Source organism: Ruminococcus sp., assembly GCF_016283395.1.
On the sequence record NZ_JAEEMU010000040.1, the window covers coordinates 57,672 to 114,163 of the forward strand.

Annotated in this window: 64 protein-coding genes (2 of these 64 cut by a window edge); 30 read left to right on the forward strand and 34 right to left on the reverse strand. The window is 45.7% G+C overall.

Translation table 11 applies throughout. From position 1 onward, the window contains the following. A protein-coding gene (locus QZZ41_RS08485; protein ID WP_295070407.1) for a GGDEF domain-containing protein crosses the window boundary here: on the reverse strand, positions 1-812 show its 5' portion. Its footprint begins 580 nt before the window's first position; 812 of the gene's 1,392 nt are visible here — the first part of the coding sequence; the start codon lies at positions 810-812; the stop codon falls past the left edge of the window. 279 nt (positions 813-1,091) lie between these two features. Between QZZ41_RS08485 and QZZ41_RS08490 the strand changes: the two genes are divergently transcribed. The 14 genes from QZZ41_RS08490 (at position 1,092) to QZZ41_RS08555 (ending at position 11,333) form a co-directional block, all read left to right on the forward strand. Further along, positions 1,092-1,820: a M48 family metallopeptidase gene (locus QZZ41_RS08490; protein ID WP_295070411.1), complete on the forward strand. Its 729-nt coding sequence runs from the start codon at positions 1,092-1,094 to the stop codon at positions 1,818-1,820. 69 nt (positions 1,821-1,889) lie between these two features. Next, the gene (gene dcd, locus QZZ41_RS08495; RefSeq protein ID WP_295070415.1) at positions 1,890-2,423 is read left to right on the forward strand and encodes a dCTP deaminase; all 534 of its coding nucleotides are present in this window, start codon (positions 1,890-1,892) and stop codon (positions 2,421-2,423) included. 35 nt (positions 2,424-2,458) lie between these two features. Then, positions 2,459-3,328 (forward strand): alpha/beta hydrolase, encoded by an 870-nt coding sequence (locus QZZ41_RS08500; RefSeq protein WP_295070418.1) that lies wholly within the window; start codon positions 2,459-2,461, stop codon positions 3,326-3,328. Positions 3,329-3,361: 33 nt separating this feature from the next. Beyond that, complete coding sequence (gene ispD / locus QZZ41_RS08505; RefSeq protein WP_295070421.1) at positions 3,362-4,045, forward strand: 2-C-methyl-D-erythritol 4-phosphate cytidylyltransferase; 684 nt, start codon at positions 3,362-3,364, stop codon at positions 4,043-4,045. Between the two features lie 340 nt (positions 4,046-4,385). Then, positions 4,386-4,871: a terminase small subunit gene (locus QZZ41_RS08510; protein WP_295070424.1), complete on the forward strand. Its 486-nt coding sequence runs from the start codon at positions 4,386-4,388 to the stop codon at positions 4,869-4,871. Beyond that, positions 4,858-6,105 carry a PBSX family phage terminase large subunit gene (locus QZZ41_RS08515; RefSeq protein WP_367267463.1) on the forward strand — a complete coding sequence of 416 codons (1,248 nt, stop codon included), beginning with the start codon at positions 4,858-4,860 and terminating at the stop codon, positions 6,103-6,105. The genes QZZ41_RS08510 and QZZ41_RS08515 overlap by 14 nt, the downstream gene beginning before the upstream one ends. A 34-nt stretch (positions 6,106-6,139) precedes the next feature. Then, a complete protein-coding gene (locus QZZ41_RS08520; protein ID WP_295070426.1) occupies positions 6,140-6,943 on the forward strand; it encodes a hypothetical protein in 804 nt (267 codons plus the stop codon). Further along, positions 6,921-7,277 (forward strand): hypothetical protein, encoded by a 357-nt coding sequence (locus tag QZZ41_RS08525; protein WP_295070429.1) that lies wholly within the window; start codon positions 6,921-6,923, stop codon positions 7,275-7,277. Before QZZ41_RS08520 ends, QZZ41_RS08525 begins: the two co-directional genes overlap by 23 nt. A gap of 13 nt (positions 7,278-7,290) precedes the next feature. Then, on the forward strand, positions 7,291-8,256 hold the full coding sequence (locus QZZ41_RS08530; RefSeq protein ID WP_295070432.1) for a hypothetical protein: 966 nt from the start codon (positions 7,291-7,293) through the stop codon (positions 8,254-8,256). Positions 8,257-8,408: 152 nt separating this feature from the next. Then, positions 8,409-9,239 (forward strand): hypothetical protein, encoded by an 831-nt coding sequence (locus tag QZZ41_RS08535; protein WP_295070434.1) that lies wholly within the window; start codon positions 8,409-8,411, stop codon positions 9,237-9,239. A gap of 9 nt (positions 9,240-9,248) precedes the next feature. Beyond that, positions 9,249-9,617, forward strand: coding sequence for a hypothetical protein (locus QZZ41_RS08540; RefSeq protein WP_295070437.1), 369 nt, complete (start codon positions 9,249-9,251; stop codon positions 9,615-9,617). Next, the gene (locus QZZ41_RS08545) at positions 9,617-10,027 is read left to right on the forward strand and encodes a hypothetical protein (protein WP_295070440.1); all 411 of its coding nucleotides are present in this window, start codon (positions 9,617-9,619) and stop codon (positions 10,025-10,027) included. The genes QZZ41_RS08540 and QZZ41_RS08545 overlap by 1 nt, the downstream gene beginning before the upstream one ends. Then, positions 10,024-10,413 carry a hypothetical protein gene (locus QZZ41_RS08550; RefSeq protein WP_295070443.1) on the forward strand — a complete coding sequence of 130 codons (390 nt, stop codon included), beginning with the start codon at positions 10,024-10,026 and terminating at the stop codon, positions 10,411-10,413. The genes QZZ41_RS08545 and QZZ41_RS08550 overlap by 4 nt, the downstream gene beginning before the upstream one ends. Next, entirely contained in the window at positions 10,410-11,333 is a 924-nt protein-coding gene (locus QZZ41_RS08555; RefSeq protein WP_295070446.1) for a hypothetical protein, read from the forward strand. Before QZZ41_RS08550 ends, QZZ41_RS08555 begins: the two co-directional genes overlap by 4 nt. A 319-nt stretch (positions 11,334-11,652) precedes the next feature. Here QZZ41_RS08555 and QZZ41_RS08560 read toward each other — a convergent pair whose 3' ends face one another. Beyond that, positions 11,653-14,448 carry a dockerin type I domain-containing protein gene (locus tag QZZ41_RS08560; RefSeq protein ID WP_295070450.1) on the reverse strand — a complete coding sequence of 932 codons (2,796 nt, stop codon included), beginning with the start codon at positions 14,446-14,448 and terminating at the stop codon, positions 11,653-11,655. A 779-nt stretch (positions 14,449-15,227) separates the two neighbouring features. Here QZZ41_RS08560 and QZZ41_RS08565 point away from each other — a divergent pair. The 5 genes from QZZ41_RS08565 to QZZ41_RS08585 all read left to right on the forward strand — a co-directional run bounded on the left by QZZ41_RS08565 (position 15,228) and on the right by QZZ41_RS08585 (position 19,077). Next, positions 15,228-16,544, forward strand: coding sequence for a sensor histidine kinase (locus QZZ41_RS08565; protein ID WP_295070453.1), 1,317 nt, complete (start codon positions 15,228-15,230; stop codon positions 16,542-16,544). Further along, positions 16,525-17,328, forward strand: a complete 804-nt coding sequence (locus QZZ41_RS08570) for a response regulator (RefSeq protein ID WP_295070456.1) — start codon at positions 16,525-16,527, stop codon at positions 17,326-17,328. Before QZZ41_RS08565 ends, QZZ41_RS08570 begins: the two co-directional genes overlap by 20 nt. A 58-nt stretch (positions 17,329-17,386) precedes the next feature. After that, the gene (locus QZZ41_RS08575; RefSeq protein ID WP_295070459.1) at positions 17,387-18,091 is read left to right on the forward strand and encodes an AzlC family ABC transporter permease; all 705 of its coding nucleotides are present in this window, start codon (positions 17,387-17,389) and stop codon (positions 18,089-18,091) included. After that, entirely contained in the window at positions 18,088-18,387 is a 300-nt protein-coding gene (locus tag QZZ41_RS08580; RefSeq protein WP_295070462.1) for an AzlD domain-containing protein, read from the forward strand. Before QZZ41_RS08575 ends, QZZ41_RS08580 begins: the two co-directional genes overlap by 4 nt. A gap of 159 nt (positions 18,388-18,546) precedes the next feature. Continuing rightward, positions 18,547-19,077 (forward strand): TIGR04002 family protein, encoded by a 531-nt coding sequence (locus QZZ41_RS08585; RefSeq protein WP_295070465.1) that lies wholly within the window; start codon positions 18,547-18,549, stop codon positions 19,075-19,077. A gap of 312 nt (positions 19,078-19,389) precedes the next feature. On the opposite strand, the gene QZZ41_RS08590 is transcribed toward QZZ41_RS08585, so the two are convergent. Beyond that, positions 19,390-20,118, reverse strand: a complete 729-nt coding sequence (locus tag QZZ41_RS08590; protein WP_295070468.1) for a hypothetical protein — start codon at positions 20,116-20,118, stop codon at positions 19,390-19,392. A 170-nt stretch (positions 20,119-20,288) separates the two neighbouring features. Here QZZ41_RS08590 and QZZ41_RS08595 point away from each other — a divergent pair, with 170 nt between their 5' ends. Continuing rightward, entirely contained in the window at positions 20,289-20,909 is a 621-nt protein-coding gene (locus QZZ41_RS08595; protein ID WP_295070471.1) for a zinc ribbon domain-containing protein, read from the forward strand. Positions 20,910-21,010: 101 nt separating this feature from the next. Here QZZ41_RS08595 and QZZ41_RS08600 read toward each other — a convergent pair whose 3' ends face one another. From QZZ41_RS08600 to QZZ41_RS08645, 10 genes are all read right to left on the reverse strand, one after another. Beyond that, positions 21,011-22,018, reverse strand: coding sequence for a hypothetical protein (locus QZZ41_RS08600; RefSeq protein WP_295070474.1), 1,008 nt, complete (start codon positions 22,016-22,018; stop codon positions 21,011-21,013). Between the two features lie 372 nt (positions 22,019-22,390). Further along, on the reverse strand, positions 22,391-24,877 hold the full coding sequence (locus tag QZZ41_RS08605; RefSeq protein ID WP_295070477.1) for a glycosyl transferase: 2,487 nt from the start codon (positions 24,875-24,877) through the stop codon (positions 22,391-22,393). A 148-nt stretch (positions 24,878-25,025) separates the two neighbouring features. Next, positions 25,026-25,229, reverse strand: coding sequence for a helix-turn-helix transcriptional regulator (locus QZZ41_RS08610; RefSeq protein ID WP_295070479.1), 204 nt, complete (start codon positions 25,227-25,229; stop codon positions 25,026-25,028). Next, positions 25,204-25,650, reverse strand: coding sequence for a hypothetical protein (locus QZZ41_RS08615; RefSeq protein WP_295070481.1), 447 nt, complete (start codon positions 25,648-25,650; stop codon positions 25,204-25,206). The genes QZZ41_RS08610 and QZZ41_RS08615 overlap by 26 nt, the downstream gene beginning before the upstream one ends. A gap of 2 nt (positions 25,651-25,652) precedes the next feature. Beyond that, positions 25,653-26,042 (reverse strand): hypothetical protein, encoded by a 390-nt coding sequence (locus QZZ41_RS08620; protein ID WP_295070484.1) that lies wholly within the window; start codon positions 26,040-26,042, stop codon positions 25,653-25,655. Between the two features lies 1 nt (position 26,043). Beyond that, positions 26,044-26,499, reverse strand: a complete 456-nt coding sequence (locus QZZ41_RS08625; RefSeq protein WP_295070487.1) for a hypothetical protein — start codon at positions 26,497-26,499, stop codon at positions 26,044-26,046. A 15-nt stretch (positions 26,500-26,514) separates the two neighbouring features. After that, positions 26,515-26,898 carry a hypothetical protein gene (locus QZZ41_RS08630; protein ID WP_295070490.1) on the reverse strand — a complete coding sequence of 128 codons (384 nt, stop codon included), beginning with the start codon at positions 26,896-26,898 and terminating at the stop codon, positions 26,515-26,517. 442 nt (positions 26,899-27,340) lie between these two features. Then, complete coding sequence (locus tag QZZ41_RS08635) at positions 27,341-28,354, reverse strand: aldose 1-epimerase (protein WP_295070493.1); 1,014 nt, start codon at positions 28,352-28,354, stop codon at positions 27,341-27,343. A gap of 62 nt (positions 28,355-28,416) precedes the next feature. Then, the gene (locus tag QZZ41_RS08640; protein WP_295070496.1) at positions 28,417-28,824 is read right to left on the reverse strand and encodes a hypothetical protein; all 408 of its coding nucleotides are present in this window, start codon (positions 28,822-28,824) and stop codon (positions 28,417-28,419) included. A gap of 41 nt (positions 28,825-28,865) precedes the next feature. Then, a complete protein-coding gene (locus tag QZZ41_RS08645; RefSeq protein WP_074718122.1) occupies positions 28,866-30,233 on the reverse strand; it encodes a citrate/2-methylcitrate synthase in 1,368 nt (455 codons plus the stop codon). A 226-nt stretch (positions 30,234-30,459) separates the two neighbouring features. Here QZZ41_RS08645 and QZZ41_RS08650 point away from each other — a divergent pair, with 226 nt between their 5' ends. After that, a complete protein-coding gene (locus tag QZZ41_RS08650) occupies positions 30,460-31,515 on the forward strand; it encodes a hypothetical protein (RefSeq protein ID WP_295070500.1) in 1,056 nt (351 codons plus the stop codon). Continuing rightward, on the forward strand, positions 31,512-32,459 hold the full coding sequence (locus tag QZZ41_RS08655; RefSeq protein ID WP_295070503.1) for a hypothetical protein: 948 nt from the start codon (positions 31,512-31,514) through the stop codon (positions 32,457-32,459). Before QZZ41_RS08650 ends, QZZ41_RS08655 begins: the two co-directional genes overlap by 4 nt. A gap of 303 nt (positions 32,460-32,762) precedes the next feature. Here QZZ41_RS08655 and QZZ41_RS08660 read toward each other — a convergent pair whose 3' ends face one another. From QZZ41_RS08660 to QZZ41_RS08755, 20 genes are all read right to left on the reverse strand, one after another. Next, positions 32,763-33,296 carry a 2-oxoacid:acceptor oxidoreductase family protein gene (locus QZZ41_RS08660; protein ID WP_028517155.1) on the reverse strand — a complete coding sequence of 178 codons (534 nt, stop codon included), beginning with the start codon at positions 33,294-33,296 and terminating at the stop codon, positions 32,763-32,765. Beyond that, entirely contained in the window at positions 33,296-34,069 is a 774-nt protein-coding gene (locus QZZ41_RS08665; RefSeq protein WP_028517154.1) for a thiamine pyrophosphate-dependent enzyme, read from the reverse strand. The genes QZZ41_RS08660 and QZZ41_RS08665 overlap by 1 nt, the downstream gene beginning before the upstream one ends. Next, the gene (locus QZZ41_RS08670; protein ID WP_295070633.1) at positions 34,069-35,112 is read right to left on the reverse strand and encodes a 3-methyl-2-oxobutanoate dehydrogenase subunit VorB; all 1,044 of its coding nucleotides are present in this window, start codon (positions 35,110-35,112) and stop codon (positions 34,069-34,071) included. The genes QZZ41_RS08665 and QZZ41_RS08670 overlap by 1 nt, the downstream gene beginning before the upstream one ends. A 45-nt stretch (positions 35,113-35,157) precedes the next feature. Continuing rightward, a complete protein-coding gene (locus QZZ41_RS08675; RefSeq protein ID WP_019680241.1) occupies positions 35,158-35,364 on the reverse strand; it encodes a 4Fe-4S dicluster domain-containing protein in 207 nt (68 codons plus the stop codon). A 137-nt stretch (positions 35,365-35,501) separates the two neighbouring features. Beyond that, positions 35,502-36,158, reverse strand: coding sequence for a cobalamin biosynthesis protein CobQ (locus tag QZZ41_RS08680; protein WP_074718128.1), 657 nt, complete (start codon positions 36,156-36,158; stop codon positions 35,502-35,504). A gap of 395 nt (positions 36,159-36,553) precedes the next feature. Then, a complete protein-coding gene (locus tag QZZ41_RS08685; protein ID WP_295070509.1) occupies positions 36,554-37,678 on the reverse strand; it encodes a hypothetical protein in 1,125 nt (374 codons plus the stop codon). 13 nt (positions 37,679-37,691) lie between these two features. Further along, positions 37,692-38,258, reverse strand: coding sequence for a sigma-70 family RNA polymerase sigma factor (locus QZZ41_RS08690; protein ID WP_295070512.1), 567 nt, complete (start codon positions 38,256-38,258; stop codon positions 37,692-37,694). A gap of 173 nt (positions 38,259-38,431) precedes the next feature. After that, on the reverse strand, positions 38,432-38,668 hold the full coding sequence (gene acpP / locus QZZ41_RS08695) for an acyl carrier protein (RefSeq protein ID WP_072950997.1): 237 nt from the start codon (positions 38,666-38,668) through the stop codon (positions 38,432-38,434). A gap of 43 nt (positions 38,669-38,711) precedes the next feature. Beyond that, positions 38,712-39,518 (reverse strand): acetyl-CoA carboxylase carboxyltransferase subunit alpha, encoded by an 807-nt coding sequence (locus QZZ41_RS08700; protein ID WP_295070516.1) that lies wholly within the window; start codon positions 39,516-39,518, stop codon positions 38,712-38,714. Between the two features lie 2 nt (positions 39,519-39,520). Further along, on the reverse strand, positions 39,521-40,366 hold the full coding sequence (gene accD / locus QZZ41_RS08705) for an acetyl-CoA carboxylase, carboxyltransferase subunit beta (protein ID WP_295070519.1): 846 nt from the start codon (positions 40,364-40,366) through the stop codon (positions 39,521-39,523). Positions 40,367-40,387: 21 nt separating this feature from the next. Continuing rightward, a complete protein-coding gene (gene accC, locus QZZ41_RS08710; protein ID WP_295070522.1) occupies positions 40,388-41,740 on the reverse strand; it encodes an acetyl-CoA carboxylase biotin carboxylase subunit in 1,353 nt (450 codons plus the stop codon). A 22-nt stretch (positions 41,741-41,762) separates the two neighbouring features. Beyond that, complete coding sequence (gene fabZ / locus QZZ41_RS08715; protein WP_072951004.1) at positions 41,763-42,206, reverse strand: 3-hydroxyacyl-ACP dehydratase FabZ; 444 nt, start codon at positions 42,204-42,206, stop codon at positions 41,763-41,765. Positions 42,207-42,211: 5 nt separating this feature from the next. Then, on the reverse strand, positions 42,212-42,868 hold the full coding sequence (locus QZZ41_RS08720; protein WP_295070525.1) for a hypothetical protein: 657 nt from the start codon (positions 42,866-42,868) through the stop codon (positions 42,212-42,214). A 4-nt stretch (positions 42,869-42,872) separates the two neighbouring features. Next, positions 42,873-43,448 carry a hypothetical protein gene (locus QZZ41_RS08725; protein ID WP_295070528.1) on the reverse strand — a complete coding sequence of 192 codons (576 nt, stop codon included), beginning with the start codon at positions 43,446-43,448 and terminating at the stop codon, positions 42,873-42,875. Then, positions 43,448-43,921 carry an acetyl-CoA carboxylase biotin carboxyl carrier protein gene (accB, locus tag QZZ41_RS08730; protein WP_295070531.1) on the reverse strand — a complete coding sequence of 158 codons (474 nt, stop codon included), beginning with the start codon at positions 43,919-43,921 and terminating at the stop codon, positions 43,448-43,450. The genes QZZ41_RS08725 and accB overlap by 1 nt, the downstream gene beginning before the upstream one ends. 12 nt (positions 43,922-43,933) lie before the next feature. Continuing rightward, positions 43,934-45,190: a beta-ketoacyl-ACP synthase II gene (gene fabF, locus QZZ41_RS08735; protein WP_295070534.1), complete on the reverse strand. Its 1,257-nt coding sequence runs from the start codon at positions 45,188-45,190 to the stop codon at positions 43,934-43,936. A 76-nt stretch (positions 45,191-45,266) separates the two neighbouring features. Next, positions 45,267-46,007, reverse strand: coding sequence for a 3-oxoacyl-[acyl-carrier-protein] reductase (gene fabG, locus QZZ41_RS08740; protein ID WP_295070537.1), 741 nt, complete (start codon positions 46,005-46,007; stop codon positions 45,267-45,269). 111 nt (positions 46,008-46,118) lie between these two features. Then, positions 46,119-46,328, reverse strand: a complete 210-nt coding sequence (locus QZZ41_RS08745; RefSeq protein WP_074718152.1) for a DUF4177 domain-containing protein — start codon at positions 46,326-46,328, stop codon at positions 46,119-46,121. A 22-nt stretch (positions 46,329-46,350) separates the two neighbouring features. Then, complete coding sequence (gene fabK, locus QZZ41_RS08750; RefSeq protein ID WP_295070542.1) at positions 46,351-47,277, reverse strand: enoyl-[acyl-carrier-protein] reductase FabK; 927 nt, start codon at positions 47,275-47,277, stop codon at positions 46,351-46,353. Between the two features lie 113 nt (positions 47,278-47,390). Further along, positions 47,391-48,377 (reverse strand): beta-ketoacyl-ACP synthase III, encoded by a 987-nt coding sequence (locus QZZ41_RS08755; protein ID WP_295070545.1) that lies wholly within the window; start codon positions 48,375-48,377, stop codon positions 47,391-47,393. Between the two features lie 287 nt (positions 48,378-48,664). Between QZZ41_RS08755 and fabD the strand changes: the two genes are divergently transcribed. The 8 genes from fabD (at position 48,665) to guaB (ending at position 56,271) form a co-directional block, all read left to right on the forward strand. After that, positions 48,665-49,573, forward strand: coding sequence for an ACP S-malonyltransferase (gene fabD, locus QZZ41_RS08760; protein WP_295070548.1), 909 nt, complete (start codon positions 48,665-48,667; stop codon positions 49,571-49,573). Further along, positions 49,570-50,406, forward strand: coding sequence for a shikimate dehydrogenase (locus QZZ41_RS08765; protein ID WP_295070550.1), 837 nt, complete (start codon positions 49,570-49,572; stop codon positions 50,404-50,406). Before fabD ends, QZZ41_RS08765 begins: the two co-directional genes overlap by 4 nt. 1 nt (position 50,407) lies before the next feature. Further along, on the forward strand, positions 50,408-50,860 hold the full coding sequence (locus QZZ41_RS08770; RefSeq protein WP_295070553.1) for a GNAT family N-acetyltransferase: 453 nt from the start codon (positions 50,408-50,410) through the stop codon (positions 50,858-50,860). Positions 50,861-50,864: 4 nt separating this feature from the next. Next, the gene (locus tag QZZ41_RS08775; protein WP_295070556.1) at positions 50,865-51,743 is read left to right on the forward strand and encodes a PHB depolymerase family esterase; all 879 of its coding nucleotides are present in this window, start codon (positions 50,865-50,867) and stop codon (positions 51,741-51,743) included. Positions 51,744-51,756: 13 nt separating this feature from the next. After that, on the forward strand, positions 51,757-52,254 hold the full coding sequence (locus QZZ41_RS08780) for a shikimate kinase (protein WP_295070559.1): 498 nt from the start codon (positions 51,757-51,759) through the stop codon (positions 52,252-52,254). Positions 52,255-52,261: 7 nt separating this feature from the next. Next, a complete protein-coding gene (locus tag QZZ41_RS08785; RefSeq protein WP_295070562.1) occupies positions 52,262-53,431 on the forward strand; it encodes an amidohydrolase in 1,170 nt (389 codons plus the stop codon). A 1-nt stretch (position 53,432) separates the two neighbouring features. After that, complete coding sequence (locus tag QZZ41_RS08790; RefSeq protein WP_295070565.1) at positions 53,433-54,641, forward strand: leucine-rich repeat protein; 1,209 nt, start codon at positions 53,433-53,435, stop codon at positions 54,639-54,641. Positions 54,642-54,798: 157 nt separating this feature from the next. Next, positions 54,799-56,271 (forward strand): IMP dehydrogenase, encoded by a 1,473-nt coding sequence (guaB, locus tag QZZ41_RS08795; protein WP_295070567.1) that lies wholly within the window; start codon positions 54,799-54,801, stop codon positions 56,269-56,271. A gap of 197 nt (positions 56,272-56,468) precedes the next feature. Here the strand turns inward: guaB and QZZ41_RS08800 are convergent, their stop codons facing one another. Then, positions 56,469-56,492, reverse strand: the end of a protein-coding gene (locus QZZ41_RS08800; protein ID WP_295070570.1) for a hypothetical protein. It continues 654 nt past the right edge of the window; only the last 24 of its 678 coding nucleotides appear in the window; its start codon lies beyond the right edge, outside the window; the stop codon is at positions 56,469-56,471.

The following is a 56,492-nucleotide window of genomic DNA, read 5'->3' on the forward strand; positions in this document are numbered from 1 at the left end:
ATAGACCAGATATATCCGATAGCCATGCCGTTATGTTTCAGCGGAAAGAGTACGATACTCTTTGTACCTGCCTGTACAAGGGATTCATGCCATACAGGATTTATTGATCTGAGCCATTCCATATCATGCTGATCCTTGATTATAATACAGGTACTGTCACCTAAAGTATCATCCCATGTATTTGCGATATCAAAGAATTTTTCATCAAGATAATGATCCATAGACAGCATTCCGCTGCCGTACTTTATGGCTTCACAGAAATTCACACAGCTGCGCTCTTCTTTATTTACCAGGAGTATGCAGCAGTAGTCAGAGTCACATATCTGACGTATATCCTCAATTACTTCATTGAAGGTCTTATGTATATCACCTGTGCCGCGCAGCTTTATACAGGTCTTTATGACAGCCGAAGACGTATCGGCGGAAAGACTTGCTCTCTGCTCCAGATCAACATTTGGCGTTACATCGTATGAATATATGCAATAGCCGATATTTTCCTCGTCAGATCCAAGAGGAAGCAGGAACATATTCAGCCATAATCCCATTTGCGGAAGTCTTACATATGAATGAAGGAGCTGTCCCATAAAAGCACTGCGGAAACAGAAGTCCTCGAAATTTTTATTCTCGGGGAAGTACTCCTCATAGGGGGAATTTGGTATGAAAGAACGGTGCATAGTATTCATCATGTCCTCACAATGAGCTCTGTTGCCTGCAGCTATGCGTATATTGCCGTAAGAACCGTCAGGAAATCTTTCAACGGACATTACACAGGTTTTAGCACTATACCCATTAATCAACTCATCAAAATTCATATTTAATCCTCCTTGCACAAGAATATTTTATTTATATTGTATATTATACCATTTTTGGCGTCAGAAGTCAATTCGCTATATCACTAAATTTAATGTGTCTATTCTTATACGCTTCATATGTTTTACTGCTCATTGAGATAGTTACTGCCCATTCAGGCTCGCATTCCTCTCCGTCACGGAATATCTTCATTGCCGCGTCACACTGCTCAAACCCGACTTGACATTGCACTGAAAAAGACTTATAATTTCTATGATATTTACGTCTTTACGGAGGTGCCTATGAACACCATTTCGACCGATATCCGCACGGTCACAACTCCCTGCGGAGACATAACCTACACATTTCAGCGCAAAAAGGTCAAGAACATAAATCTGCGCGTAAAGCATGACGGGAACGTCTATGTTTCCGCGCCTAAAAGAGTCCCTGCGAAAGCTGCCGATGAGTTCGTCATAAGCAGGAGCAGCATGATACAGCAGGCTATAACGAGCTTTGCCGCCCGTGAGCTCATAAAAGAAAGGCAGAAAAATCTGTCCGACGGCAAAACCTTTATACTCGGCAAGGAATACACCATAAAAACAATGGCTGACCGCCGAGAATATGCCGAAAAATACGACGGCTCAATTATCATACATATGAAAGATACAGCCAATACAGAGCGCAGGAACGCTATCTTCACTGCATGGCTGAAAGCTTTTACGGAAGAGGTATTCCTCTCCGTCATGCATGATGTACACAGTAAGTTCGTACCGCTTGGCATTGATTTCCCCGAGCTGAAAATACGCTCCATGACTGCTCGCTGGGGCAGCTGCCACACCTACAAGAAAATGATAGTTCTCAACAGGCGCATGATAGAAGCTCCCATGAACTGCATATCTCATGTGGTGACACACGAATTCTGCCACTTTATCCACCCCGACCATTCGGCGAAGTTCTATACCCTGCTGGATAAGATGTGCCCCACATGGCGCGAGGACAAAAAGCTCCTTGAAAAGCTCGTCATACTGTGACCGCTTTCATTGACAACATTGCGCTTTTAATATATAATTAGTATAAATGCAGATCACGGAGGTTAAGATATGATACTGTCGGATAAAACTATACTGAAAATGCTTGATGAAAAAACTCTTGTCATCGAGCCCGTAACAAAGGAACAGATACAGCCTGCAAGCGTGGATATAAGACTGGGAAATACATTCAGCATCGTTGACGATTCCCCCTCGGGAATTATCACTCTTGACGGCAGCATAAACTACAAGACAATTACCACAGATACATATCTTTTACTGCCGGGACAGTTCGTACTTGCTACGACTATGGAATATTTCGAGCTCCCCGATGACCTCACTGCATTCGTGGAAGGAAGAAGCTCCCTCGGACGTATGGGGCTGTTCATTCAGAATGCAGGCTGGGTAGACCCAGGCTTCAAGGGCGAGATAACTCTCGAGCTATTCAATGCCAACAGATGTGCTATCGAATTAAAGGCAGGCAGAAGAGTCGGTCAGCTGGTATTCGCCCAAATGGACGACCACGCCCTCAATCCCTATAACGGAAAGTATCAGGGACAGAAAGGCGCAACAGGCTCAAAAGTTTTCATGGATAAGGATAAATAAGCGTTTATATACAATAGTACGAAAGGAGCATTGCAATGTCATTGAACAGTTTCATCTTCAAAAGAATGTGTACCAAAAGCGACAGAAAACGTGACGCAGGTCTTACGACTCCGCCCGAGATCTTACGCTTTGACAATATTCAGTACGGAAAGAACAGAAAATGGCAGATAATGGACGTTTACCGCCCTTTAGCAGCTAAAGGCAAGCTCCCCGTTATCGTCAGCTTTCACGGCGGCGGCTGGACCTACGGTACTAAAGAGACATATCAGTTTTACTGCATGGACCTTGCAAAACGCGGATTTGCTGTGGTAAATTTCACGTACAGACTTGCTCCGAAATACCGCCACCCTGCTCCCTACCATGATACTAACGCAGTCTTTCGCTGGGTACTGAAAAATGCCGACAAACTTGGCTTCGATACGGATAATATCTTCGCTGTGGGAGACTCCGCAGGTGCAATGGGCATAGCTCTGTATGCCTGTATGGTAACTGACCCCGAATACGCAAAGAACTATAAATTCAAGATACCCGAGGGGCTGAAAATAAAGGGACTTGGACTCAACTGCGGCATTTATGATATCTTCAAGGAAGATAGTGTAGGAACTTTAAAGGATTATCTGCCTAAAAAGTATCACATCTCTCTGCTTAAACAGCTGAACGTAGTCGATAATGTGACCGCGGGTTTCCCACCCTGCTTCATTATGACATCAAACGAGGACTTTCTGAACTATCAGTCTCCCCTGCTTGCGGAAAAGCTTGACCGGCTGGGAGTAAAATACGTATATAAGGTATACGGTGATGAAAATACGCCGCTCTCTCACGTTTTTCACTGCAATGTTAGGTCTGCTGATGCGGCAGCCGCAAACGATGACGAGTGCGCATTTTTCAAGGAACTTATTAAATAACACACAGCCGCAGTGCGGCGGAATAGAGGTAATATGAAAACATCGGCAGTTATTGTCTGTGCAGGCAATTCAACAAGAATGGGCGGTGTCAATAAGATACTGCTGCCACTGGGAGAAAGAAAGGTCATAGGTGTGACCATGCAGGCTTTTCAGCAGTGCGAAAGCATCACAGAAATAGTTATCGTTGCCCGTGAGAGCGATATCCCTGCAATACAGGAGGAAGCAAAAGCCGCAGGCATAACCAAGCTTGCAGCCTGCACCACAGGCGGCTCTACCCGTCAGGAAAGCGTTATCAACGGCATAAAGAAGATATCCAAGGAGACCGAGCTTGTTGCCATACATGACGGTGCTCGTCCGCTGGTAAAGCCCGAGCACATCGAAAAGGTCATAAAGGACGCTTCTGTATTCGGCGGCGCAACTCTCGGAGTTCCCGTAAAGGACACTATCAAGACCGTTGACGGCGGACTCATCATAGATACTCCTCCGAGAAGCTCGCTGTATATCACTCAGACTCCGCAGATATTCAAGCGTACACTTTACTTTGAGGGTATCGACTTTGCTCTCGAACACGGACTTGATTTTACAGACGACTGCCAGCTTGTAGAAGCTATCGGCGGAAAAGTCGCAATGACTGTGGGAGATTATACAAATATAAAGATAACAACTCCCGAGGATATCGCTATTGCGGAAGTTCTTCTGAAACAAGCAAAAGAATAACAAAAGGATTCCAAAGGGTTCACAACCCTTTGGTCAGGTCAAGGGCTGACAGCCCTTGTGGGGAGTAGGGCAACGCCCCACAAAAAGAAAAGCGCTTCGTAACGCTCCAGATTATATTGGAATCCCATTCATATTCTCACTGTAATATTTCTGTAACCTTTGGACTGCTTCGGCTGTCCTTTTTATTTAGTCTGCATAATAAAATCGTGTTTGAATTGTGCAGGTATACAAAGTAAAAAATTATTTTTTCAATATTCAACGGGTATGCATTGAATTTGACCTTTTTTCAGCCCCCTTATGAACGGTGATTTTGTTCGGGACTGAAAGGAGGTCATATTTTTTGAACAGAAACACTAAAGCAAAACTCAATATCTTCTGCTGTAACTATGTTACACTGGGCAATGCGGAGGAAGCTGCCGTAAAAGCAGGCTTTCCACGTGAAAATGCACTCACCGCAGGCATTGAGCTCCTCAAAACCAAAGAATGTCAGGATACTATCGCAAGGGTCAGGGATATCCTCTCCGACAGCGGCAGCATTATATCAGGTCTGAAAAGGCTTGCTTTCGGTAGCTGCGCCGATGCGGTATATCTTGTGTTCGCTGAGGAACTGCCGCCTGCTGATACTGTCGGAAAGCTTGATCTTTTCAACATTTCCGAAATAAAACGTGTAAAAGGAGGCGGCGTAGAAGTAAAGTTTTTCGACAGAATGAAAGCTCTCGAAAAGCTGTTCGAGCTTGAAAATGCCTACAGTGACCGCGACAAGGCAGAAAGTCTCATAAGAGCGATGACCGCACAAGAGGAGTGTGAGAGCTTTGAAGATAACTAAACTCTCACTTAAACAAAAGATAGCCATGAGGTGGTGGCTCTCCCAGAAGTTCAGCGGCTATGACGCTATAATATGCGACGGTGCTGTGCGAAGCGGCAAGACTCTTTCAATGTCGCTGGGGTTCGTATTCTGGGCAAGTCAGCGATTTAACGGCGGAGCTTTCGCCATGTGCGGAAAGACTATAACCTCGCTCCGCAGAAACGTTATAACACCAATGCTGCCTGTACTGAAAGAACAGGGGTTCATCATAAGCGAAAAGGTCAGCGGAAATTACTTCGATATGACCTTTAACGGCTGTACCAACAGAGTATACCTTTTCGGCGGCAAGGACGAAAGCTCCGCTGCTCTCATACAGGGTATGACTCTTTCGGGAGTGTTCTTCGACGAGGTGGCACTCATGCCCCGTTCATTCGTTGAACAGGCTCTGGCAAGATGCTCGGTGAACGGCTCGAAAATGTGGTTCAACTGCAATCCCGATAATCCGTCACACTGGTTCTACAACGAGTGGATAAAGAAGCGCAAAGAGAAAAACGCTTTGTATCTGCACTTCACTATGGCGGATAATCCTTCACTTTCAAAAAGCGTCAGAAAACGCTATGAGCGTATGTACTCGGGCACTTTCTACGACCGTTTCATACTGGGCAAATGGACGGCTTCACAGGGAGTCGTATATCCTATGTTCAGCGAAAGCGAACACGTTTTCAGCGGCGATATACAGTGTGAAAAATACGTCATATCCTGCGATTACGGCACTGTCAATCCCTCGTCCTTCGGGCTGTGGGGACTCAGCGGCGGCATATGGTACAGGCTCAGCGAATACTACTATGACTCCCGCCGTGAGGGCTTGTCACGTACCGATGAGGAACACTATGCAGCACTTGAAGAGCTTGCAGGCTCGCGGCATATCGAAAAGGTCATCGTTGACCCGTCCGCAGCAAGCTTTATCGAATGTATCCGCAGACACGGGAAATATCCCGTAGTCAAAGCCGATAACGATGTTATTTCGGGCATAAGACAGGTAAGCTCTGCACTTAAACAGGGCAGGCTGAAATTTCATTCATCGTGCAGGGATATACTGAGGGAGTTCACGCTGTACAGCTGGAACGAAAAGGCAGGCACAGATGCTCCCATAAAGGAAAACGACCACGCTATGGACGATATGCGCTATTTTGTGGCGGATATGCTAAATTCTCAGAACAGCGGCGACTTTTTCGCACTGTCCGTTACCCGATAAAACTACCGTTCAATAACTAAATACAGGAGGAATCATGAAGCTTTTTCAGAAGAAAAACACTCCGAAAACTGCTCCCGGGCTTATAAGCACACAGCGTTCATGCTGTGAGAAATTCGCTCTCCCTGCGGCAGTTCAGCCTTGTGAAAAGAAACTTTACGACAGACTGCGTTATGCCGTGCCTGTCATTGATGCGGCTATTATGAAAATTATCAGGCTTACAGGCGGCTTCCGTGTTATATCCTCGGACGAGAGATATCAGCAGGAGCTTGACGACTTCCTTGCAAACGTTCCCGTAGGTCTTACAGGACGCTCAATAGGCTGCTTTGCGGATAACTTTCTCGACAGTCTCATCACCTACGGAAGTGCCGCAGGCGAGATAGTTCCCGACAGTGAGGAACAGCGCATTGCAGGGCTTTGGAACGGCGATGTTTCACGCATAAGGCTGTCCGCAGGAGCTGACCCATTCAGCAGGAGCTATACTGTCATCGCTCTCGACGGCAGTTCCCGCAAATTAACTCACCCCGAGCGCATACTCTATGCTTCTCTCACAGGGGGCAACTCCCTGCTCAGAGGGCTTCCGTCACTCAGCGGTATCCTTATGAGGATATACGAATGTATCGGTCAGAATTTCGACCGCGCAGGAAATGTCCGCTATGCTGTGACCTACAAGCCCTCGGGACAGGCAGGAGATACGATGAGTTCCCGTGAACGGGCTCAGCAGATAGCCCATGAGTGGGCAGACGGCATGAACTCCGCCAAATACGGTCAGGTAAAGGACTTTGTTGCTGTTGGAGATGTAGATATCAAGGTCATAGGTGCTGAAAAATCAACTCTTTGACACAAATGTCCCTGTGAGACAGATACTCGAACAGCTCATTGCAAAGCTCTCAATACCGCCGTTTCTGCTTGGTCTCTCGTGGAGTTCTACTGAGAGAATGTCATCTCAGCAGGCAGATATACTCACATCGGAGCTTGAATACTACCGCAGACTTCTCACGCCTGTCATATGCGATGTGGGCAATTCATTCCTTGCTTCCATAGGTGCGGAAGCTTCATGCTCTGTAGAGTGGGACAATATCAATCTACAGGACGAAACAGCTCTTGCAGAAGCAAGGCTGAAAAACGCTCAGGCGCGAGAAATTGAGCTCCGCCTTGAAAAAAATGAAGAATAACGGAGGTAAATATATGTATAACGATATCAAACTTGAAAAGGGTCTTTACAATCTCAGCGGAAAGTCATTCACAGCTGCTCTTGAGGAGCTTGACCCATCCTCGGCATACGCAGGTACTCCCCTTGAAAAGCTTGACGCTTTCGAGAGACAGCTCAAACGCTTCAATATCAGGATAAACGGTCAGGACTGCGACTGCGTTGAGAAGTTCTTCTCGACTACGGAAACAGCCGTACTCTTCCCCGAATTCGTTACACGCTGCATAAGAAAGGGCTTCGATGAAACTGTTCTCCGATCTGTTTGTGCTGCCAAGACAGTATGTGCAAGCGGTCAGTACCTGGGCTGCGTACTCGATGACACCGAGACATACACAACTACAGCTCAGACAGAAACTCTCCCCGAGGCTAAGGTCACAGAAAGCACTACAGCTACTGTGCTTGAAAAGTTCGGCAGACTCATCAGTGCTTCCTATGAGGCTATCCGTCAGCAGAGACTCGATGTTTTCGGTGTTATGCTCAGAAGCGTGGGTGCAAGACTTGCTGTGTCGGTGGTAAAAAAGGCTGTTGCCGTACTTGAAGCAGATACTACTCCTATCACTACTTCCGCACTCACATACGATGACCTTGCTGCACTTTACGGCGAATTCGACTGCTTCGACATGACTACTGTCATTGCTTCTCCTGCTGTAGCTTCAAAGATAGCTGCTATGGATCAGCTCAAGGAGTGCTCTGCAAATGCAGACGGCAAGCTCATTCTCCCATTCGGCTCGGAACTGGTCAAGACTTCGGCTGCCGACAATGATACTATCATAGGTATCGACCGCAATTTCGCACTTGAATTCATCACAAGCACAGACCTTATCATGGAGACCGACAAGCTCATCGACCGTCAGCTCGATCAGATGACAGTTTCTATCACCTGCGGTTTCAGAAAGATAACTCCCGATGCAGTTAAGGTGCTTACTATCACGACCGAAACTTAATGCGGCATATTCAAAAGATGAAAAGTAGGGGCTGATGCCTACATCAGCCCGTAATTATAATGTTCGGGGCGATGTAAGCATCGCCCCCTACAAAATCATTATGTTGAGGGCGAGCGGAACTCGTCCCTACAAATAAACCGAAAGGAGATAATATGGACAAGTCTATTCTCGATAAGATCAATAAATTCACACGCCGTCCCCTTTCTGAGGACGAGTTATACGTATTCTCGGTCATACTCTGCGATAACGATATTGACCGCGACTGTGAACGCTTCTCGGAAAATGCTCTCGCTACTCTCAGAGAAAAGTTCATCGGCAAGACAGGTATCTTCGACCATGACGCCTCCACAGCCAATCAGAATGCGCGTATCTTCGATACGGAACTTGTCACCGATGATACACGGCTCACACAGTTCGGCAAGCCATACGTCTGCCTCAAAGCTATGGCGTACATGGTGAGGACTGACGAAAACAAGAACCTCATTGCCGAAATTGACGGCGGTATCAAAAAGGAAGTCAGCATTTCCTGCTCCGCAGCAAAGAGGATATGCTCTGTCTGCGGCAATGACAAGAATATCTCATCCTGCAATCACGTTAAGGGGAAAAAATACGGCGGCAATATATGCCACACTGTCCTTGATGATATCACGGACGCTTACGAATGGAGCTTCGTTGCCGTACCTGCTCAGGTAAACGCAGGAGTTACGAAAAAATACAGCGAATCTGATGCCCTAAAGTCGCAGGCTAAGGATATACAGCTCTGCGATGCGGAGCTTCGCCGCGATATCCGCAAGGCTGCCTTTTTTGCAGGCGGCAGGGCTGCGGCTGATATAGCTTCCGTATCGGCTGCAAATATGAATACTCAGCAGCTTATCGCGCTTCGCAGATCATTTGAGCTGCAGTGCAGAAAAACAAAAACTGAGGTACAGCTTGAATTCGGTGCAGAGTCGGACGATACCGCAGACAGCTTTACCATGAGATAAGGAGAAAGTATGGATATTCAGAAAATAACCGAGATATTCGAGCTTATGACAGGTGAGGAAAACAGCACCGAATACATGAAGCTCATATATCTTTCCATGCGTGAGGTGGACGATATCCTCAGACCAAATGCGGATATAAGCGACCTGAGACTTTGCTTTCTCTGCGCTGCACTGGCTTTTTACAGGCTACAGCAGATACTTGCTGCAAGAGAAAGAGCAGATGTTACCTATGCAGGAAAGGTGCTGAAGGAGTCGCAGAATACTGCCTGCGAGTACGCAAAGCAGCTCCTTAAAGACTACTTGCAGATGTGTAAGAGCCTTATCACTGTGGAGACTTTCGTTTTCGGCAGCTTTTCAAGCGGAGAGGAGATGTTATAATGCTGCGTGAGATAATGAATGATATAATAGACAAGCTTACAGACAGCGGCGTTACAGCCGTTTACAGTGCCTTTGATGCAGTGGATATCGCCAAAAAGGAAAAGGGTATATTTACCATTGTGGGCATAGACGGTTTTGAGTCCTACTCACCTGTATATTCACAGTTCTATGTTTATATCCCGTTCAGAGCCGATATAGAGATGTGCATTACCGCTCCAAAGGGAACTTCATCAGATGATATATACCTGTTTTATGATGAAAAAATCGAGCCTGTACTTGCAGATATGTGCGGACTTACCTGCTCGCTGTCGAAAATGAGTATCAAATTCGACTCGAATATACAGCGGCTCGTCCTCACCGCAAAGCTCTCGGCAAGCGGCATAACAAAAATAGAAAGGAGCAGCCCATGAGTATCACGGAACTTACAAAGCATGAAGCTGTACCCGTAAATATAGCCTCAGCCGTTGTCTACTGCGACGGCTTCAAGGCTGTATCCGCAAGAAGCATAAACGAAGAGTCAACGGCTGACGGCGGAAGCGTGTTCACCAACAATGCAAGCCGCAGTACAAAGCTTACCTTTTCGGGAAGGATATTCGCGGACTATTCCGCAGATTTCATCTACAGCTTCAATGCTCTTGTGAAAAGCTCCGCTGCATTTAATGTGGAGTATATGGGGCTTTGTTTCAGAAGCTGTCATCTGCTCTCATACACCTTTGACAATAAAAAAGGCGACTGGGCAGATGTAACGGTAACGCTAGTAACTGCCGATAATATTATAAGGAGCGATGATACTTGACAGCTGTTCTCAGTATAAAAAACAAGGACGGAACTCTCCTCGCCGAGGAGAATATACTTGCGTTCAGTTTCAGAAAGGATATATATACTCCTTACACTTCACTGTCTGCAAGAGTCCGTACTGCACGAACCAACTTCGATAACGCAGCAGAGGTGCTTCTTGCACTTGACAATACTCTAATTCATCACGGTCTTATTGACAGTCTGAAAATAGAAAAATCAGGGGGAGAATACTTCCTGAATGTCACGTCAAGAAGCTTTACTTCCCTGCTTTGTCAAAACCAGATAGAGCCCGGACTTAAAATGAACATATCATTCAATATGCTCATGGACAATTTCTATACCCTGCCCTATGTCACTCACGAAAACAATGCCGATGACAGCAGTTATATCTACGTAAGACCTAATACCTCAATGTGGGACGCTGCCTCAAATCTTTCGTACAAGCTCCTGGGTACTTATCCTTATATAAGAGCTACAAATACAGTAATGATAAGTGCTTTCCCTGCACCTGCGGTGTTCGACTTAACGAATACCGATCTGCTCACTTACGGTACCGAGCTTGCCTGCGCACATATCGCCAGTGATTACCATATGGCTGATATCAACGGAAATTACGGTACTTTCGACCTTACCGACAGCGATGCGGCTGCACTTAAAATAGTGCGTAATAAATTCTTTGAACTTGATATGCGATTTCTCTATGATCCGCAGCAGGCTCTGTTATTCCGTGATAAGTATGACTTCCGCGGACAGAAAAGGATATTCTGCTCCTACAGCGGCTATCAGGGCGAGGACCTGTACGACATAGTAAGCTTCGGAACTGTTTCCGCACAGCGTATAGGCTCTGTCACTATAAAAGGCAGCAGCAAGGGTATTTTTACAGAGGTGGGAGTTTACGTTGATAAATTTCCGCACTGATAACGTGAAACGGCTTTCCTTTAGCCGCATTACTCTTATATATGCTTTTATGCTGATTATTGAGAGAACCCCTTTTGAAAAAGGGGCTTCTCTCAAACTCTCTCCCGAAAACTTCTGTTTTTATTTTTTCCCAGATAGAGCGCGACCTGTAGACTTACAGGTCTTTTTTATTATATACGCGCCCTATCTGGGAAAAAATCAGATAAAAGTCTTTGGAAAGGGGTTCGGGGGATAACCTTTCCTCAGAAAGGTTTCCCCCGATAAATCAATATAAACTTCTATATAAGTACTGCGGCTACACGGAAGCCGTTTTGCGTTATTATTTGATAGGCAGCTCTGTCACAAGCTTGAGAAGATACTTCTGTATTGCCTGTGCATCGCCTGTTGTCATGCCGTCATTGCCTGTAACATCGGCATTTTCAATGCCCTGCTTTGTGATGTGTGTCTTTTCTGTACCGCTCTCGCCGTACTTGTTCGGATTTGCAAGTGCCTGCATGATGAGTACTGCATCTGAAAGGTCTACATCACCGTCACAGTTTGCATCGCCTGCTTTGTAATCCTTGCTTGTTGTCTTTGGAGTGGATACAGTCGTAGTTGCGACCTTAGTTGTAGTAGTAGTTACCTTTGTTGTGGTGGTTGTTGCCTTCTTGGTAGTTGTAGTAGTTGACGGAGTTGAAGGAGCACTGCCCTTTATCTGTCCGTAAACTATACCACAGCCTACTGTGGACATATACACCTTGCCGAACTCGTCCATATCGCCTACAAGGTAGTTGCCGTTGCCTGTACCGCCGTAGAGGTGGTCTGTATTGATACATACCCATGTCTTGCCTGCGTCTGTTGAACGGTAGATGCCCTCCTTATCGTCCTTATCGGGCTTGCCGTAGATGAAGAGTGTATTCACATCGCCCTTCTTCTCAGGTGCGCCGTAACCGATACACTTTGCGTATGCTACATTTTCAAGATGTTCAACTGTCTTGCCCTTGTCGGAGATGAGATATACGCCGTGATTTGCGCCTGCAAGAGCTACTGTGCCCTTACCCACATATGCGAGGTCGCCTGTGTGCTCGAACTTCCATGTAAGCTCCCAGTTATATGGGCAGATACGTGTCTCTGTGAATGTTGCGCCGTAATCCTCGCTGACGAAGTAAGAATAGTGAGCTTCGTCATATGTAGGCTCTTTCTTGGACATATCAGATGACCAGTACTCATTGTACTGAGCGCCTACAGCGTAAACTATCTTCGGATCTTCGGGATCAACGAGAGAATAAACACCCTTTGTTGCTTTTATGCCTGCGCAGTCCTTCCATGTTGCGCCCCAGTCGTCGGAGTAGGAAGCTCCGCCCTTGGCACTTGTATTTATAACTCTGTACTTGCCCTTTGAAAGCTCTGTGATAGCGAGCTTACCGCCTGTGCAGGCAGGCTTGAAGGTCTTCCATGTCTTGCCGCGGTCTAAAGTATAGTAGCCGCTGCCTGTATTATTTCCGTCACCGTTTGCGGTTCTTGCCCATACGTCTGTATTCTGCGGGCATACTGTGATAGCAGATGTAGAGCCCATATTCGGCTTATACTGTTCAGGTATGCCGTTTACTGTAGTGTGAACGAAGCCGTCATAGTCGCCGATAGCTGAAAGGTCGAGACCGTCAGCTGTGCTGTAGAAGTCAAGGCTTACGCACTCCTCAACGCCGTCAGGCTGGAAGTAGAACTGTATGTCTTTTTCGGCCCATGCATTGTCGCAGGCAAATACGCCGTTGCCTGATGTGAGGAGGAGTCTGTCTCCCTCAGCATCTCTTGGGTCGATAACGATACTGCTGCCCCAGTGGCAAGCCTTGCCGTATATCCAGTCATAGCCGTTGGTATCAAGCGGAAGTGAAATGAAGCTCTTTACGCCTTTGCCTGTTGAATAGTCTGTAGGACCTTCACCCGGAGTGATATTCTCCCATGTCTTGCCGCCGTCAGATGAACGGAAGAAGTAATCGCCCCATGCGATAGTACCCTCATTCTCAGGTGTGGACGGGTCGTCCTGGACCCACTCTGTTCCGCACCACTGTGCTGACCATATACCGCAGGTACGTGCAAACATCTTGTTAGGGTCGTTCTTGTCAACCTCGATCATACCGATAGAATTGTCGGAAACAGAAAGCTTTTCAGCTTTTCCCGAAGCGATGTTGTACTTGTATGCACCGCCTGATGCACCTGCAAATGCAAGTCCGCCGATGTATGTGAAGAAAAGGTTTCCGTTATGGTCACTTGTTATGGAGAGAGGATAGTTTTCGTTAGGAAGTGCCTTTATAGCCTCGAACTTGTCGTCCTTAACGCTTGCAACATGGATATTAGCCTTTCCTGTTACGGAAGTTCCTACATATACCTTGCCGCCTTCGATATAAACACAGCCGATACCGTTCTGCTCGTTGTAGAGCTTAGCAGGCTCTGTACCTCTTACCATATGGTCTGTCCATGACGGATATTTAAGCTCACCTGTGAAAAGTCCGAGAGCGTCATAGCCCTCAACAGGCTTCCATGACTTACCGCCGTCTGTTGACTTGATAAGTGCCGATTTGCCTGCGGTAACATCGCCGCCTGCATAGATAGTGTCGGGGTTATCGGGATCAACTGCGATAGGCTCGATACACTCACGTCCGTCGCCGTTTCCGTGTACCTGAATATGCTCTGTAACGTCAACACCTGTAAAGGTCTTGCCGCCGTCTGTAGTCTTGTATATAACTGTCTTTGCGTTTGAGAAGTATGCACAGCCGCAGAGGAAATAAGCTGTCATATCGTCTTTGGGATCAATAGCGATACCCTTACAGCTGAGAAGTCCTCTGTCGTCCTCATTGATGAAACCGAAGAGCTGTACCCATCTCTTCTTGTCATAGTCGTATCTGTACGCACCGCCTACGTCCGTACGGAGATACATTTCCTTCTGTCCTGCAACGATGCCGGAAACGAATCCAGCACCGCCCATTTTAAGTGTGTCCCACTCCATTGTCGAAGAGATGTCTTTTGATGCTGCTGCCTCAGCTGTTCTGCCATATTCCGATGTGCCTAATACGGAAAGGCTTGCTGTACTTATACAAACAGCACAAAGACCTGCCAAAGTCTTTTTCATTGCTTTCATTTGTTTTCTTTCCTTTCTGTTTATGTATTGAAAATCTTTTTCACGTTTACTTTTCGACTTCATTTTATCATTTCAAAGCCTCAGTGTCAATGGATTTACCACGTTATGACACTATCGGATATAATGAGAATACGATTGTACAGAACCCCGTTTTTTTACTATTTTAATAACTTATATCAAACAACAAATTGGCACTTGTTATTTGTCTGTACGTGTAAAACAGACCTATTCAAATGTATCCTCACAGCGTTCGGAACAAAAAAAGTGCGCAGCCACAATGACTGCGCATGGAAAATATTGAACAATGAAGGTATAGTTTTACCTTGTAAAACAAATTATCAGTGAACCCCTTCCGCTTTTCACGGAAACCATCGGATGATCTTAACTTGATTAATAACGTAGGAGAAGAGACACCGCAGCCCGCTTCGGCAGGTAATTACACCCTCCGCAACTGTTTCCCCCCAGTTTTACTACCAACCGCAGCGTCTGAACCCTACTACCACAATATATGTATATCATATCCCACCATTATTATATCATAACGTGTTCCACACGGTTCAACAAAAAAAGCGGTTTTTATGCAATTTTAAGAATTTTTCGCAAATTCGTCATTTCAACGATTTTGTGCTTTGAAAATTACTGCTGAACAGTCATTTTGTATGAATAAACCGTACAAAAAGCGGCATTACGTTCCTTTACAAACAGTGCATAATGTGTTATAATAGCATTATATGGTCGAAAAAGTTATTGCTGTATCATAAATCACAAGGAGAACCGTTATGGAATTGATCTCGTACCTTATCAGCTATAATTTTGTCTCTGTTGCTCTTATTATCGGTATAATCGTCCTGCTCATCGAAAACCGCAAGGATCGTCCTCACGGTACCGAGCATATTGCCGTGATCGTTATACTCCTCACCATTATAGTCGCAAACACCTTCTTCAGGGAGCTCTTTATGAAAAAGCTCTACAATGAAGATTTTGATTACCGCGGCGATCCTGCAATGTACTTTATGTATTTCCGCGCAACGATAGAGCATATCCTCTTCCCCATGATCGCTTATGTAGAGCTGCTGCTCATTACGCCAAACGTAAAGCGGTATCTGCTGTTTATTCCCGAAGGCATACTTATCGTGGGAGAGATAGTCAACCTTTTCGGTCCGAAGATAATTTTCAGCTTTGACAGTCACCTGAACTATGAGGACAGGATATTCTTCCTTTCCCCGTATTTCGCAGGCATGATATATATGCTGCTATTGCTGAGATACTCTATCCGCTTTTTCAAATCAAAGGATCGAACCAAGGGTGCGACCGTTATATTCATCGTTTTCCTGACCATATTCGAGTGCTATCTTGAAGCTGCCTATATCGTTGTAGACCTTATGGACGAGATCGTGGCACTTGACGTTATAATCTTCTATTTCTACCTTATATCCATATATCAGCGCGAAATGGAAACAAAACTGCGAACAAGCGAGCTTGAGCTTGAAAAAAGCCGAAGGGTGCTGGCTCTTTCTCAGATACAGCCCCATTTTATGTACAATTCTCTCACTTCTATAATCTATCTGTGCGATAAGGACTCTCAGAAAACCAAGGACGCTCTTATCGACTTCTCCAAATACCTGAGACAAAACCTTGACGCAATGAGCAGAAACTGCCTTGTGAGCATCAAGGAAGAGCTTGAACATACAAAGATATACCTGTCTCTGGAAAAACTCAGGTTTGATGACGATCTCGATATCGAATTCGATATAAAAGATGAAATGTTCATGCTGCCTGTACTTACCGTACAGCCTATGGTGGAAAATGCCGTCAAGCACGGTATAAACAACTCGGAAAGCGGCTGCGGAACTGTCCGCATATCCACTGATGAGACCGAAACTCACCACAGGATAACCATTAAGGACAACGGTGCAGGCTTTGATACCTCTGCCATTGAAGCTCTCGATGAGACTCATATCGGTATAAACAATGTCCGCAAGCGTCTTGAGGACGAATGCGGCGGTGAACTTATCATAAAAAGTGTTCCCGATGAAGGAACAGAATGCGTTATTCTTATTCCAAAGGAGAAAGATGATGAAAATTCTGGCAATTGATGATGAAAAATATGCACTACAGCTTCTCGTTGACACTATCCGCAAGGTAAAACCCGATGCCGAAGTCGTTCCTTTCAGACGTGCGGCTCAGTTTCTCGAATATGAGGACAAGCAGTCCTTTGACGCGGCTTTTCTCGATATCCGCATAGGAAAAATGTCGGGTATACAAGTAGCTATAGAACTGAAAAAGTATTCACCTATGTGCAATATAGTTTTCGTTACGAGCTACTCCGAATACGCCTTTGCCGCTATACAGATGCGCCCCAGCGGATACATAATGAAGCCGTATACCGAGGACGATATACGCAATGAATTCGATAATTTCAGATACACAGCCACTCCCGAGCAAAAGGACGACAACAGGCTGAAAATACGCACATTCGGTAATTTCCGCGTCTTTGGCAGGGATAATGTGCCTATAAAATTTTCGCGTACTATTTCCAAGGAAATATTCGCATACCTCATAGACCAGTGCGGCTATCCTGTAACAAGCAAGGAGATAGCTGCCGATGTTCTTGAAGTCGAGGACTTCGACAGACCTACTTCAAAAAAGGTCTCGCAGTATGTCTCTGACCTTATCAAGGACATAGAAGCCGCAGGCTTCCACAATGTTATCATAAAACAGAACCGCCAGATACAGATAAACAAGGAAGCTGTCAACTGCGACCTGTATGACCTGTTTTCGGGCGATACATCTGCCCTCAAATCCTATCACGGCGAATACATGATAGACTATTCATGGGCAGAGATAAGCGATTCTGCCGAAAGGATAAAATCGCTGTAACTACATATTCTCGGAGGATAAATATGTCTATTATCTCAGGATTGCGGGTGCAGTCATTATGAAAAACAACTTTCTTCGCGGAATGTCACACGGTATCCCTATCTTTCTGGGATACCTCTCTGTGTCTTTCGGTCTGGGCATCTTCGCCGTTAGCAAAGCAGGTCTTTCCGTTTTTCAGGCATCTGCCATATCTGCTTCCTGCCTTACTTCCGCAGGTCAGAAAGCAGGCATAGATGTCATTGCCGCTGGAGGTACTCTAATTGAAATGATACTCCTGCAGCTCACTATCAATATCCGCTATTCGCTTATGGCTCTTTCGCTTTCTCAGAAGCTTGACAAGAGCTTTACTACGCCTCACAGGCTCCTTGCTTCATTCGGTATTACCGATGAGATATTCGGAGTATGCTCCGCGCAGAAAAAGCCTCTTACCCCTGCATATATGTACGGTATGATATTCATTGCCGCTGTGGGGTGGGTAGCAGGCACTGCTCTCGGTGCGGCGGCAGGAGAGCTTCTTCCTGCTTCGGTAAATACGGCTATGGAGATAGTGCTGTACGGTATGTTCATAGCTATTATCATCCCCCCTGCAAAAAAGCAGCACAGCGTACTCTTCGTGGTAATAATGTCAGCTGCTATAAGCGTTGTATTCAAGTACTGTATACCGTTCATAAGTGAGGGCTTCGCTGTTATCATATCGGCAATAACTGCTTCTGTTGCAGCTGCGCTTATCTTCCCTGTAAAAGATGAGGAGGAGACAGAATGACCGTTGCTGTGTATATTATCGTAATGGCAGGCGTGACATACCTCATTCGTATGCTGCCGTTCACTTTCTTCCGTAAGAAGATAAAGTCGCGCTTTTTCAGGAGCTTCCTGTACTACATTCCCTATGCTGTGCTCAGTGCTATGACTATACCTGCTATCTTCTATACTACCCACAACATCTATACCGCTATTGCAGGTACAGCTGTTGCAATAGTGCTGGCTTTTCTGGAAATGCCCCTTATCGTTGTGGCTCTTGCCGCTACGGGAAGTGCTTTCCTTATAGGATTGTTTTTATAAGCAACCATAGTTTTTACCTATATAGCGGCATATGTAACACTTTCGGCAAATTTGAGTTTGCAAAGTTTGTTTATCTTTTCTATTGCAAAAACGTATGTATAGTGTTATAATAAGCTAAACTAAAACATATAGGATTAGTAGTTTTAAGGAGGCGTTGTTATGACAAGAACAGCTCAAACAGACAAGATCAAAAAAATGGTGGTAACGAGTCTTTTTGCTGCGCTGATATTCGTATTTACCGCCTATATCCATGTGCCTACAGGTGCAGGTTATACTCACGCAGGTGACGGACTCATCTACCTCGCCGCAAGTGTGCTCCCACTTCCGTATGCAGTAGCTGCCGGAGTTATCGGCGGTGCTCTCGCTGACGGACTTTCGGGATTTCCTATCTGGATACCTGCTACTATCGTCATAAAAGCAATTACAGCTCTGTTCTTTACCAATAAATCGGATAAGATAATCACAAAGCGCAATCTTCTCGGCATTATCCCGTCACTTATCGTATGTGTGGTCGGATACAGCCTTTATGAAGGCGTCGTAATTACAAAGGGCTTCTCTACAGCCGCTATTATTGCCGCTTTCGGTCAGACTCCCGCTTATTGCATACAGATCGCTGCAAGCACTGTACTGTATATCGTTACAGGTCTTGCTCTTGACAGATCAGGTCTTAAAAAGTCACATCTTATATAATACACGAGCAATAAAAAAGGACTGCATAACTGTGGTATATATAGGAACTTTTATGCTTATTATTGAGAGAACCCCTTTTGAAAAAGGGGCTTCTCTCAAACTCTCTCCCGAAAACTTTCGTTTTTATTTTTTTCCGGATAGTGCGCGACCTGTATACTTGCAGGTCTTTTTTATTATCATACGCGCCCTATCCGGAAAAAAATCAGATAAAAGTCTTTGGAAAGGGGTTCGGGGGATAACCTTTCCTCAGAAAGGGTTCCCCCGATAATTAACTATAAACTTCTATATAAGCATCACTGCTATGCAGTTCTTTTATATCGCTTCGATGGCTTTTTCAAGTATCGTATGGTCGAAGCCTGCTTCGCCCTGTGAATTTATGACCAGTACGAAATCATCATCTATCTTTCTTGCATAGTATACCAGCTCCAAGCTAAGCTGCTCAAGAACTATTGTCTCTTTTGTGTATTCCATGCCGCTGATAGTTATTTTTTCGGGAGCTGATACTTTTATATCTTCCGTTTCATTAAATTCTATCCGATCTTCCATGAACTCCTCTACAGTGACATTTTCCTTTTCGGGATACATGAGCTTTGTGTTACTGTACTGAAAAACATAGGTAGTATCTGTACTGTTGGCTACAAGATCGGTAATGTGCATTCCCTGCTCCTGCTTTGAACGTTCGTCAAGAGTTGACCACATTTTTTTGAGTTCTTTTTCATTTTCAGCTCTGTCATTCAGTGCTGTATCTTCGGGAAATGTTACCTTAAAGCCTGCGTATTCGGAAGTGTAGACCTTACCGTTTACAGTTCCGCTTTTGAAGTTAGTCCCCTCGCCTGCGTCCGCAAACTCGGTAGCTTCTTCTGTAACAGCTTCGGTAGTAGTTACAGTTATCGGCTCAGTCTCTATGGGTTTATAATCATCTACCGTATGAGCTTCCTCTGCGGTAATCTCTATCGGCTCGATAGTAGCGGTCTTGTTGCCGCATGATACTGCCGACGCTAACGCGAAAATCACGGTCATGGTCAATGCTGCCTTTTTCATTGTGATCCCCCCCGATCAAAATTTTGATTATTGTAACATATTTAATGGGTTTTGTCAAGCGGCACTGTAAGTTCCGCCACTGACAGATAATTTGTTTTTAAAACATATATTGACATAATATACGTAAATATGTTATACTTGCAATATACTATTCTGACAGGAGTGATCTTATGTATTGCCCAAACTGCAACAGCAACCTTATGGACGGCACAAGGAAATGCCCGTTCTGCGGCACAGAATTCAACAACGATCCCAACAGCGCACCTCAGCAGAACTACAACTCACCACAGTCCAACTACAATATGCGTCAGCAAAATTCCTTTAATTATAATAACTACAATAACTATGCACCAACAAATCCGCCAAGAGTGAATTTCAGATCAAAGCCTAACACCTTGGGTATATTAGCTTCGATAGCTATTATCATAGCAGTATTCTTGCCGTTCTTTTCGATAACACTTATCATAACAGTAAGCGGTTCGCTGTTTGACGGAAAAGACTGGATATTATTTATCCCCGTTGGAATACTCGGTTTGATTTTCTCTGCTATGAAAATGAACAAAGCCGTTCTTACTGTAGGAGTTATCGCTGTTGTGTTAACAATTGGTGAGGCTATTCTTGCATCGGAACAAAGGCTGAAATCAAAATTAGGCGAATATTGGGATGAGATTTCCGATTATGTAGAATTAAGCTATGACTACGGTTTTTATGTAATGATAGCTGCTTCAGTACTGTTATTGATTGCAGGTATATACGGAGTATCACAGGACAGCAAATTCCGTAGTTTCTGATTGGCAAACGATCTGAGCTTATACATAATATCAAAAGTGGGACGATGCTTACATCGTCCCATTACTTTTCGGGGCGGATATTATCCGCCCCTTTATTTTTATCATACTGCTTCAAATCTGCCTGCGAAGTCATTCTCGTCAGCAACTGCGCTGCCGCTTGCTAAGATCTCTACCATAAAGTTTTCGTCTACTCTTCTTACATATACATTTTTGAGGTAGCCGTTGCTCTCGGTCCTCATCATATAATAGTCCTTGCCGCCAAGTGTTACTATCTCGGGGCCGCTTACATATGTATATACAGTGCCTGCGAGACCGCTTTCGAGGTAGTCGTTGAGGAAGCTCTCCTCGGACATATTAGGTGTATCAGGATATCTGAGCTTTGTATTGATAAACTTTACTTCTACTCTGCCCTCTGCGTTGGCATATGTTCCCACAGCATCTGAAATGCCTGTGAAATATACCTTTTTCTCTTCATCTGTCATAACTCTTGCAGGCATATAGTAATAAGTGTAGAGGTCATCTTCGTTAAGGAAAGATGTGTCTGCTGGTGCTGTGAACTTAAAGCCTGCATACTCAGATGTATAGACATTGCCGTTTGAAACGCCCTTTCTGAAAGCTGTTCCCTCTGCTGCGGCTGCGTCAAGTCTGCCGCTTTCGATAGTTCCGACAGCAGCGGTAGTAGTGGTTGTAGTCTGCGGCTTTGCTGTTGTCTTGACAGTAGTCTGTGTCTGCTTTGCAGTAGTCTTTGAAGTTGCAGCTACAGTCTTTGCTGTGGTTTTTACTGTGGTCTTTGCAGGCTGAGGCTTCTTGGCAGCGGTCGTAACTGCCACTCTTACTGCTGTTGTATCAACGCTGTTCACCTTTACAGCGGCTGCTGTTACTGCACTTTCGGTCTTAAATGTCTCTGTGGACTTTTCAGTATCGCTCTTTTTCGCAGTTGTCACCTTTTCACTTGCTTTATCAGCTGTTTTTTCAGATGAGGTTATCTCGTAAGATACAGCCTTTATCTCATCAGGCTGCGATGCCTGATATGTCGTAACGCTTCTTCCGCATGATGTGAGTGCGCAAAGTGAAGCTGCTATTGTTATCATTAAAGTTGACTTTTTCATTTTGAATTCTCCTTTTTTATTTATAAATGTTTGGTTGTCTTATTTTTTAAACGTACGTTTTGTGCTTTCATCTATAACTATCGTATGTCAAAACGAAAGTGTTACATATTTTTTGAAAAAATTAAAAATAGAATTATTAGGATATGGGAATGGGGATATGAAAAAGGGCGCGCGGAACGCGCCCCTACATTTTGTCATTTGAAGTTTACATAATTTAACGGGCTGCCACAGGCAGCCCCTACATATTATTCTGTAAGCGATGTACGATCATCGTTTTTATTAAGAGTGAGCGAGTTCACGAGCGACAACGTGGCAAGGGTGCAGCGTCACGCTGCAAAAAAGGCGGACATATTGTCCGCCTTTTTTATGAGCTTAGCCCATTACTATTTCAACTTCGTGTGTGCCGCCATTGCATACAGGAATTACGCATCCCTCTACTGCCTTGCCGTCAACTGTCATTGTCTTTACGCCCTTGCATACGTGTGCAGGATTCTTGACTGTGATGTTGAATGTTGCTCCTCTGAACTTACGAACTGCTGTGAAGCCGTCCCACTCGTGAGGAATGGAAGGATCTACCTTGAGTCCGTCAAATACAGGCTGTACACCAAGAATGTACTGGGAAATAGCTACCATGTTCCATGCAGCTGTACCTGTGAGCCATGAGTTCTTGCCCTGACCGAAGTTCTTTGCGTCCTTACCGCCGATCATCTGTCCGTATACATATGGTTCTGTCTTGTGGATATCAGATGTCTCTTCAGTGAAAGCAGGAGCTATCTTGCTGTAGTACTCAAATGCCTTGTCACCTCTGCCTGCGTATGCTTCAGCACAGATGATCCATGCATTGTTGTGTGTGAAGATACCTGCGTTCTCCTTGTATCCGCCCGGATATGTGGAAATTTCACCGTACTGTACATAGTACTTTGTGAATGCAGGATTGTTGAGAACAAGACCGAACTCGCAATTGAGGTACTTATCAATGGAGTTGAGTGTCTTGATATCTGCGCCCTGATCCTTACCGATCTCGGACATAACTGCGAAGCCCTGTGGTTCGATGAAGATCTTGCCTTCCTCGCACTCCTTGGAGCCCATCTTCTCGCCGTTAGCGTCGTAAGCTCTGATGAACCAGTCGCCGTCGAATGCAGATTCCATAACGTTCTTCTTCATCTTGTCGATCTCAGCCTGAGCCTTTGCAGCTTCGTCCTTCTTGCCGAGATGCTCTAAGATGCCTACGAATGCAGGACCTGTGTATGTGAAGAGTGCTGCAACAAATGCAGACTCTGCTATCTTTGAGTAGCCGCCCTCAGCCTTGAACTTAGGATTTGTATAAGTCTGGAAGCTCTCACCAGGTGTGTCTGAGAAGCATGAAAGGTTGATACAGTCGTTCCAGTCAGCTCTCATTGCAAGCGGGAGACCGTGAGGTCCGAGGTTGTTTACGATGTGATAGAATGAAACATTGAGGTGCTCGAGCATTGTGTGCTTGCCGTTCGGATCATCGTCGAAAGGAACGTTTGCATCAAGAATTCCCCAGTCGCCTGTTTCCTTGATATAAGCTGCAACAGAAAGGATCATCCAGAGCGGATCGTCTGAGAAGTCGCCGCCGATATCAGCGTTGCCCTTCTTTGTAAGAGGCTGGTACTGGTGATAGCAGCCGCCGTCTGAAAGCTGTGTTGAAGCGATGTCGATCAGTCTCTCTCTTGCACGCTCAGGTATCTGGTGTACAAAGCCGAGGATATCCTGGTTGGAGTCACGGAAGCCCATTCCACGACCGATACCGCTCTCGAAGTAAGAAGCAGAACGTGAAAGGTTGAATGTTACCATACACTGATACTGGTTCCAGATATTTACCATACGGTTTACCTTGTCATCAGGTGTATTAACGTTGAAGATAGAAAGGAGATCCTCCCATGTGCTGCGGAGCTCTGCAAGACCTGCTGCTACCTTTTCAGGTGTGTTGTACTTCTCGATCATTGCATAAGCCTTTTCCTTGTTGAGTACCCATGTCTCTCTTGTAAGGAGGTTAGCAGGCTTTTCAGCAGCAAACTTCTTGTCCTGTGGGTTCTCAGCATAGCCGAGGATATAGATGAGAGTCTTTGACTCGCCGGGAGCAAGAGTTACCTTCTTGTAGTGTGAAGCTACAGGTGACCAGCCGTCTGCGAATGAGTTTGAAGGCTTGTCAGCCTTTACTGTCTCAGGGTTGTCCCAGCCGTTGTAGATGCTTCCGAGGAATGAGTCACGGTCTGTATCATAGCCGTCGATCTCATCGTTTACTGTATAGAAAGCGTAGTGGTTACGTCTGTCTCTGTACTCTGTTACGTGGTAGATAGTTGAGCCTTCGATCTCCACACGACCTGTTGAGAAGTTTCTCTGGAAGTTTGTACAGTCGTCCTGAGCGTCCCAGAGACACCATTCAGCAATTGAGAAGATAGAGAAGCTCTTAGCTTCATTGCTCTCGTTTGTGAGAACTACCTGCTGTACTTCTCCGTCGTAGTTCTGCGGAACGAAGAATGTAACCTCAGCCTTGAGTCCGTTCTTCTTACCTGTGATAACTGTATAGCCCATACCGTGACGGCACTCGTACTCGTCGAGTTCTGTCTTTACAGGTGCCCAGCCCGGGTTCCAGATTGTTCCGTTGTCGTTGATATAGAAATAACGTCCGCCCATATCGATCGGTACGTTGTTGTAGCGATAACGTGTGATACGTCTGAGGCGAGCGTCCTTATAGAAGCAGTAGCCGCCTGCTGTATTGGAAATAAGCGAGAAAAATCCCTGATTTCCGAGATAGTTTATCCACGGATAGGGAGTCTTAGGGGAATTGATAACATATTCCTTTTTAGCGTCGTCAAAAAATCCGAACTTCATAATAATACTCCTTTATTTTTGGTGACAAAGGCGGTCAAAACAACCGCATTTGATTTATTATACCATATATTTGCATATAATACAATAGATTTATCAAAAATTGCGTTGTATTTTTTTATGGGCGTTTTTTGTGCACATTGCCTTACGCTCATTCCTCAAAGGAAAAGAGTTCCTCGACTGTTGTGCCGAATACTTTCGCAATATCCATTGCAAGCTTCAGGGACGGATTGTACAGTCCCTTTTCAAGTCGGATTATGGTCTCGCGGCGGACTCCCACAAGGTCTGCAAGCTCTCCCTGCTTCATGTCGTGCTTTGCACGATATTCTTTAAGTTTTGTTTTTAGCTCGGACATCATCTTCCTCCATATCTTTTGCAGACGGTGCGTCAAAGCACGTAAACAGAAAGCTTCTGAGTGCTATTGCTCCCATGACTGTTATCCAGCAGAAATCCGAGCATATTAGTCCTTTGTATAGGTAGTCGTTTGCAAAAACTGCTGCAAACAGCACTGTAAGCACAAGGAAAAGCGTAATCTTGTTGGCTCTTGCAAGGTTATACTGAACCATTTCGTCCTTTTTCTCCAGCTTGTAGAAGCGTGACTGTACGAAAAGCTGCACTGCCGCAAACAACGCCATGCCTATGAGTATCGAAAGCTTGTCACCGTATGCCTTGCCCTTTATATAACTGAATACATACAGGATTATCGGTGTGAGTGCTATGACCATTACGATAGTATGAAAATTATAGTACGAAAATTTATTATTCTTGTTTTTCATTATTATTCCTCCTCAGCCTTTGGTGTTCTGTCAAAGAACAGGAACAGAATACTTCTCAATAGTATTGCAGACAGCGCAGCAAATACATATACATCGCCTGCAAACAGCGCTTTGTTTGCGGAATTCTGACCAACAATGCTTAGCACAAACAAGGCAGCTATGACAGCAATAAGAGTTATCCCGTTAGCCCTGCCGAGGTTTAGCCTTGTAAGTTCATCTTTCTTTTCATATGGTCCGCCAAACTTGCCCACAAGGGTTATATCAGCTAAAGCTATAACAATTGTGACCCACTTTTTATTCGGGAAAAAATCACACGCAAAATAAGCCAGCATTACACCTAATGTAACTATGATAGTGATTATATGGGAGTTGCGGTAATTATTCTTTTTCATATCATTCTTCCTCCTCAGCCTTTGGTGTTCTGTCCAGCCAGAGAAAAACAATATTCTTTGCTGCAAAAAATACTCCGCACAAAAAGACAGCAAACATACACACATCACTGCCCTCGATGCTGTAATATTCAAAATGCCTGTGATTTCCGTGCAAATGCATGAAAATGCCGACAAGCACTGCTGCGCAAAGCTCAACTTTTACTGCGATATCTGTGGCTTTCAGCATAAGTTCACGGGAAAGCTCATCACTTGGCTGCTTTTTGTACTTCGCTGACATAACGCAAAGTAAAACTATTACGACGATAACAAGCGGAGACAGCACGTTGATAATATAATGAAATACTCTCGTGTGGTATATCTTTTCAAGCATTCCGCAGATAAACATTATTATCATCACCAGAGACGATACGAATTCTGATACAGCCTGCGCTTTCTGGCTCAATACTCTTTTTTTCATATTAATTTTCCCTTTTTATTCTTCCTCTGCTGCTTTAGGTGTCATATCAAATATAAGGAAAAGCAGACTTCTGAGTGCGACAGCTCCTAATATCACAACAAGGAACGCTGTTGCGGATATAGCGTGATAACGGGCTTTAAGTCCGAAATATACAAGTGCGCCTATGAGTGCCCAGAATGAGAATTTTGTCGCCTTTGCCATGTTTTCCTTTACAAGCTCGTCCTCTTTCTCGGACTGTCCGTCACATATCAGCGTGAATGCGATACATACCCACATTATCCACTCTGACCAGCCGCCGAGTATAAGTCCGCCCGCTATAATGACAACTGCTGCGATGACGGTTGCTATATGTGTGGTTCTGAGTGTAACGATTTTCTTTTTGTTAGTTTTAGTGTTCATAGTAATTCCTCCTTGGTGTGATGTGTTTGTCACTTTCTGTGATAATTATATCACTCGTATATACGGTTGTCAATAGAAAAAGTGATAAATTTATCACTTTTGGAAGAATATACAATTAAGGGGCGGATTTTTAGTACGATGTGATGCATTTGTAACATGGAATAGTGATTAGTTATTAGAAAGGAACGCCGAATAGCATCCCTTGTAGGGGCGCGTTCCGCGCGCCCGTGCCTTATCAATTTGTGGGACGTCGAGGACGCCGTCCCCTACAATCATTACCGCGCACATAACAGTTATGTGTCAAACGTACTGCCAAAGGCAGCCCCTACAGTGGGTTCATGTTCAATATCTTGTCGAACACGGGCGGCGTTCAGCCGCCCTGCCAACCACTAAGCACTATCCACTAATCACTAAAAAAAGCGGACATAAAGTCCGCTTTTTATCATAACTTTGTGAAAAATCTTTCGTGTGTCTCGAATGTATCGCCGGGCTTTACCTCGCGGTAGCCTGTTACATCAGCAGGCAGGCTCAGGTTCGGAGCATCTATCATTGCTGTCATCGGCTCTGGACAGAAATAATGATTGAAGCCGCGGTCGTTCCAGATTATCCAGAAGCCGTACTCCTCGGATACCTCGTAGCAGAGCTTCTTGCCGCTTGCGATATCCTCTGCGATAACGCCGTGGAACTTATCGCCGTCAATGTCGATATACTCGCCGAAATACATCTCGTTGTCGACTACCTGCAATACGGGCTTCTTTACACCGTTCTTGTACTCAAGATCGTGCATTGTGGGAGCTTTCATCTGCTCTGTCGGCAGACAGCGTTCATTGAGCTCGCATCTCTTGCCTATCGGCACTGTAAGGCGGATATCCTCTTCCTTTCCGCCGTCAACGAACGGCGAGCTGATAGCTGTATGTGAAGCCAGAGACATAGGAAGTACCTTTTCTCCGTCTGTATTTATAAAGCGGATATTCTGCTCAAGTCCCTGTGCAGACAGTGTGAATGTGTACTCGGCTGTAAATCTTACAGGAAGATACTGGAAAAACTCGTCCTTTTCATCGTATACATAACGAGTCTTTACCCATGCACAGTTGTCGTCAGCCTTGTATTCAACGACCTCATGCTTCCTTCTGTGGATAAAACCGTGAATATGATTGTTATAAGGAGCTTTTTCGTTTACGGGAAGATGATATACTGCGTCAGATGTTTTGAGTATACCGTCTGCGAAACGGTTAGGCAGGTAAAGTGTAGGGAGTCCCCATACCTCTGCGGACTGCTTTATAGTATCGGCTGTATTGTCATCGCTGAAACGGAAAAATTCCAGTCCGTTTGCATTGTCGCGGAGACGTATAACGTTTGAGCCTATCTCATTAGCCACCCATGCTTCATAACCGCCTGCACTGAGTTTTACGCAGGTAGTTCCCTTCCATTCAAATAATTCTGCTGTGTTTGCCATTTTTAATCACATTCCTTTTTTATGTTTTATCGAAAGCCGTCGATATAAACGGCATATCCTCATCATTTATCGTTTTTGTTCCTTCGTGCCCAGTGAACTATCGCAGCTGCTACGCGGAAGATAACTGCCCAGATAAATCCGCCCACCAGTACCATACATACCAGCGCAAATCCTATCCCGCGCAAAAATCCCCCCGGAAACAGCTTGTCGGCAAGATCTATATCCTCAATTATCATCTGTATTATCAGTGCGGTCAAAGTAGCTGCTGCATATCCGCACAGGAACATTACCGAAGAACGCTTCAGGGCTGTGCCTTTTGGAGTATTCTTTTCCTTGCCAAGCATTATTATGGGAAGTATAAAAAGTGCTATGCCTTCAAGCACGACCAGCCCAATGACCCCGTATTCCTCAAGGAGTATATCAATAAGGTCAAATATCAGAAATATTGACAGTGGTATGAAATAGCCCATAAGGAAAAATCTTAAAAGATGCCTTTTCTTCATATACTTAGTCAGTCTATGCGGTTCTCCATGTCGGTATACTCGCGCATAGGTGATATAGCTTTATATGCGGGACGTATTATCTTGTTGGAGTTGATGAGCTCTTCTATTCTGTGTGCAGACCAGCCCGATATTCTTGCCGTTGCAAAAAGAGGTGTGAACAACTCGTCGGGTATGCCTAACATTCTGTATACAAAGCCGCTGTAGAAGTCCACATTTGCACAGACTCCCTTATATATGCGGCGTTCCTCTGCTATTACCTCGGGCGCAAGACGCTCTACCAGTGAATACAGTGCAAACTCTTCGTGTCTGCCCTTTTCCGAGCTGAGCTTTTCTACAAAGCCCTTGAACACCTTTGCTCTCGGGTCTGACTGTGAGTAGACAGCGTGTCCCATACCGTAGATAAGTCCTGCATGGTCAAAGGCTTCCTTATGGAGAAGCTTGCGGAGATAGACCTTTATCTCCTCCTCGTCTGTCCAGTCCTTGACATTCTGCTTCATATCATCCAACATCATAGCTACCTTAATATTCGCGCCGCCGTGCTTAGGTCCTTTCAGCGAACCAAGTGCAGCAGCTATTGCGGAATAGGTATCAGTACCCGATGATGATACAACATGAACGGTAAATGTGGAGTTGTTTCCGCCGCCATGCTCTGCGTGGAGCACAAGCGCAAGGTCGAGTATACGGGCTTCAAGTTCGGTATACTTTCTGTCTTCACGGAGCATATACAACAGATTCTCAGCTATGGAAAGCTCGGGCTGAGGGCTGTGTATGAACAGGCTTCCGCCAAGCCTTGCGTATTTATATGCGTGATAAGCGTAAACTGATATGACAGGGAAAAGAGTTATAAGCTCTATGCTCTGTCTCAGTACGTTTGGTATAGATATATCGTTAGCCCTGTTATCGTAGGAATACAGTGCGAGAACGCTCTTTGCAAGAGTATTCATCATGTTGTCCGTAGGAGCTTTCATTATGACATCTCTCATAAAATTAGACGGCAGCTCACGGAATTCCGCAAGTATCTTCTTAAACTCTGCAAGCTCTGTCTCTGAGGGCATTTTTCCGAAAAGGAGAAGATACACGGTCTCTTCAAAGCCAAAACGCTTTTCTTTTATAAATCCTTCTACTATATCTTCTACATCTATTCCTCTGTAGTATAATTTTCCGTCGCCGTGATTTGGCATACCGTCGCCCATATCAAGGACTTTTATCGTACTTATATTTGTAAGTCCTGCTACTACACCATTGCCGTTTATGTCACGGAGACCGCGTTTTACATCATACTGAGTGTATAACTCGGGGTCTATCCTGTAGCCGTCAAGTGACATATCTGCAAGGCGGACTATTTCCGGAGTAAGTTCTGAAAATTTGTATCTCATGTATCGTCATCCCTTTCTTTTTGCGATTATTAGTAACAAATATAGATATTATAATTATATTGGATTTTAAGAATTTTGTCAAGGCTCTACAAAATGTTATTTGTGTTTACAAACTAAAATATTTATTTTGTCATCATTTTTCACCCTTTTCTCTTGAAAAACGACACATATTATGGTAAAATATATTTATCGGTCACTGACCGTTTCGGATAAAGGAGATGATCATTTGGAAGCTGTAGAATACAAATGTCCCAATTGTAACGCGGACCTGAAATTTAACCCTCAGACTCAGAAGCTCGACTGTGAATACTGTCTCAGTTCTTTCACTGTCGATGAGATAAAACAGATCTGTGCAAATACAGAAAACAGTATCCCTCCAGAGGCTGTTCAGCTGAAAGAGGATTTTGAAAATAACACTCATCTTTACCGCTGCAAGAGCTGCGGTGCGGAGATAATGGCTGACAGCGAGCAGACTGCTCTCTTCTGCTATTACTGCCATAATCCTGTTATCCTTTCGGGTAAAATGGGCGGCGAATTCAAGCCCGATAAGGTCATCGGCTTCAAGCTCACAAAGGAAAATGCCATAGCAAGCTTCAAAAAATGGGTAGGCAAACGCTGGTTCGTACCCTCAGACTTCAAATCAGTGCAGCAGATAGAAAAGCTCACAGGTCTTTATGTACCGTTCTGGCTGGCTGACTGCCATGTAAATGCGGACTATCGCGCTATCGGCAAGCAGGTGCGCAGCTGGACCTCGGGAAGCTACAGATATACGGAGACTAAGGAATACCGCATAGTTCGTCAGGGAAAACTGGTCACAAAGGGCATACCTGCCGACGGTGAGACTAAGATAGAGGATCTCCTCATGGAGGCTATCGAGCCTTTTGATTACCGCGAGCTCAAGGACTTTTCAATGTCCTACCTCAGCGGTTTCTATGCAGATAAATACGATGTGGATAAGGCTGCGGTGTTCCCGCGTATACGTGTGCGCTCAACGCAGGCCTGCACTTCACTCATAAACAGCACCATAAGCGGCTATGCTTCCGTTATCCCGTCTGTTCAGCAGTACAACATAACAAATACAGACTGGCATTATACCATGCTGCCCGTATGGTTCTTATCCTACAAATACAATGGCAAGATCTACGAATTTGCAATAAACGGTCAGACTGGAAAACTTGCAGGTACTCCGCCTCTTTCAAAAGGAAAACTTGCCCTCTTCTGCGCAGGTCTCGGACTTGCGGTGGCAGGTATACTTACTGCTATAGGAGGTGCTATCCTATGATGAAAAGACTTTTTTCTCTTATAGCTGCCTGCGTGATCTGTATGTGTCTGCTGCCTTTTACGATGCTCGATGCTCACGCTTCAAACAACGATTATCAGGGCTGGGACGGCAACTGGAGAGCTTCAAAGCTCGTAGACAATGAATACGGCGGTTCGGGACTGTTTTCAAATGAGAACAAAAAAGCTCTCGAAGAAAAGATACAAACATACGCCAAAGACCTTGAAATGAATATCCTCATATACATAGGCGGCAATGCTTTTTACAGCGATGACGCGGTTCAGAGCTTCTGCAATGACACCTATGACATGACCTTCGGAAATGATACCGACGGCATACTCTATTATATCGACCTCTCAGGCAATTCCCCTGCAAGAGACTGTATCTCTACTGCTGGAAAGGCTCTCCTGCTTTACGAGAAAAACAAGAACGAGATCTTCGATCACCTCGACAATTACCTGCCTTCTTCAGGTCAGGCGATACACGAACAGGATATATACGATGCTGTAAATTCTTTCCTGTCTCAGCTGAGCTACTACTCGGAATACAGACCTTCTTCCTTTTCTTATTATCACGACAAGAATACAGGCAGATATATCTACTACAAAGACGGCGAGCTCATGATAACTGACAAAAAGCCATTCCTGCTCTGGATGTACATATTGCTTGTATGTCTGGCTATAGGCGGTCTTGTTGGTATAATCACCTACTTTGTTGCAAAGAGCAATTACAAATTCAAGTCCAAGACAAATCCGAGCGTATATCTGGCTAACAACGATGTCAATTTCACGGAAAGGTCGGATACGCTTATCCGCTCATACGTGACAAAACATAAGATCGAGACCAGCAGCGGCGGCGGCGGTTCACGCGGCGGCGGCGGTTCACGCGGCGGCGGTGGCGGCGGATTCCACGGCGGAAGCCACGGCGGCGGTGTTCATCACAGATAAAGTGCTGCATGAATATGCACAAAAACCCGAAAGTACAATTGCTTTCGGGTTCTTTTACTAAGCAATGCGTAACGCCGAGGGTGACTCGCTGCATTTCCATGTTTCGCTGTGAGCAAGGTGCGGACTGCCAAAGGCAGCCCCTACAATATATTCATATTATTTGCATCATAGGCTCGGACGACCAATGGTCGTCCCTGCATTTTTACGGCTATTCTCTCGGGCGAGCAGGACTCGCCCCTACAGGCTAACGGCTAATGGCTAATGGCTAAAAAAGGCTATCGGTTAAACCGATAGCCTTTTGAATTATGCGTTCATACCAAGTTCGATAGCCTTGAAGTTGTTAGGGATAAGTGCTGCCTTTTTAGGCGGAACTACCTTTTCAATAGCCTTCTGCATTGTCTCAAGTGAGCAGATATTTGTCTCCTTGAGGAGCTTGCCGAGAAGGATAATGTTTGAACCGCCCTTGAGCTCGTTATCATCAGCCATCTGCTGTGACGGGATACCGTGAAGCTCGATGTCTGTTCTGTCTGTATCAGGCTCGATCATTGTGCTGTCGAAGAATACCTTACCGCCTGGGCGTACACAGCTTACAAACTTGTCGAATGAAGGCTGGTTCATAGCGATGAGGAGATGTGGTGTGAGTACGAGTGGTGAACCGATAGGATCATCGGAGATAGTAACTGAACAGTTACAAGTACCGCCTCTCATCTCAGGACCGTATGAAGGGAGCCATGAAAGCTCCTTATTGTCCATAAGTCCGCAGTATGCAAGTATCTTTCCTGCGAAAAGGATACCCTGTCCGCCGAAGCCTGCAAGAAGGATCTCTGTAGTAGCCATTACTCGTTACCTCCTTCTGTCTTTGGGAATACTCCCTCTTCAACGTCCTTGTATACGCCGAGAGGATAGTATGGGATCATTTCGTCCTGAAGTCTCTTGATAGCGTCAAGAGGAGCAAGTCCCCAGTTTGTAGGACAAGTTGAAAGTACCTCTACGATAGAGAAGCCCTTTCCTGCCTTCTGGTTCTCGAATGCCTTGCGGATAGCCTTCTTTGCAGCCTTGATGTGTGGTACGCTGTCAACTGCAACACGCTCAGCATATGCTGTACCTGTAAGTGTTGAGAGCATCTCACATACCTTTACAGGATAGCCTGCAAGCTCAGGGCTTCTTCCGAAAGGTGTTGTCTGTGTTATCTGTCCAGGAAGTGTTGTAGGAGCCATCTGACCGCCTGTCATTCCGTAGATAGTGTTGTTGATGAAGATAACGACGATGTTCTCGCCTCTTGTTGCAACGTGAACTGTCTCAGCAGTACCGATAGCAGCAAGGTCGCCGTCGCCCTGATATGTAAATACGAACTTATCAGGATTTGTACGCTTTACGCCTGTAGCTACAGCAGGAGCACGTCCGTGTGCAGCCTCGATCATATCACAGTTAAAATAATCATATGCCATTACAGAGCAGCCAACAGGACATACTCCGATAGTATCGCCCTCGATGCCCATTTCGTCGATGACTTCACAGAGTATTCTGTGAACTATACCATGTGTACAGCCAGGGCAGTAATGTGTAGGAATGTCGATAAGTGACTTTGGTCTTTCAAATACTACAGCCATCAGAGAGCACCTCCCATTCTCTTGATCTCGCCCAGCACCTCAGCAGGTGAAGGGATTACGCCGCCTGTTCTTCCGAAGAACTCTACAGGCTTTGAGCAGTTGATAGCAAGCTTGATATCCTCTATCATCTGTCCCATTGACATTTCTACGCTGAGAAGCTTCTTAGCGTTCTTAGCAGCCTCGTTTATCTCCTTTACAGGGAATGGCCACAGTGTCTTAGGACGGAAGAGACCAGCCTTGATGCCCTGTGCTCTTGCATCGTTTACAGCAGACTTTGCAACTCTTGCTGTTGCACCGAATGCGCATACGAGTATATCACAGTCCTCTGTGAGGTAAAGCTCTGCTTCTGTCTCTGTCTCCTTGATTATCTCGTATCTCTTGTAACGGTCAAGGATAGAATTTTCAAGCTCGTCAGGCTTAAGATAGAGTGAGTTGATGATGTGATGCTCTCTCTTCATCTTATGTCCGTTTGCAGCCCAGCTGCTCTTGTCGTAAGCTTCGGGGTTGATCTCTGGGAATGTAACAGGCTCCATCATCTGTCCGAGAAGTCCGTCTGCAAGGATCATTGCAGGCATACGGTACTTGTCAGCACGGTCGAAAGCCTTTACAACGTAGTCTACCATTTCCTGTACTGATGCAGGAGCATATACGAGAAGCTGGAAGTCGCCGTGACCGAGAGCCTTTGTAGCCTGCCAGTAGTCAGCCTGTGATGGCTGGATACCGCCGAGACCAGGGCCGCCTCTCTCTACGTTGATGATTACAGCAGGAAGATCTGAACCTGCGATATATGATACACCTTCACTCTTGAGCGAAATTCCGGGTGAAGATGATGATGTCATTGCACGAACACCTGTTGATGCTGCGCCGAGAACCATGTTGATAGCAGCGATCTCGGACTCTGCCTGTAAGAATACGCCGCCTGCCTTATGCATACGCTTTGCCATATAAGCGGCAAGCTCTGTCTGAGGAGTGATCGGGTAGCCGAAGAAGCATTTACAGCCTGCTCTGATAGCAGCCTCTGCCAGTGCCTCGTTACCCTTCATAAGATTTCTTTCCAAAGCTAAACAGCTCCTTTCAACGAATATAGATTATTTTTGAATAACGATAGCACAGTCAGGACACATTGTTGCGCACATTGCACAGCTTATGCAAGCTGACTGGTCGGTACACTCTGCATAGAAATAGCCCTTCTTGTTACGGTGCTCCTTCTGAAGAACAACGATCTTCTTAGGACAGGCAGCTGTACACAGTCCGCAGCCTTTGCAGCGTTCAGTTATTACTGTCATTTTTTCCATACACCTTTCGCTCCTTTCAATCAATTCATAATTCACAATTCATAATTCATAATTTATGCGTCTTGTGAACTGATCGGCATTTCCGAACATATTCCAACAATTATGCATTATGCATTATGAATTATGCGTTTTAAAGATCAGCCCCAGACGGGCTTTACATATATCTTAGCCGAAAAAACATCGGGCTTGTCTGAAAGCTTGGCGATGTCCTCGGGATATACCGTATACTTCACGGGAAGTCCTGTGAGCCTTGAAGTCTCTTCAGCAAAGCTTCGTGACTGTTCTATTATCTCAAGACTTGTCTCGCATCCGAGATTGGTATTGTTGATGATAGCGGTATGCTTCATACGTGCAGCCGCCTCTATCTCATACATCAGCTTTGTTACCTCTTCCGCTGTATTGGTAAGGTATCTGCGCTGATTTATGACGTAATACATCTCGATACTGTCCTTGAACTGCTCAAGATCATCGGCATAGCGTCCAAGTGCAACAGCACCTGCGTCGTCGCCGCCTACGTCTATTATAAGGCAGTCCTCGTCCATAGCAAGCTCAACTACATCAAACTGTATCGACGGGATATCGAGATTGCTCCTTGCAAAATCGGGAGCGATGAGCCTTATGCCCTTTTCCTCGAAAAGATCGCGGAAATCCGCTGTTCGGAAATAAGGATTTACTATGTCAAGATCGACTATGGCAGCAGTTTTGCCCTCAGCTGCGGCTTTAACCGCAAGATTTACCGAGAAATTGGTCTTTCCGCTTCCGTAGTGACCTGTGATTATCTTAATATTCTTCATAAATATCCTCTTGGCTTGTTTGTGAAAAATCCTACAACCTATATTATACCACTTTAAATAATCAATTGCAAGTGGAATTTTTAACATTCAGCGATATGATTTTTGTGAAACAGGCAAAAAGCCCCGACTGTAAAGTCGGGGCTTGGACTTGCCGGAATAGAAGTAAACTGATTTACAAATACAAACTGTCAAACAATAATACCAAAATAAGGATAATCAAATGTCTGACCACCGTAATAGCTCGTTACCGAACCGCCTCTTACTGAAATGCTCACACCATTCATCGCAGTCAGCCCCTCCTCCTTTAACTACCATGAATACTTGAAAAAGTCCAGCTTTCGGCTGGACTTTTTTGACAAGCTGCGGGGCGGATATTATCCGCCCCATTATTTTTATCATACTGCTTCAAATCTTTTTGCAAAATCATTCTCGTCAGCGATCGCACTTCCGCTTGCAGAGATTTTTATGATAAAGTTTTCGTCTATCCTTCTTACATATATATTTTGGAAGTAGCCGTCGTCCTCAATCCTTATCATATAATAGTCCTTGCCGCCGAGTGTTACCAAGTCAGGGCCGCTTACATATGAATAAACAGTATCGGTAAGACCGTTTTCAATATAGTCGTTCAGATAACTTTTCTCAGATATATTTGGTGTATCAGGATATCTGAGTTTTGTATTGATAAAACTTACATCCATTCCGCCTTCTGCATTGGCGTATGTTACGACAGCATCATCAATGCTTGTGAAATAAACATTTCTTTCTTCCTCAGTCATAAATCTTGTAGGCATAACATAATGGGTGTAGAGGTCATCTTCATTAAGGAAAGATGTTCCTGTTGGAGCTGTGAACTTAAAGCCCGCAAACTCAGATGTATAAACATTTCCGTTTGAAACGCCCCTCTTGAAAGCAGTTCCTTCTGCTGCTGCGGCTTCATCAAGTCTGCCGCTGTCTGTTTTTTGTGCAGCAGTTGTTGTAGTCTGCGGCTTGGCTGTAGTCTTTTCAGTGGTCTGTGTCTGCATTGCAGCAGCATTTGAAGATGTAGTTACTGGCTTTGCTGTGGTTTTTACTGTTGTCTTTGCAGGCTGTGTCTTCCTGGCAGCTGTAGTCACTGCAACCTTTACCGTTGTTGTTTCTGTGCTCATCTTGTCTGTTGTGACAGCTGTTACCGCCGGAGTGATTCCTCCTCCGTTGGAAAGGCTGCCGTTTTTGTTCAAAAGTAAAACGCTGCCGATGACAGCTCCTGTAACGAGAACCAGTGAAGCTGCTGTTATGAGAGGTGTGAGCCACACAGGTCTCTTTACGCGTTCAACTCCGCTGACTGAATCCGTATCGTGATCTATATTGTTATCTTTCTTTGTCCTTTCTATTTCTTCCTTTTTCATTTTGTAGTTCCTTTCGCTCACTGCGAGCAGCTTTTCAAACTGCTCATCGTCGATCTTCGGGCTCATATCCGTAAAATCTTCCATAAGCTCGTCCTCTGCATTTTCAAATGTATCAAACAGATCTATTTTTTTCACAGCTGCTCCTCCTTTACTTTGTGATACCGACTTCGGCAAGCTTGACGCGAAGCTTTTCCATTGCTCTCGTACATCGCGAGCGGACGGACGATGCCGTCATTGATACTGTTTTTGCTATCTCCGATGATTTGCGGTTATAGTAGAATTTCTGTATCAGTATAGTGGTGTCAGGTTCGCCGAGTTCCTTTATCTTCTGAAGAAGGATCCTGCGGAGTTCCGAACTGTCAACGCGCTCGTCAACGCTGAAATCAGAAACAAGCTCTGCCATATCCTCTTCATCTGTATATACTTTATGGCTGTTTGCAGCGGAAAGTCTTCTGAAACGGTCTATGGCGTTGTGTTTAGCCACAGTTCCGATGTATCCCTTGATATCGTTTACGTATTTTTCGTTATACTCGAACTTTATGAATATATCCGTGAACACATCACAGAAGCACTCCTCTATATCTTCCTTAGTGCCGCAGCTCCTGAGCTTATTGAATACTATGGCATAAACATATCTGCCGTACTCTTTCATCAGCTGTCTGTGACATTCAGCAGGGGAAGTATCGAGAAGCTCTTTCAGCTCGTTCCCTGTCATGTTCATCCCTCCTTAACTATATATTAAAGATCGACCTTTCATAAACAACATTCGCAGTGAAAAATGAAAATGCTGCAAAATCTCAAAAAATTTTCTTCTTTTATATTACCATACTTTTTACAATGCCGCAACGAAAAAATCCCCCGACTTAAAGTCGGGGGAATATACGCTTATTACTCAGCGTCTGTATTCTTTTCAATGTAGTTTACGATGTCTCCTACAGTCTTGATCTCTTCTACAGCCTCATCAGGGATAGAGATGTCAAATTCGTCCTCGATAGTTGTGATAAGATCAACAACGTCGAGTGAATCTGCGCCGAGATCGTCCTGGATATTTGAATCAAGGCTAACCTCATCTGCCTCTACGCTGAGCTGTTCTGCAATAATATCTTTGAGTTTTTCAAAAATCATTACAAGGTCCTCCATTTTTTCTTTATTTTTCATCAAAATCGGTTCATTCAATGAACGCTCCGATTTTTCTAAATTTAGTATAGCGTTCTTTAAGCAAAACGTCAATATCTTTTTTACATTTTTCAGGGATTTTCTGTGACAAATATTCGTGTATATTTTCTGAAATTTTGTCTAAATCGTTATGTGCGCCTCCGAGAGGCTCTTCGATTATGGCTTCGGCAACCCCTAAACGCACCATATCCTCTGCGGTTATCTTCATTATCTCGCTTGCTTCCTGCTCGCGTGAAGCGTCCTTCCAGAGTATACTTGCAAAGCCGCGGGGCGATAATACGGAGTATTCTGCGTTCTCGAGCATTGCAAGCTCATCGCATACGCCGAGAGCAAGTGCGCCGCCGCTTCCGCCTTCGCCGAGTACTATTGATATTATAGGTGTGCGGAGAGTCATAAACTCTGCGATATTCTTTGCGATAGCTTCACCCTGTCCGCGCTCCTCGGCTGCAACTCCGCAGAATGCACCAGGAGTATCTATGAAGCATATAACAGGTCTGTGGAATTTTTCTGCCTGACGAGCTATCCTGAGTGCCTTTCTGTAGCCCTCGGGGTGCGGCATTGCAAAGTTGCAGGCTTTATTCTCGTTGATATCCCTGCCCTTTACCTCTGCGATTATGGTAACAGGCTCACCGTCAAGTCTTGCAAGTCCGCCGATGATAGCTCTGTCATCGCCGAAAAGACGGTCGCCGTGCATTTCGTACCAGTCTGTGAATACCTGTGGTATATAGTCCTTTATCGTAGGTCTGCCCTTGGTATGAATGAGCTGAAGGCGTTCCCACGCTGTTCTCTTTTCTTCCATGCTCACGCCTCCTTAGGGTAAAATCCGTGGAGCTTCAGAAGATGTGAGAGTACGCTCCTCATCTTTCTGCGCTCAACTATCATATCCACAAAGCCCTTGTCGAACATGAATTCGGCAAGCTGGAAGTCCTCGGGAAGTCTCTGCTTGATAGTTCCCTCGATAACTCTTCTGCCTGCAAATCCGATAAGTACCTTCGGCTCTGCGATGATTATATCGCCAAGTGACGCAAAGCTGGCTGTAACGCCGCCTGTTGTAGGGTCTGTCATTACGGATATATAAAGTCCGCCTGCCTCGCTGTGGAGCTTTACAGCTCCTGATGTCTTAGCCATCTGCATGAGAGATACGATACCCTCCTGCATACGTGCTCCGCCCGAAGCCGTGAACATTACAACAGGGAGCTTATTCTCTGTTGCATACTCAAAGGCGCGTGTTATCTTTTCGCCTACGACGCTTCCCATAGAACCCATCATAAAGCGTGAGTCCATTACGCCGATAACTACAGGTGAGCCCTTGATAGTTGCCGTACCTGTAATAACTGCCTCGCTGAGGCCTGTAGTCGAACGAAGCTCTGCCTGCTTTTCGGAATAATCAGGGAAATCCAGCGGATTTGCGCTTTTCATGCCGCCGTTGAGCTCCTTGAAGCTGCCCTTGTCGACTGTTATGGCGATACGCTCGGTAGATGACAGCCTTCCGTGATAATTACACTTAGGGCATACTCTGTGAAGCTCCTCGTACTTCGACAGAGGACTCGTATCCTGACAGCGCGGGCATTTGAACATAGGCGGTTTGTATTCTTCCTCACCGTCATTGAAGCGTTTCTTTACAACATTAAAAAAATCTTCAAACAATTATTTTCTCCCCATTCACTTTTAGTTCTTCTTTTCGTCCATATACCTTCCAAGGAAGCCGATATCATACTTTCCTGCCTTGAAATCAGCGTTCCTTATCATTTCAAGCTGAAAATCTATATTTGTATCCACGCCCTCCACGATGAACTCTGAAAGTGCCCACCTCATCTTGTTGATAGCGTCCTCGCGGTCAGAGCCGTGAGCGATGAGCTTGCTTATCATGGAATCGTAGAAAGGTGTTATGGTATAGCCCTGATATACGGCTCCGTCTATTCTTATTCCGGGACCGCCGGGCATATAAAGCGCCGTGATAGTTCCCGGTGACGGTCTGAAGCCGTGAGAAGGGTCTTCTGCGTTTATTCTGCACTCGATAGCGTGACCGCGCATCACTATATCCTCCTGCTTTACTTCAAGAGGCTTGCCGTCTGCTATCTCTATCTGTGCCTTTACTATATCAAAGCCTGTAACTTCCTCTGTTATCGGGTGTTCCACCTGTATACGGGTATTCATCTCCATGAAGTAGAAGTCATGGTTCTCGTCAACGAGAAACTCGATAGTACCTGCATTGTAGTAGCCGCACTCCTTAGCCGCAGTAACTGCTGCTGCGCCCATTTTTGCACGGAGCTCCGCGTCAACTATAGGGCTGGGGCACTCCTCTATCATCTTCTGGTTGCGTCGCTGCATAGAGCAGTCGCGCTCGCAGAGGTGGATATAATTGCCGTGCTTGTCGGCGATTATCTGTATCTCAACGTGATGTGGATTTATAAGGAATTTCTCGATATAAACCGCGTCATCACCGAAGAAGTTCTTAGCCTCCTGCTGTGCGGCTGTCATCTGAGCTTCAAGCTCATCTGCGCTGTCAACACGGCGTATACCGCGTCCGCCGCCGCCTGCCGAAGCCTTTACAAGTACGGGATAGTCTGCCTTATCGGCTATCTCACGGGCTTCCTCAAGAGACTTTACAGCTCCCTTTGAACCGGGGATAACAGGTACACCTGCTGCTGCCATAGTCTCCTTTGCAGCTGCCTTGTCGCCAAGCATTTCTATAGACTTATATGACGGACCGATGAAAACTATTCCGTTTGCTTCACAGAGCTTTGCAAACTCTGCATTCTCCGAAAGAAATCCGAAGCCCGGGTGGATAGCATCTGCACCCGTATTCAATGCCGCCTGTACGATAGCGTTCATATTAAGGTAGCTGTCCTTTGTTGCGGCAGGTCCTATACATACTGCCTCGTCTGCTATCTGAGCATGGAGAGAATTGCGGTCAGCAGTGGAATAAACTGCTACACAGCGTATATTAAGCTCTCTGCAGGCTCTTATTATTCGTACAGCTATCTCGCCTCTGTTGGCGATAAGTACTTTTCTGAACATTTATCCTTATCTCCTGTGTCACTTATTTATTATCCGCAACAATAAATGTTATCTCGCATGATACAGCCTTTTCGCCGCCTACCGATGCAAGAGCCTTACCTGTTCCCACAGGTCCGCGCTGGCGTATCATCTCGACCTCAAGGTCAAGTACGTCCCCCGGAACTACCTGTCTGCGGAACTTTGCCTTGTCGATGCCTCCGAAAAGACCTACCTTGCCCTTGAATTCAGGCTTTGAGAGCATACATACAGCTCCTGCCTGAGCAAGCATCTCTATCATAAGTACGCCAGGGGTAACAGGATATCCAGGGAAGTGCCCCTTGAACCAGAAATCCTCTTCCTTGATGTACTTTCTTGCGTGTACCTTCACGCCTACTTCCAGTTCAACTATCTCATCTATGAGAAGGAACGGATCGCGGTGAGGGATTATTTCCATTATCTGTTCTTTATTCATAAGTATATCAGCCATTTTGTTTACTCCTTATTTATATCGTTATCCGCAAGCATCCCCATATCGTCCTCGGGTCTTATCCTGTACTTTGCGAATGGATCTTCAGGGACTTGTTCCGCGCTTTCAGACTGTAGTCCTGCTCCGTACACAACGCCTTCACCTACTCCGTAGACCTCGCCGTCCTTGACGAAGCTCTTGAACGAGCCTACAAGCTGTGTGAAATGGGGATATCCGATCTCGTCTCTGATACTGCTGTCTTCCTTCTCCATAAAATAGATAATAACGGCGTTGGCAGCTGCAAGAGCTATAAAAGAAACCGTCACGGGGATAAGTATGCAGCTTATGGCAAGACCTGCCTTCCAGCTGTACATCTTGCGTATACCTATAAAGTACACCAGCAGGAATATATATATTACAGCAAGCATCACACATGGAAAGAACATTCCGCTCGCCATGTATATCAGCGAGCCCTTCCATGCCGCAGCAGACATCACTCCTATGGGAAGAAGTATGACGTTCATCAGCCACAGCCCCCAGAAATCACGCAGAAATCTCCAGCGTTTCTTCTGCATATCCAGCATACGCTGATTGTATTCCTTGAATTCGGTATACATCTCAGCGGAGGTGATGTTGATATGAGACTCGTCTATATTGTCCTGTGTTATATATTTCAGTTCCATAATATCAAAGGAAAGTACCGTCGTGTGGGTGGTCTCTGTTAGCCTTTTCGCGTATGCTGTCGTAAGTGAGATTGGTTATGCTGTCAGCATCGCTGTTTACAGTAGTAATAAGCAGCCTCGGGAACGAGGGATAGCCAAGCTCCTTTGAAAGCTTGTTCTCATTGTTGTTATAGTACCATGCCATTCCGAAATTCGCCACGGGGAATATCAGGAACACAAACGATACCAAAGATGCAGGAAGTGACACAAGACACAAGACATACCGTTCACGACAGTTCTGTATAAATACAAAATACGTAACAAGTATCACATATCCTAAAAATCCCAGTGCAGCCAAAGCTATGCGCCAGCCCGGAACAACATCATTTCCAAACATCGTAATGAGCCCGAACATCATGTGGATAAGCAGTACATACTGGACAATTATCCATGTATTGAATAATGCATGGACACGCCGGCGCCTGACGTTGTTTTTCATCGCTTCGATATTATAAAGACGCGCTTCGGCGAACATTTCGGGTGAAGTTATATTTCTTCCGCCCGAATCTATTACTTCCTGAGTGATGTACTTGTATTCCATTACTTTATGACCATTATAGGCTGGTCGAATTCTACTGCCTGACCGTCTGATACGAGTATCTGCTCTACAACGCCGTCATACTCCGACTGTATCTCGTTCATGAGCTTCATTGACTCGATTATCATGATAACGTCGCCCTTCTTTACCTCGTCGCCTGTTTTTACAAAAGGCGGCTTGTCAGGTGAAGGTGATGAGTAGAATGTTCCAACGATAGGCGATTTAACTATCTTTCCGCTTACCTCCTCAGCCATTGAAGCCTCGCTTGCAGCAAGTGTGCTGTCAACGGACGGTGCTGACTGTGCAGGTGCAGATGCTATCATAGGCACAGGCATTGCGGGAACGCTCTTCTTGCCCTTGATAGTGATAGTGTTCTCACCGCTTGATATAGTAAGCTCCGAGAGCTCTTTCTTATTGATTATGTCTGCCAGTTTTTCTATTGTTTCAAGGTCAAACTGACCGTAAATTTTCTCCATTTAATGTCCTCCTCAATCTTTTACCTTCTTGAAGCAGAGGGTAGCATTGTGTCCGCCAAATCCAAGTGAATTTGAAAGTACGGCATTTACCTCCTGCTTGATATTACCGTTTCCGCAGTAATCAAGGTCGCATTCCTCGTCAGGCACCTTATAGCCGACTGTTGCGTGGATAAAGCCTTCCTCGATGCTCTTTGCGCAGACTACAGCCTCAACCGCACCTGCTGCTCCGAGAAGATGTCCTATCATTGACTTTGTGGAGCTTATCTTCACGTTCTTTGCCTCGTCGCCGAAAGCAAGCTTTATAGCGGCTGTCTCATACTTGTCGTTAAGACCTGTTGATGTGCCGTGTGCGTTTATGTAATCTATATCAGCAGGAGTAAGTCCTGCTTCCTCCATTGCAAGGCTCATGCCCTTGCCTGCGGCTTCACCGCTGGGCATAGGTGATGTCATGTGGTAGCCGTCGCAGGTAGCTCCGTAGCCTGCCACCTCTGCGTATATCTTAGCTCCTCTTGCCTTTGCGTGTTCGTATTCTTCAAGCACCAGTACTGCGCTTCCCTCGCCGAGAACGAAGCCGCTGCGCTCCTTGTCGAAAGGTATGGAAGCTCTTGTGAGGTCCTCACTCTTTGTGAGAGCCTTCATATTGGCAAAGCCGCCGAATGTGAACTCTACTCTTGTGGACTCTGTACCGCCTGCAAGACAAGCGTCAAGGTAGCCGTCCTTTATCTTTCTGAATGCTTCACCGATAGAATGTGTACCTGATGCGCAGGCTGTAGTTACATCGAAATTAGCTCCTCTGAAGCCTGTTTTCATTGAGATAGTGCCTGCTGCCATATTGCTTATCATCATCGGGATATAGAATGCTGACATTCTTCCCGGACCTTTTTCGAGATACTTGTTATGCTCTGTAAGTGTAAGGTCTACACCGCCGATGCCAGAACCAACAAGTACGCCCACTCTGTAGGGGTCCATGTCCTTGAAGTCTGTTCCTGCATCTGTAAGAGCCTCGTGTGCAGCAACTACTGCATACTTTGTAAAGAGGTCCATACGCTTTGCTTCTTTCTTGTCGAAGCAGCCTGCCACATCGTAGTACTGCTCTTCATCGAAATCGCGTACCATACCTGCTATCTTAACGCCTATGCGCTCTGTTTCAAACATATCTATAAAGGAGATGCCAAGCTTGTTTGCCTTTATGCCCTCCCAGAATTTATTAACTCCTGTTCCAAGTGGAGTAACTGCTCCCATTCCTGTGATAACTACTCTTCTGCTCATACTTATTCCTTTCTTAAACCTCTGTATAACTTAGTGTGATCAGAGCCTGCGCTCCATACTGCGAATATTATAGGTCTTACATAGCAAGTCCGCCAGATATCTCTATGACCTGACCTGTAACGTAAGAAGCGTTTTCAGATACAAGGAAGGATACAACGGAAGCTATCTCCTCGGGCTCGCCGTAACGTCTGAGAGCAATGGCTTCGATCATCTTAGCCTTTAACTCCTCGGAAAGCACATCTGTCATAGGAGTATGTATAAATCCAGGAGCTACTGCGTTACAGGTGATATTGCGCGAACCGAACTCCTTGGCTGTTGTCTTTGTCATACCTATGATAGCTGCCTTTGATGCAGAGTAATTCATCTGTCCCGGATTTCCGTAGAGTCCTGCAACAGAAGCCACATTTACTATCTTTCCGTGTCTCTGCTTCATCATAACTGCTGTTACGTTCTTTGTCATATTGAAAACGCTCTTCTGGTTTACTGCGATGACTGCATCGTATTCGTCCTCGCTCATTCTTGCAAGGAGCTTATCCTTTGTTATGCCTGCGTTATTTACAAGTGCGTCTATAGTGCCGAAATCAGCCTTTATCTGCTTTACCATAGCCTCGCACTGGTCGAACTTTGATACGTCAGCCGCATAGCACTCAGCCTTTACGCCGAATGAACGGCACTCCTCAGCAACTGCAAGTGCCTTTTCCTTGTCACTGTCGCTTGGATAATGATTTATAACTACATCAAAGCCATCCTTTGCAAGTCTTTTTGCGATACAGGCACCTATGCCCTGTGATGCGCCTGTGATTACTGCTGTTGCCATTATTGTATACCTCCGTTTATGGTGTTTATTTAAGATAACTGTATTTTATCACTTTTTCCGTGGTTTGTTAACGGGAAAAATGTCACTTTTTATAGTTACAAATGTAATTATTTATGCCTGAGCATCTTTTTCAAATACGAGATCATAGTGTTTCAGTTTGCCGTAACCGTCCATTTCAACAGGGATATTATCAACATATTTCCATCCGTCTGCTGCCATTTCATTTATTACATCACGATGGGAACGTTCGCCTTTTCCGTCATCAGCAACATAACTTCCAAAGGCTTTCTTACGCATACTTACAAAGACATATTTTTTCATTATGAGACCTCTGTATTTGTTTTTATCTGCCGAGAAGCTTCTCTGCGCCGTCATTTATTTCCTTGACTATCTCAGCACATGGCTTTATCTCGTTTACCATACCCGAGATAGCTCCGCAAAGGAACGAACCGCTGTCCACATCGCCGTCTACTACAGCTCTGCGGAGTGCGCCCAGTGTAAGCTTTTCAAACTCATCGGGAGTAAGTGTACCGTCCTTTTCGCCCATAGCCAGCTTCTTTGCAAACTTTGTCTTGATATTTCTGCAAGGGTGACCTGTATATCTTCCTGTTACGATATTATCGGTGTCTTTTGCCTTTATTACGAGATCCTTGAATGTAGGGTGTATCTGACATTCCTCAGAAGCAAGGAAGCGTGTACCTATCTGAACGCCTACTGCGCCCAGCATGAAAGCTGCTGCCATTCCTCTGCCGTCTGCGATACCGCCTGCTGCGATAACAGGTATCTCAACTGCGTCTACTACTTGAGGTACGAGACACATCGTTGTATTCTCACCTATATGACCGCCCGACTCTGTTCCCTCTGCGATAACAGCGTCAGCTCCTGCCTTTTCCATTCTCTTTGCAAGAGCTACTGACGGTACGACAGGCATTACCTTTATATCTGCTTCTTTCCATGCAGCCATGTATTTGCCGGGATTGCCTGCACCTGTTGTTATTACCTTTACGCCCTCGTCGATACAGAGCTGTGCAAGATCGTCGGCATTAGGGCTCATAAGCATGATATTTACGCCGAAAGGCTTGTTTGTCTTTTCCTTGCAGAGACGTATCTGCTCACGAAGATAGTCGATAGGTGCGCTGCCGCCTGCGATAAGTCCGATACCGCCTGCATTTGATACTGCGGAAGCGAGTGTATGCTCGGCTACCCAAGCCATACCGCCCTGTATTATCGGGTATTCACAGCCAAGAAGTTCAGTAATGCGTGTTTTCATATTCATACTCCTTTGATTAGTCTATCATTGTAGGGGCTGGCGTCCTCGACAGCCCGTCAGTTTTGATCATATTCGCGGGACGTCGGGACGCCGTCCCCTACACATTGGTAAAATCAATATTCAAGTATTATTCCGCCGTAGGTAAGACCTGCTCCGAAGCCTATGAGAGCAAGCTTCTGTCCGCGCTTGATAAGTCCCTTTTCTATACCCTCGGAAAGTGCCAGCGGTATTGACGCACTGGAGGTATTTCCGTAGTGGTCAAGGGTGATTATGAATTTATCCATGGATACGTCCAGCTTTTTTGCAGCCGTTTCGATTATCCTTATATTAGCCTGATGAGGTACAAACCAGTCTATATCGTCCTTTGTTATGCCGATCTTTTCTGCTGCGCACTCAAATGCCTTAGGAAGAGCCTGTGTCGCGAATTTGTATACCTCTTTACCGTTCTGCTGGAGCTTGTGCATAGGACCGTCAGGGATAGGATCTTCAAAATCGCTCTCTGTTGCAACTTCGGGAGCAGGTCTGAGTGCTCTTGCAAAGAGGTGCTTTGCACCGCCGCCGTCCGAGAAAAGTGCAGATGAGAACAGCTTATCGCTTCTTTCCAGCACAGCTGCTGCCGCACCGTCACCGAAAAGTATACAGGTAGTACGGTCTGTGAAATCAAGGAAACGTGAAAGAGCTTCGTTTGCAACTACAAGCACGTATTTAAGGGAGCTGTCTGTTTCAAGGAAACGCCTTGCAGTATCCACGCCGTAAACAAATCCCGTACAGGCTGCACCGAGATCAAAGGCTGCTGCATTAACAGCTCCTATCTCGTGCTGTATCACGCTTGCCATGCTCGGAGTAAGAAAATCGGAAGTAATAGTGCAGGATATCACCAGACCTATCTGTGAAGGATCAATGCCTGCTGCTTCTATGGCTTTGAGAGAAGCCTGCTTTCCCATATACCATGTGGGCTCCCAGCCTGCCATAGGACGCTCTGTTATGCCCGTTCTCGTTCTTATCCACTCATCGTTGGTCTCGATAAAACGGGTGAGGTCGTCATTCTTTAATACCTGCTCGGGCACATATCTGCCCATTCCCAAAATGCTTATTCCCATTAAAAAGCTCCTTAGAATCAATAAAAATTATGTGAACATGGTTGTAAAAACCAAAATTTTGTGTTATAGTAGTAGTGTTAGTACTTGAACATAAGGGACTATCCCCTATATGGACATAATACCACACATAATATATTGTAAAGCATTTTGAGTTTTTTTGCAACGATATTTTGTCACTTTAGCACCCCGAAATCAAAATATCGTCATTTCTCACAAATTTACAATATACCATTCGGATATTTTCACCATTGATTTGTGTATACCACACAGAAAGGATGTTATCTATTATGACAATTTCACTATTTTCAGGACAGGGCTCGCAGTATGAAGGCATGGGTAAGGATATTGCGGAAGCCATGCCTGAACTGGCGGAAGTCTACGAAACAGGCTCGGCTGTACTGGGCGTTGATCTAAAGGATATCTGCTTCAATGCTCCTCTTGACGAGCTTTCAAGAACCATCAACTCTCAGCCTGCTATCATGGCTACTTCTATCGTATGCCTTAAAGCTGCACAGGCTAAGGGCTTCACATTTGACGGCGTTGCAGGTCACTCTCTCGGCGAATACGCTGCTATGTACGCTTCGGGAATGATAACTCTTGAGGACGCTTTCCGCCTTATAAAGGCAAGAGCTGCCGCTATGGAGGAGGCTACAACTTCAACTAAGGGTGCAATGGCTGCTATAATGAAGATAGCTCCCGAGGAAGTTGAAAGGGTATGCGGCGAGGCTAAGGAATATGTTACCGCTGTAAACTACAATTCTCCCGTTCAGACCGTTATCGCAGGTACTCCCGAGGGCATTGCCGAGGTAAGCGATGTATTTGCCGAAATGAAGGCAAGAGTTATACCTCTCAACGTTGCAGGTGCTTTCCATTCAAAGCTCATGCAGCCTGCTGCTGATAAATTCTATGAAACAGCAAAGACTATCACTTTCAACGCTCCGCAGGTGAAGTATTACTCAAACCTCACAGGCGGCGAGCTCAATGACTTCTCAGATATGGCTTCAATGCTTGCAAAGCATATAGTTTCCCCTGTACGCTTCACTTCCGAGCTTGCTGCTATGCAGGAAGCAGGTGCGGACAAGTTCGTTGAATTCGGTCCGGGAAGAACTCTCACAGGACTCGTTAAAAAGACTCTCAAAGATGTGACAGCTGTAAATGTTGAAAATCTTGAAACTCTCGAAGGAGCATTATCATGAATAAATTCGCGCTTATAGGTCACCCCCTGGGACACTCAATGTCCCCTCTTATCCACGAAAAACTGTTCGCTCTCAGCGGACTTGACGATACTTCATACGAGCTTATCGACATAGCTCCCGAGGATATGGCAAAGAGCCGCGGACTTCTCGAAAGTCTCCGCGGACTCAACGTTACTATCCCTCACAAGCAGGCTGTTATACCGCTCCTGAACGAGCTTGCAGAAAGTGCTCTGCGCTATAATTCAGTAAACTGCATAAGCAATAAGGACGGAAAGCTCACAGGCTACAATACCGACTGTGACGGATTCCTGCGCTCGGCAGAGAAGCTCCCTATCGGCGGAAACGTTGCTATACTTGGCTGCGGCGGTGTCGGCAGAATGATAGCTATTGAAGTCGCACGTCACGGCGGCAATATCACTCTCGCTGTTATCCCACAGGACTTCAAGAACGCTCAGCTCCTTATGGCTGAGATAATGTCAAAGTGCAGCGGTGCTTCAATAAAGATCGTGGAGATATCCGCTCTCGAAGGCAATTTCGACCTGCTCATAAATGCTACCCCTGTTGGTATGTATCCGAAGGTAGATGCCTGCGCTGTAAGCGACAAGGTAATCGAAAACAGCGGCAGCGTATTCGATGTTATCTACAATCCTATAGAAACACTTCTCATGAAGAAAGCCCGTGCCCTCGGCAAAACAGCTGTAGGCGGCGCGTCTATGCTGGTATATCAGGCTGTAAAGGCTCACGAGATATGGTACGGCGGCAAATTCGCAGCCGAGGACATCGCTAAGATAATCACCGATGTGGAGAATGCTGTTGAAAGCATGAACAAGTAATATGATAAGACCTGCTAAAGCCTGCGATGCTTCACGAATCGCTGAAATAATAATCACTAATTACCGCGTGAATTTCTATCCCTATTTCCTTAACGATGACTACTACTTCAACGAACTCAACGTAGTGGATATGGCTTCGGAATACGCTAAAGGTTCGGAAGCCCTGAGCAACTCATGGGTGTTCGATGACTGCGGCGTGGTCAAGGGCATTGTCCGCGTAAAGGGCGATGAGATAGAAAAGCTGTTTGTAGAACCTCAATTCCAGAATATGCGCATAGGTCGGACTCTTCTCGACTATGCAGTAAACGAACTAAAAGCAACATGGCTGTGGGTACTTGAATATAATATACGCGCAAAGACATTCTATAAACACCACGGCTTCGCGCTTACAGGTGAAAAAATAATAGAAGATGACTGGGTGCCGCTTGCAAAAATGGCTCTCAGCAAAAAGTAATATCATGAAAAAGACTGCTTTCCTCTTCCTTGCCGCAATAGTCCTTTCGGGCTGCGGACAGAAAAAAGCCGAAAAGCCTCTGCTTGAAGGCATTTCCTGCACGGGAGAGAACCATTTTTCCTGCACCTTTGACGGCGTAAAGCATGATTTTATCGTGGATATGCCAGATAATACGAAAAATGCTCCCCTTGTTGTACTGCTTCACGGCTACGGAGACTCGGCGGAGGGATTCCGAAACGGTATCCACTTTGAAGAAAAAGCAAATCCCCTCGGATATGCCGTTGTATACGTTACGGGAGCTTCTTCCGCAAGGGACAATACTTCTGCAAGCGGCTGGAATTCGCCTGCTGCACCAAATGACAACAAGGACACGGAGTTCCTTGTATCGCTGGCTGAATATCTGCAAAAGGAGTATTCCCTCGACAAAAACAGGACATACGCCGCAGGCTTCAGCAACGGTGCGTGTATGATGCATACCATTGCCGAAAAGGTTGACGGTACGTACTCGGCATTTGCCTGTGTTGCAGGATATATGCAGCCGAACATATGGGATAAGCGAAAAGGCTCAGATGTGAGCTTTTTCCAGCTTACAGGCGAAAATGACGACTTTGTGCCAAAGGAAAGCGACGGCACTGCCGAGAATAATCCTGCACCGTCCATAGAAAAGGTGATAGAGTACCGAGAAAGCTCCATAAATGCTGATACATCAGGCAGCTGTGAGGTGGGCAAGGGCTCTGTGCTGAACAAGTATGAAAACTCAGAAACTCACAGACAGGTCTGGGAGCTTACTGTAAAAGGCGGCGGTCATTCGTGGTATTCCGAGAAATACAATGGATTTGACGCCACTGAGCTGATACTTGATTTCTTTGAGACTCAAAAGTAAAAAGGAGTAAAATATGACTGTATTCTTATGCGGCTTTATGGGCTGCGGAAAATCAACTATAGGCAAGCTTGCAGCTAAAAAGCTTGGCTGCGGCTTCTGCGATACCGATGACATAATCGTAAGGACTCTCGAAATGACTATCCCCGAGATATTCGAGAAAAAGGGCGAGCCTTTCTTCCGTCAGACAGAAGCAGAGATAGTGAAGTCGCTCTGCGGCAAGACTACCGTTGCTGCCTGCGGCGGCGGTGCTATGCTCAATCCCGATACGGCAAAGGCTGCAAAGGACGCAGGTGCGGCTGTTATCTTCCTCGATGTTCCTTTCGAGACCTGTTATCAGCGTATCAAGGACGATACTAACCGTCCTATCGTTGTAAAGTCCACAAAGGAGGAGCTTGAGGCTCTCTACAACTCGCGCAGGGACATCTACTTCAAACATTCCACCATACGACTTGAATGTACGGGAAGTCCCGTTGAAAATGCGGACAAGATCGTTGAAGCCTTGAGAAAGTGAGCAAGTCATGCTTATCTATAACGCTGAGATACACACTCTTGACTCACGGGGAGTCATCGCAAACGGCTGGATAGAGACTGAAAACAGCAAGATAAAGGCCATCGGCGAGGGTGCTCCTGCGGAGATACCCGAGGGCAGCATAAACGCTCAGGGCGGTCTGCTCATGCCGGGATTTATCGACGCTCATACTCACCTCGGCATAATCGAGGACGGTCTCGACTTTGAGGGCGATGACTGCAACGAGTCCACAGATCCGTTTACGCCTCAGATGAGAGCTATCGACGGTATCAATCCATTTGACCGCTGCTTTGAGGAAGCCCGTATGCGCGGCATAACCGCTGCGGCTTCAAGCCCGGGAAGTGCCAACCCATGCGGCGGCGAGATAGCTGCCCTAAAGACTAACGGCAGGCGCGTAGACGATATGCTCATAAAAAAGTGCGGCATCAAATTCGCTCTGGGTGAAAATCCAAAGAATGTATATAACGGACGGGAAGAGACTCCCATAACACGTATGGCGATAACCGCCCTTATACGTGAGGGGCTTTACAAGGCTCGACGCTATGTTCACGATATGGACAGCTACTACTCAGACAGCGAGAACTACGATCCGCCTGAGTACGATATCAAGTGCGAGGCTCTCATGCCCCTGCTGGAACGCAAGATAAAGGCTTTCTTCCACTGCCACCGCGCAGATGATATCTGCACGGCTATGCGCATAGCTTCGGAATTTGCCCTTGACCCCGTTATCATACACGGCACTGAGGGACACAAGATAGCCGATATCATAGCCGAGGAAAAAATCCCTGTGATATGCGGTCCTCTCATGTGTGACCGCTGCAAGCCCGAAATGCGCGGACTTGAACTGAAAAATGCTGCTGTGCTCCACGAAAACGGAGTAAAGATAGCTATATGCACAGACCATACAGTAACTCCTGTACAGTACCTGCCACTTTCGGCTCAGACTGCAATAAAGGGCGGTCTCAGCTTCGATGAGGCTGTAAAGACTATCACCGTCTACCCTGCCGAGATACTTGGCATAGACGATGTCACAGGCTCGCTCAGAGAGGATAAGGACGCTGACTTGCAGCTCTACCGCAAGGGCGACAATCCACTTGACCTTATGTGCGAACCCGTTCTCGTAATGGTCAGCGGCGAGATATGCCGCAGGGAGGTATAAATTGAAAAGACTGCTGTCAATCATTGCTTCCGCTGCCCTTATCTTCACATCAGCTCCTGCAATGACTTCTTTTGCCGAAGATAAGACTAATGACTTGAAATTGCATTTTAAAATAGAAAACGGTGAAGCCTGTTTAACAGGCGAATGGAGCGACAACGTAACTGAGCTTGTAATTCCCGAAACCTACGAAGGTAAGCCTGTTACTTCTATCGACGAGAAGGCATTCACAGGCAATGAAAATATCGTTTCATGTGTTATTCCCGATACCGTAAAATCAGTAGGCGATCTGGCATTTGCCGCCTGTCCTAATCTGAAAAGCATAAGTATAGGAAGCGGTTTTTCTTCTTTAGGCAATCTTTCTTTTGCCAACTGTAACAACTTGACTTCCATTACTGTGAGCAAGGATAATCCTGATTTTACTTCGATCAACTCTTGCCTTTACAACAAAAAGGGGGATACGCTCCGCCTTTATGCAGGCGGCAGCAAGGCTGTCGTATCCGACAATACCAAAACTATCGGCAAGTGGGCTTTCTTTGAAAGATCGGATATCACCTCGGTCACTATCCCGAGTTCTGTCACTGCTATTGAAGATTCTGTCTTTTCGGGCTGTCTTTCTCTGAAAGAGATCACTATCCCCGACTCTGTGACCAAACTCGGAAAGTACTGCTTTATGAGCTGCCGTGCCTTGCAGAGCGTAAGCCTCGGCAAATCAGTGACAGAGATACCCGAAGAATGCTTTTATTGCTGCACAGCTCTGAATAATATATCTCTTTCAGACAATATCAAGTCTATAGGCGACAGAGCCTTTTATTGCTGTGAGGATATCAGCGGTATCTATATACCAGCCGCCGTTAAATCTATCGGTGAAGATGCTGTCGGAAAGAAATACATCTCCATGGGCTCTTATTCTATAAAAATCCCGAACTTTCAGATAAAAGGCGAAAAAGGCTCGGCTGCGGAAAAATATGCCTTTGATCAGAATATATCTTTCCTTACCAACGACTCACAGGGAGATGTGAACGGCGACGGCAAGGTGGACTCGGTCGACGCTTCCGCTGTGCTGGCTGAATATGCTCTTCTGTCGGCAGGCAAAAAGGGAAAACTTACCGAGAAGCAGTCAAAGGCTGCGGACTGGAACAGCGACGGAAATATCGATTCCGTGGACGCTTCCGCCATACTCGCGGAATACGCAAGAGTGCAGACACTTTAACACTTGGTTACTTTAATATATCAAATTGCTTTTTTCGCCAAAACCCGACCATATTTGACCATAAATTTTTCACGTTCATAAACCGTCCAAACTATTGACAGAAGCCGCGAAAAATAGTATCATTAAAGTTAATATCAATGCAAGGAGGAATTTTATTATGCTGACTGACATGAACAGCAAATTTCAGAAGGAAGGTCTTACCTTCGATGATGTGCTGCTGATACCCGCTGAATCCAATGTTACTCCCAACATGATCCAGATCGGTACACAGCTCACAAAAACCGTCCGTCTCAATACTCCTATAATGACCGCAGCTATGGACACAGTTACAGATTCTCGTATGGCTATCGCTATCGCTCGTGAGGGCGGCATCGGTATCATCCACAAGAATATGTCCATTGAACAGCAGGCTGAAGAAGTGGACAAGGTAAAGAGAAGCGAAAACGGCGTTATCGTTAACCCGTTCTCACTTACCGAGGATCACATCGTTGCAGATGCTGATGAGCTCATGGGTAAATTCAAGATCTCAGGCGTTCCGATCGTTGACGGCAAGGGCAAGCTCGTTGGTATCATCACTAACAGAGATATGCGCTTCCTTACAGACTTCAAAGCCAAGATCTCAGAGGTAATGACTAAGGACAACCTTATCACAGCTCCTGTAGGTACTACTCTGGAGCAGGCTCAGGAAATTCTCCGTGCACATAAGATTGAAAAGCTCCCACTCGTTGATGAGGCAGGTATCCTCAAGGGACTTATCACTATAAAGGATATAGAAAAGTCAGTTCAGTATCCTAATTCAGCCCGTGACAGCAAGGGCAGACTTCTCTGCGGTGCTGCTATCGGTGTTACAGCTAACGTACTCGAAAGAGCTAAGGCTCTTATCGACGCTCAGGCTGATGTTCTCGTTCTTGACTCAGCTCACGGTCACAGCGCAAACATCATCAAATGCCTGAAAATGGTCAAGGAAGCTTATCCCGATATCCCTGTTATCGCAGGTAATATCGCTACTGCCGAGGCTGCTGAAGCTCTTATCGCAGCAGGTGCAGACTGCCTCAAGGTAGGTATCGGACCAGGTTCTATCTGTACTACCCGTGTAGTTGCAGGTATTGGTGTTCCGCAGATCACTGCTGTTTATGATGTTGCCTGTGTAGCTCAGAAGTACGGTATCCCTGTTATTGCTGACGGCGGTATCAAGTACTCAGGCGATATCGTTAAGGCTCTCGCAGCTGGAGCTAACGTTGTAATGCTCGGCTCACTCCTTGCAGGCTGTGCAGAAGCTCCAGGTGAAACAGAGATCTATCAGGGACGTCAGTTCAAGGTATACAGAGGTATGGGAAGCCTCGGTGCTATGGCTAACGGCTCTAAGGACAGATATTTCCAGGAGGGCGCAAAGAAGCTCGTTCCTGAGGGCGTTGAAGGTCGTGTACCTTTCAAGGGTCCTGTTGCTGATACTATCTTCCAGCTTGTCGGCGGTATCCGTTCGGGTATGGGATACTGCGGCTGTGTGGATATCCCCACGCTCCACGAAAAGGCTAAGTTCATTCGTATCACTGGCGCAGGTCTTAAAGAGAGCCACCCACATGATATTTATATCACTAAGGAAGCTCCTAACTATTCAACTCAAATATGAATTAAAGGCGGACTTTATGTCCGCCTTTTTTCGAGCTGAGCCAGCTCGACCGCTTCCACGTTGGCGCTTGCAAGCTCGCTCACTCTTATCAAAAACCATACTCGTACATCGCTTACGGCACAGTTTGTAGCGGCTGATGCCCACATAAGTCACTACTGCAACAAAAAAGGACGACCAATGGTCGTCCTTTGATTTTGTTATGAAATTACATAAGGTTCGCC

What these genes read in the sequence shown, in the direction of transcription:
- QZZ41_RS08490 (WP_295070411.1), top strand. Translation starts at nt 1,092, where the DNA reads ATGAACACCATTTCGACCGATATCCGCACGGTCACAACTCCCTGCGGA.
- dcd (WP_295070415.1), top strand. Translation starts at nt 1,890, where the DNA reads ATGATACTGTCGGATAAAACTATACTGAAAATGCTTGATGAAAAAACT.
- QZZ41_RS08500 (WP_295070418.1), top strand. Translation starts at nt 2,459, where the DNA reads ATGTCATTGAACAGTTTCATCTTCAAAAGAATGTGTACCAAAAGCGAC.
- ispD (WP_295070421.1), top strand. Translation starts at nt 3,362, where the DNA reads ATGAAAACATCGGCAGTTATTGTCTGTGCAGGCAATTCAACAAGAATG.
- QZZ41_RS08520 (WP_295070426.1), top strand. Translation starts at nt 6,140, where the DNA reads ATGAAGCTTTTTCAGAAGAAAAACACTCCGAAAACTGCTCCCGGGCTT.
- QZZ41_RS08530 (WP_295070432.1), top strand. Translation starts at nt 7,291, where the DNA reads ATGTATAACGATATCAAACTTGAAAAGGGTCTTTACAATCTCAGCGGA.
- QZZ41_RS08535 (WP_295070434.1), top strand. Translation starts at nt 8,409, where the DNA reads ATGGACAAGTCTATTCTCGATAAGATCAATAAATTCACACGCCGTCCC.
- QZZ41_RS08540 (WP_295070437.1), top strand. Translation starts at nt 9,249, where the DNA reads ATGGATATTCAGAAAATAACCGAGATATTCGAGCTTATGACAGGTGAG.
- QZZ41_RS08545 (WP_295070440.1), top strand. Translation starts at nt 9,617, where the DNA reads ATGCTGCGTGAGATAATGAATGATATAATAGACAAGCTTACAGACAGC.
- QZZ41_RS08550 (WP_295070443.1), top strand. Translation starts at nt 10,024, where the DNA reads ATGAGTATCACGGAACTTACAAAGCATGAAGCTGTACCCGTAAATATA.
- QZZ41_RS08560 (WP_295070450.1), bottom strand. Translation starts at nt 14,448, where the DNA reads ATGAAAGCAATGAAAAAGACTTTGGCAGGTCTTTGTGCTGTTTGTATA.
- QZZ41_RS08565 (WP_295070453.1), top strand. Translation starts at nt 15,228, where the DNA reads ATGGAATTGATCTCGTACCTTATCAGCTATAATTTTGTCTCTGTTGCT.
- QZZ41_RS08570 (WP_295070456.1), top strand. Translation starts at nt 16,525, where the DNA reads ATGAAAATTCTGGCAATTGATGATGAAAAATATGCACTACAGCTTCTC.
- QZZ41_RS08575 (WP_295070459.1), top strand. Translation starts at nt 17,387, where the DNA reads ATGAAAAACAACTTTCTTCGCGGAATGTCACACGGTATCCCTATCTTT.
- QZZ41_RS08580 (WP_295070462.1), top strand. Translation starts at nt 18,088, where the DNA reads ATGACCGTTGCTGTGTATATTATCGTAATGGCAGGCGTGACATACCTC.
- QZZ41_RS08585 (WP_295070465.1), top strand. Translation starts at nt 18,547, where the DNA reads ATGACAAGAACAGCTCAAACAGACAAGATCAAAAAAATGGTGGTAACG.
- QZZ41_RS08590 (WP_295070468.1), bottom strand. Translation starts at nt 20,118, where the DNA reads ATGAAAAAGGCAGCATTGACCATGACCGTGATTTTCGCGTTAGCGTCG.
- QZZ41_RS08595 (WP_295070471.1), top strand. Translation starts at nt 20,289, where the DNA reads ATGTATTGCCCAAACTGCAACAGCAACCTTATGGACGGCACAAGGAAA.
- QZZ41_RS08600 (WP_295070474.1), bottom strand. Translation starts at nt 22,018, where the DNA reads ATGAAAAAGTCAACTTTAATGATAACAATAGCAGCTTCACTTTGCGCA.
- QZZ41_RS08605 (WP_295070477.1), bottom strand. Translation starts at nt 24,877, where the DNA reads ATGAAGTTCGGATTTTTTGACGACGCTAAAAAGGAATATGTTATCAAT.
- QZZ41_RS08610 (WP_295070479.1), bottom strand. Translation starts at nt 25,229, where the DNA reads ATGTCCGAGCTAAAAACAAAACTTAAAGAATATCGTGCAAAGCACGAC.
- QZZ41_RS08615 (WP_295070481.1), bottom strand. Translation starts at nt 25,650, where the DNA reads ATGAAAAACAAGAATAATAAATTTTCGTACTATAATTTTCATACTATC.
- QZZ41_RS08620 (WP_295070484.1), bottom strand. Translation starts at nt 26,042, where the DNA reads ATGAAAAAGAATAATTACCGCAACTCCCATATAATCACTATCATAGTT.
- QZZ41_RS08625 (WP_295070487.1), bottom strand. Translation starts at nt 26,499, where the DNA reads ATGAAAAAAAGAGTATTGAGCCAGAAAGCGCAGGCTGTATCAGAATTC.
- QZZ41_RS08630 (WP_295070490.1), bottom strand. Translation starts at nt 26,898, where the DNA reads ATGAACACTAAAACTAACAAAAAGAAAATCGTTACACTCAGAACCACA.
- QZZ41_RS08635 (WP_295070493.1), bottom strand. Translation starts at nt 28,354, where the DNA reads ATGGCAAACACAGCAGAATTATTTGAATGGAAGGGAACTACCTGCGTA.
- QZZ41_RS08640 (WP_295070496.1), bottom strand. Translation starts at nt 28,824, where the DNA reads ATGGGCTATTTCATACCACTGTCAATATTTCTGATATTTGACCTTATT.
- QZZ41_RS08645 (WP_074718122.1), bottom strand. Translation starts at nt 30,233, where the DNA reads ATGAGATACAAATTTTCAGAACTTACTCCGGAAATAGTCCGCCTTGCA.
- QZZ41_RS08655 (WP_295070503.1), top strand. Translation starts at nt 31,512, where the DNA reads ATGATGAAAAGACTTTTTTCTCTTATAGCTGCCTGCGTGATCTGTATG.
- QZZ41_RS08660 (WP_028517155.1), bottom strand. Translation starts at nt 33,296, where the DNA reads ATGGCTACTACAGAGATCCTTCTTGCAGGCTTCGGCGGACAGGGTATC.
- QZZ41_RS08665 (WP_028517154.1), bottom strand. Translation starts at nt 34,069, where the DNA reads ATGGCTGTAGTATTTGAAAGACCAAAGTCACTTATCGACATTCCTACA.
- QZZ41_RS08670 (WP_295070633.1), bottom strand. Translation starts at nt 35,112, where the DNA reads ATGAAGGGTAACGAGGCACTGGCAGAGGCTGCTATCAGAGCAGGCTGT.
- QZZ41_RS08675 (WP_019680241.1), bottom strand. Translation starts at nt 35,364, where the DNA reads ATGGAAAAAATGACAGTAATAACTGAACGCTGCAAAGGCTGCGGACTG.
- QZZ41_RS08680 (WP_074718128.1), bottom strand. Translation starts at nt 36,158, where the DNA reads ATGAAGAATATTAAGATAATCACAGGTCACTACGGAAGCGGAAAGACC.
- QZZ41_RS08690 (WP_295070512.1), bottom strand. Translation starts at nt 38,258, where the DNA reads ATGACAGGGAACGAGCTGAAAGAGCTTCTCGATACTTCCCCTGCTGAA.
- acpP (WP_072950997.1), bottom strand. Translation starts at nt 38,668, where the DNA reads ATGATTTTTGAAAAACTCAAAGATATTATTGCAGAACAGCTCAGCGTA.
- QZZ41_RS08700 (WP_295070516.1), bottom strand. Translation starts at nt 39,518, where the DNA reads ATGGAAGAAAAGAGAACAGCGTGGGAACGCCTTCAGCTCATTCATACC.
- accC (WP_295070522.1), bottom strand. Translation starts at nt 41,740, where the DNA reads ATGTTCAGAAAAGTACTTATCGCCAACAGAGGCGAGATAGCTGTACGA.
- fabZ (WP_072951004.1), bottom strand. Translation starts at nt 42,206, where the DNA reads ATGGCTGATATACTTATGAATAAAGAACAGATAATGGAAATAATCCCT.
- QZZ41_RS08720 (WP_295070525.1), bottom strand. Translation starts at nt 42,868, where the DNA reads ATGGAACTGAAATATATAACACAGGACAATATAGACGAGTCTCATATC.
- QZZ41_RS08725 (WP_295070528.1), bottom strand. Translation starts at nt 43,448, where the DNA reads ATGGAATACAAGTACATCACTCAGGAAGTAATAGATTCGGGCGGAAGA.
- accB (WP_295070531.1), bottom strand. Translation starts at nt 43,921, where the DNA reads ATGGAGAAAATTTACGGTCAGTTTGACCTTGAAACAATAGAAAAACTG.
- fabF (WP_295070534.1), bottom strand. Translation starts at nt 45,190, where the DNA reads ATGAGCAGAAGAGTAGTTATCACAGGAATGGGAGCAGTTACTCCACTT.
- fabG (WP_295070537.1), bottom strand. Translation starts at nt 46,007, where the DNA reads ATGGCAACAGCAGTAATCACAGGCGCATCACAGGGCATAGGTGCCTGT.
- QZZ41_RS08745 (WP_074718152.1), bottom strand. Translation starts at nt 46,328, where the DNA reads ATGAAAAAATATGTCTTTGTAAGTATGCGTAAGAAAGCCTTTGGAAGT.
- fabK (WP_295070542.1), bottom strand. Translation starts at nt 47,277, where the DNA reads ATGAAAACACGCATTACTGAACTTCTTGGCTGTGAATACCCGATAATA.
- QZZ41_RS08755 (WP_295070545.1), bottom strand. Translation starts at nt 48,377, where the DNA reads ATGGGAATAAGCATTTTGGGAATGGGCAGATATGTGCCCGAGCAGGTA.
- fabD (WP_295070548.1), top strand. Translation starts at nt 48,665, where the DNA reads ATGACAATTTCACTATTTTCAGGACAGGGCTCGCAGTATGAAGGCATG.
- QZZ41_RS08765 (WP_295070550.1), top strand. Translation starts at nt 49,570, where the DNA reads ATGAATAAATTCGCGCTTATAGGTCACCCCCTGGGACACTCAATGTCC.
- QZZ41_RS08770 (WP_295070553.1), top strand. Translation starts at nt 50,408, where the DNA reads ATGATAAGACCTGCTAAAGCCTGCGATGCTTCACGAATCGCTGAAATA.
- QZZ41_RS08775 (WP_295070556.1), top strand. Translation starts at nt 50,865, where the DNA reads ATGAAAAAGACTGCTTTCCTCTTCCTTGCCGCAATAGTCCTTTCGGGC.
- QZZ41_RS08780 (WP_295070559.1), top strand. Translation starts at nt 51,757, where the DNA reads ATGACTGTATTCTTATGCGGCTTTATGGGCTGCGGAAAATCAACTATA.
- QZZ41_RS08785 (WP_295070562.1), top strand. Translation starts at nt 52,262, where the DNA reads ATGCTTATCTATAACGCTGAGATACACACTCTTGACTCACGGGGAGTC.
- guaB (WP_295070567.1), top strand. Translation starts at nt 54,799, where the DNA reads ATGCTGACTGACATGAACAGCAAATTTCAGAAGGAAGGTCTTACCTTC.